Source organism: Schaalia sp. JY-X169 (assembly GCF_014069575.1).
Lineage (GTDB): Bacteria > Actinomycetota > Actinomycetes > Actinomycetales > Actinomycetaceae > Scrofimicrobium.
In genome coordinates this window covers 631,556-689,226 of record NZ_CP059675.1, presented here as the reverse complement: position 1 = coordinate 689,226, position 57,671 = coordinate 631,556, and the positions used below count along the sequence as shown (strand labels likewise).

At 56.0% G+C, this 57,671-nt stretch carries 50 protein-coding genes, 1 other RNA gene and 2 pseudogenes (2 of these 53 running past the window's edge); 23 read left to right on the top strand and 30 right to left on the bottom strand.

What is annotated here, in order from left to right; translation table 11 throughout:
• Positions 1-309, bottom strand: the start of a protein-coding gene (nudC, locus tag H2O65_RS03065; RefSeq protein ID WP_182142134.1) for an NAD(+) diphosphatase. 630 nt of this gene lie to the left of the window's left edge; 309 of the gene's 939 nt are visible here — the first part of the coding sequence; the start codon lies at positions 307-309; the stop codon falls past the left edge of the window.
• 120 nt (positions 310-429) lie between these two features.
• Between nudC and rph the strand changes: the two genes are divergently transcribed.
• Positions 430-1,209: a ribonuclease PH gene (gene rph / locus H2O65_RS03060; protein ID WP_182142133.1), complete on the top strand. Its 780-nt coding sequence runs from the start codon at positions 430-432 to the stop codon at positions 1,207-1,209.
• Positions 1,209-1,820, top strand: a complete 612-nt coding sequence (rdgB, locus tag H2O65_RS03055; RefSeq protein WP_182142132.1) for an RdgB/HAM1 family non-canonical purine NTP pyrophosphatase — start codon at positions 1,209-1,211, stop codon at positions 1,818-1,820. The genes rph and rdgB overlap by 1 nt, the downstream gene beginning before the upstream one ends.
• On the opposite strand, the gene H2O65_RS03050 is transcribed toward rdgB, so the two are convergent.
• Together H2O65_RS03050 and murI are read right to left on the bottom strand one after the other, a co-directional pair.
• A complete protein-coding gene (locus H2O65_RS03050) occupies positions 1,817-2,617 on the bottom strand; it encodes an MBL fold metallo-hydrolase (protein WP_182142131.1) in 801 nt (266 codons plus the stop codon). The two genes, rdgB and H2O65_RS03050, sit on opposite strands and share 4 nt — an antisense overlap.
• Positions 2,614-3,450: a glutamate racemase gene (gene murI / locus H2O65_RS03045; protein ID WP_182142130.1), complete on the bottom strand. Its 837-nt coding sequence runs from the start codon at positions 3,448-3,450 to the stop codon at positions 2,614-2,616. The genes H2O65_RS03050 and murI overlap by 4 nt, the downstream gene beginning before the upstream one ends.
• Positions 3,451-3,601: 151 nt before the next feature.
• Here murI and H2O65_RS03040 point away from each other — a divergent pair, with 151 nt between their 5' ends.
• On the top strand, positions 3,602-4,966 hold the full coding sequence (locus H2O65_RS03040; RefSeq protein ID WP_182142628.1) for a nicotinate phosphoribosyltransferase: 1,365 nt from the start codon (positions 3,602-3,604) through the stop codon (positions 4,964-4,966).
• 166 nt (positions 4,967-5,132) lie between these two features.
• A complete protein-coding gene (locus H2O65_RS03035) occupies positions 5,133-6,617 on the top strand; it encodes a DASS family sodium-coupled anion symporter (protein ID WP_259349568.1) in 1,485 nt (494 codons plus the stop codon).
• 50 nt (positions 6,618-6,667) lie between these two features.
• Here the strand turns inward: H2O65_RS03035 and H2O65_RS03030 are convergent, their stop codons facing one another.
• From H2O65_RS03030 to H2O65_RS03015, 4 genes are all read right to left on the bottom strand, one after another.
• The gene (locus tag H2O65_RS03030) at positions 6,668-6,886 is read right to left on the bottom strand and encodes a DUF3039 domain-containing protein (protein ID WP_259349602.1); all 219 of its coding nucleotides are present in this window, start codon (positions 6,884-6,886) and stop codon (positions 6,668-6,670) included.
• 59 nt (positions 6,887-6,945) lie between these two features.
• Positions 6,946-7,737 carry a glucosamine-6-phosphate deaminase gene (nagB, locus tag H2O65_RS03025; RefSeq protein WP_182142127.1) on the bottom strand — a complete coding sequence of 264 codons (792 nt, stop codon included), beginning with the start codon at positions 7,735-7,737 and terminating at the stop codon, positions 6,946-6,948.
• 154 nt (positions 7,738-7,891) lie between these two features.
• On the bottom strand, positions 7,892-8,173 hold the full coding sequence (locus H2O65_RS03020) for an HU family DNA-binding protein (RefSeq protein WP_182142126.1): 282 nt from the start codon (positions 8,171-8,173) through the stop codon (positions 7,892-7,894).
• A 127-nt stretch (positions 8,174-8,300) separates the two neighbouring features.
• Positions 8,301-9,842 carry a leucyl aminopeptidase gene (locus tag H2O65_RS03015; RefSeq protein WP_182142125.1) on the bottom strand — a complete coding sequence of 514 codons (1,542 nt, stop codon included), beginning with the start codon at positions 9,840-9,842 and terminating at the stop codon, positions 8,301-8,303.
• 138 nt (positions 9,843-9,980) lie between these two features.
• Here H2O65_RS03015 and H2O65_RS03010 point away from each other — a divergent pair, with 138 nt between their 5' ends.
• From H2O65_RS03010 to H2O65_RS02995, 4 genes are read left to right on the top strand one after another with little or no spacing between them, the layout of a single operon-like run.
• Positions 9,981-10,799, top strand: coding sequence for a formate/nitrite transporter family protein (locus tag H2O65_RS03010; protein ID WP_182142124.1), 819 nt, complete (start codon positions 9,981-9,983; stop codon positions 10,797-10,799).
• A 40-nt stretch (positions 10,800-10,839) separates the two neighbouring features.
• Positions 10,840-11,520, top strand: coding sequence for a hypothetical protein (locus H2O65_RS03005; RefSeq protein ID WP_182142123.1), 681 nt, complete (start codon positions 10,840-10,842; stop codon positions 11,518-11,520).
• The gene (locus tag H2O65_RS03000; protein WP_182142122.1) at positions 11,520-12,104 is read left to right on the top strand and encodes a hypothetical protein; all 585 of its coding nucleotides are present in this window, start codon (positions 11,520-11,522) and stop codon (positions 12,102-12,104) included. Before H2O65_RS03005 ends, H2O65_RS03000 begins: the two co-directional genes overlap by 1 nt.
• The gene (locus H2O65_RS02995) at positions 12,101-12,727 is read left to right on the top strand and encodes a hypothetical protein (protein ID WP_182142121.1); all 627 of its coding nucleotides are present in this window, start codon (positions 12,101-12,103) and stop codon (positions 12,725-12,727) included. The genes H2O65_RS03000 and H2O65_RS02995 overlap by 4 nt, the downstream gene beginning before the upstream one ends.
• On the opposite strand, the gene H2O65_RS02990 is transcribed toward H2O65_RS02995, so the two are convergent.
• The 7 genes from H2O65_RS02990 to H2O65_RS02960 all read right to left on the bottom strand — a co-directional run bounded on the left by H2O65_RS02990 (position 12,663) and on the right by H2O65_RS02960 (position 24,495).
• Positions 12,663-13,979: a hypothetical protein gene (locus tag H2O65_RS02990; RefSeq protein ID WP_182142120.1), complete on the bottom strand. Its 1,317-nt coding sequence runs from the start codon at positions 13,977-13,979 to the stop codon at positions 12,663-12,665. The genes H2O65_RS02995 and H2O65_RS02990 overlap by 65 nt on opposite strands.
• 187 nt (positions 13,980-14,166) lie before the next feature.
• The gene (locus H2O65_RS02985; protein WP_182142119.1) at positions 14,167-15,024 is read right to left on the bottom strand and encodes an RES family NAD+ phosphorylase; all 858 of its coding nucleotides are present in this window, start codon (positions 15,022-15,024) and stop codon (positions 14,167-14,169) included.
• 173 nt (positions 15,025-15,197) lie between these two features.
• The gene (locus tag H2O65_RS02980) at positions 15,198-16,160 is read right to left on the bottom strand and encodes a sce7725 family protein (protein WP_182142118.1); all 963 of its coding nucleotides are present in this window, start codon (positions 16,158-16,160) and stop codon (positions 15,198-15,200) included.
• Positions 16,161-17,021: a sce7726 family protein gene (locus H2O65_RS02975; RefSeq protein ID WP_182142117.1), complete on the bottom strand. Its 861-nt coding sequence runs from the start codon at positions 17,019-17,021 to the stop codon at positions 16,161-16,163.
• Positions 17,022-17,200: 179 nt separating this feature from the next.
• Complete coding sequence (locus H2O65_RS02970; protein WP_182142116.1) at positions 17,201-19,852, bottom strand: TnsA endonuclease N-terminal domain-containing protein; 2,652 nt, start codon at positions 19,850-19,852, stop codon at positions 17,201-17,203.
• Positions 19,853-19,855: 3 nt separating this feature from the next.
• Positions 19,856-21,580, bottom strand: a complete 1,725-nt coding sequence (locus H2O65_RS02965; protein ID WP_182142115.1) for a site-specific DNA-methyltransferase — start codon at positions 21,578-21,580, stop codon at positions 19,856-19,858.
• Positions 21,577-24,495: an ATP-dependent DNA helicase gene (locus tag H2O65_RS02960; protein ID WP_182142114.1), complete on the bottom strand. Its 2,919-nt coding sequence runs from the start codon at positions 24,493-24,495 to the stop codon at positions 21,577-21,579. The genes H2O65_RS02965 and H2O65_RS02960 overlap by 4 nt, the downstream gene beginning before the upstream one ends.
• Before the next feature lie 581 nt (positions 24,496-25,076).
• Here H2O65_RS02960 and H2O65_RS10630 point away from each other — a divergent pair.
• The 6 genes and pseudogenes from H2O65_RS10630 (at position 25,077) to H2O65_RS10450 (ending at position 30,821) form a co-directional block, all read left to right on the top strand.
• The gene (locus H2O65_RS10630; protein ID WP_398396877.1) at positions 25,077-25,316 is read left to right on the top strand and encodes a helix-turn-helix domain-containing protein; all 240 of its coding nucleotides are present in this window, start codon (positions 25,077-25,079) and stop codon (positions 25,314-25,316) included.
• Between the two features lie 299 nt (positions 25,317-25,615).
• Positions 25,616-28,297: a hypothetical protein gene (locus H2O65_RS02955; RefSeq protein ID WP_182142113.1), complete on the top strand. Its 2,682-nt coding sequence runs from the start codon at positions 25,616-25,618 to the stop codon at positions 28,295-28,297.
• Between the two features lie 14 nt (positions 28,298-28,311).
• Positions 28,312-28,479 (top strand): hypothetical protein, encoded by a 168-nt coding sequence (locus H2O65_RS02950; protein WP_182142112.1) that lies wholly within the window; start codon positions 28,312-28,314, stop codon positions 28,477-28,479.
• A complete protein-coding gene (locus H2O65_RS10350; RefSeq protein ID WP_220458776.1) occupies positions 28,476-29,075 on the top strand; it encodes a plasmid mobilization protein in 600 nt (199 codons plus the stop codon). Before H2O65_RS02950 ends, H2O65_RS10350 begins: the two co-directional genes overlap by 4 nt.
• Positions 29,072-29,554 (top strand): annotated as a pseudogene (locus H2O65_RS10625) (relaxase/mobilization nuclease domain-containing protein); the annotation flags it as partial. The gene H2O65_RS10350 and the pseudogene H2O65_RS10625, both read left to right, overlap by 4 nt.
• A 202-nt stretch (positions 29,555-29,756) precedes the next feature.
• Entirely contained in the window at positions 29,757-30,821 is a 1,065-nt protein-coding gene (locus H2O65_RS10450) for a hypothetical protein (RefSeq protein ID WP_259349567.1), read from the top strand.
• Positions 30,822-30,865: 44 nt separating this feature from the next.
• On the opposite strand, the gene H2O65_RS02930 is transcribed toward H2O65_RS10450, so the two are convergent.
• Complete coding sequence (locus H2O65_RS02930) at positions 30,866-31,411, bottom strand: antirestriction protein ArdA (protein ID WP_182142109.1); 546 nt, start codon at positions 31,409-31,411, stop codon at positions 30,866-30,868.
• Between the two features lie 350 nt (positions 31,412-31,761).
• Between H2O65_RS02930 and H2O65_RS02925 the strand changes: the two genes are divergently transcribed.
• Positions 31,762-32,328: a recombinase family protein gene (locus H2O65_RS02925; protein ID WP_182142108.1), complete on the top strand. Its 567-nt coding sequence runs from the start codon at positions 31,762-31,764 to the stop codon at positions 32,326-32,328.
• Positions 32,325-33,305, top strand: a pseudogene (locus H2O65_RS10620) (recombinase family protein); the annotation flags it as partial. The gene H2O65_RS02925 and the pseudogene H2O65_RS10620, both read left to right, overlap by 4 nt.
• Here H2O65_RS10620 and H2O65_RS10445 read toward each other — a convergent pair.
• From H2O65_RS10445 to prfB, 7 genes are all read right to left on the bottom strand, one after another.
• On the bottom strand, positions 33,237-33,446 hold the full coding sequence (locus tag H2O65_RS10445; RefSeq protein WP_259349566.1) for a hypothetical protein: 210 nt from the start codon (positions 33,444-33,446) through the stop codon (positions 33,237-33,239). The pseudogene H2O65_RS10620 and the gene H2O65_RS10445 sit on opposite strands and share 69 nt — an antisense overlap.
• 437 nt (positions 33,447-33,883) lie before the next feature.
• Positions 33,884-34,267: a transfer-messenger RNA gene (ssrA, locus tag H2O65_RS02915) on the bottom strand.
• Positions 34,268-34,362: 95 nt separating this feature from the next.
• A complete protein-coding gene (gene smpB / locus H2O65_RS02910) occupies positions 34,363-34,893 on the bottom strand; it encodes an SsrA-binding protein SmpB (protein WP_182142107.1) in 531 nt (176 codons plus the stop codon).
• 121 nt (positions 34,894-35,014) lie between these two features.
• Positions 35,015-36,337, bottom strand: coding sequence for a M23 family metallopeptidase (locus tag H2O65_RS02905; RefSeq protein WP_182142106.1), 1,323 nt, complete (start codon positions 36,335-36,337; stop codon positions 35,015-35,017).
• Between the two features lie 3 nt (positions 36,338-36,340).
• On the bottom strand, positions 36,341-37,255 hold the full coding sequence (ftsX, locus tag H2O65_RS02900; RefSeq protein WP_182142105.1) for a permease-like cell division protein FtsX: 915 nt from the start codon (positions 37,253-37,255) through the stop codon (positions 36,341-36,343).
• Between the two features lie 2 nt (positions 37,256-37,257).
• Positions 37,258-37,947 (bottom strand): cell division ATP-binding protein FtsE, encoded by a 690-nt coding sequence (gene ftsE / locus H2O65_RS02895; RefSeq protein WP_182142104.1) that lies wholly within the window; start codon positions 37,945-37,947, stop codon positions 37,258-37,260.
• Between the two features lie 122 nt (positions 37,948-38,069).
• A complete protein-coding gene (gene prfB / locus H2O65_RS02890) occupies positions 38,070-39,200 on the bottom strand; it encodes a peptide chain release factor 2 (RefSeq protein ID WP_182142103.1) in 1,131 nt (376 codons plus the stop codon).
• Between the two features lie 75 nt (positions 39,201-39,275).
• On the opposite strand from prfB, the gene H2O65_RS02885 reads away from it, so the two are divergent.
• On the top strand, positions 39,276-40,535 hold the full coding sequence (locus tag H2O65_RS02885) for a phosphotransferase (protein ID WP_259349601.1): 1,260 nt from the start codon (positions 39,276-39,278) through the stop codon (positions 40,533-40,535).
• 19 nt (positions 40,536-40,554) lie between these two features.
• Here H2O65_RS02885 and H2O65_RS02880 read toward each other — a convergent pair whose 3' ends face one another.
• Positions 40,555-44,163, bottom strand: coding sequence for an ATP-dependent DNA helicase (locus tag H2O65_RS02880; RefSeq protein WP_182142101.1), 3,609 nt, complete (start codon positions 44,161-44,163; stop codon positions 40,555-40,557).
• Positions 44,160-47,384 (bottom strand): UrvD/REP family ATP-dependent DNA helicase, encoded by a 3,225-nt coding sequence (locus tag H2O65_RS02875; protein ID WP_182142100.1) that lies wholly within the window; start codon positions 47,382-47,384, stop codon positions 44,160-44,162. Before H2O65_RS02875 ends, H2O65_RS02880 begins: the two co-directional genes overlap by 4 nt.
• Before the next feature lie 147 nt (positions 47,385-47,531).
• Here H2O65_RS02875 and H2O65_RS02870 point away from each other — a divergent pair, with 147 nt between their 5' ends.
• On the top strand, positions 47,532-47,756 hold the full coding sequence (locus tag H2O65_RS02870; RefSeq protein WP_182142099.1) for a DUF3107 domain-containing protein: 225 nt from the start codon (positions 47,532-47,534) through the stop codon (positions 47,754-47,756).
• Between the two features lie 36 nt (positions 47,757-47,792).
• Here the strand turns inward: H2O65_RS02870 and H2O65_RS02865 are convergent, their stop codons facing one another.
• Entirely contained in the window at positions 47,793-48,425 is a 633-nt protein-coding gene (locus H2O65_RS02865; protein WP_182142098.1) for a ferritin-like fold-containing protein, read from the bottom strand.
• Positions 48,426-48,610: 185 nt separating this feature from the next.
• Between H2O65_RS02865 and H2O65_RS02860 the strand changes: the two genes are divergently transcribed.
• Positions 48,611-50,128, top strand: a complete 1,518-nt coding sequence (locus tag H2O65_RS02860) for a DEAD/DEAH box helicase (protein ID WP_259349565.1) — start codon at positions 48,611-48,613, stop codon at positions 50,126-50,128.
• Positions 50,129-50,221: 93 nt separating this feature from the next.
• On the opposite strand, the gene H2O65_RS02855 is transcribed toward H2O65_RS02860, so the two are convergent.
• On the bottom strand, positions 50,222-50,869 hold the full coding sequence (locus tag H2O65_RS02855) for a MarC family protein (protein ID WP_220458775.1): 648 nt from the start codon (positions 50,867-50,869) through the stop codon (positions 50,222-50,224).
• Positions 50,866-51,714: a PHP domain-containing protein gene (locus H2O65_RS02850; protein WP_182142097.1), complete on the bottom strand. Its 849-nt coding sequence runs from the start codon at positions 51,712-51,714 to the stop codon at positions 50,866-50,868. Before H2O65_RS02850 ends, H2O65_RS02855 begins: the two co-directional genes overlap by 4 nt.
• A gap of 65 nt (positions 51,715-51,779) precedes the next feature.
• On the opposite strand from H2O65_RS02850, the gene H2O65_RS02845 reads away from it, so the two are divergent.
• Positions 51,780-53,357 (top strand): aminopeptidase P family protein, encoded by a 1,578-nt coding sequence (locus H2O65_RS02845; protein ID WP_182142096.1) that lies wholly within the window; start codon positions 51,780-51,782, stop codon positions 53,355-53,357.
• Position 53,358: 1 nt separating this feature from the next.
• Here H2O65_RS02845 and H2O65_RS02840 read toward each other — a convergent pair whose 3' ends face one another.
• Complete coding sequence (locus H2O65_RS02840) at positions 53,359-54,114, bottom strand: general stress protein (protein WP_182142095.1); 756 nt, start codon at positions 54,112-54,114, stop codon at positions 53,359-53,361.
• Positions 54,115-54,234: 120 nt separating this feature from the next.
• On the opposite strand from H2O65_RS02840, the gene H2O65_RS02835 reads away from it, so the two are divergent.
• Complete coding sequence (locus H2O65_RS02835) at positions 54,235-55,371, top strand: Mrp/NBP35 family ATP-binding protein (protein ID WP_182142094.1); 1,137 nt, start codon at positions 54,235-54,237, stop codon at positions 55,369-55,371.
• A gap of 85 nt (positions 55,372-55,456) precedes the next feature.
• Entirely contained in the window at positions 55,457-56,101 is a 645-nt protein-coding gene (locus H2O65_RS02830; RefSeq protein ID WP_182142093.1) for an O-methyltransferase, read from the top strand.
• A gap of 68 nt (positions 56,102-56,169) precedes the next feature.
• Here H2O65_RS02830 and H2O65_RS02825 read toward each other — a convergent pair whose 3' ends face one another.
• Together H2O65_RS02825 and H2O65_RS02820 are read right to left on the bottom strand one after the other, a co-directional pair.
• Positions 56,170-56,334 carry a DUF3117 domain-containing protein gene (locus tag H2O65_RS02825; RefSeq protein WP_182142092.1) on the bottom strand — a complete coding sequence of 55 codons (165 nt, stop codon included), beginning with the start codon at positions 56,332-56,334 and terminating at the stop codon, positions 56,170-56,172.
• Positions 56,335-56,420: 86 nt separating this feature from the next.
• Positions 56,421-57,137: a TIGR00730 family Rossman fold protein gene (locus H2O65_RS02820; RefSeq protein WP_259349600.1), complete on the bottom strand. Its 717-nt coding sequence runs from the start codon at positions 57,135-57,137 to the stop codon at positions 56,421-56,423.
• A 174-nt stretch (positions 57,138-57,311) separates the two neighbouring features.
• On the opposite strand from H2O65_RS02820, the gene H2O65_RS02815 reads away from it, so the two are divergent.
• A protein-coding gene (locus H2O65_RS02815) for a purine-nucleoside phosphorylase (protein WP_182142091.1) crosses the window boundary here: on the top strand, positions 57,312-57,671 show its 5' end (the start). 459 nt of this gene lie beyond the right edge of the window; 360 of the gene's 819 nt are visible here — the first part of the coding sequence; its start codon is at positions 57,312-57,314; its stop codon lies off the right edge, out of view.

Genomic DNA, 57,671 nt, shown 5'->3' with positions numbered 1-57,671 from the left:
GAAGAGGCTTCCGGCTCCGTTGAGATCGTCTGGTAGTACAACCACCAGTAGGGGGAACCCCTCGGCTGTTCTACCCATAAACCAGATGCTGTCGTCAGGCACGCTTGAGACCAGCGCCCCCAGCTGTTCACCTTCCGGTCGCCAAAGAAGCGGCTTCCCCTCCGTAAACGTCACCGCAAACTCGCCGCTTTCACGCACCGCGGTCACCACCGCCCCATGGGCTCCAGACTCAGCTGTGAGATCCACAGACTCCCTCTGGGAGGTGGCAGAATCAAAATCCCCGCGAGCCAGGGCGAAATCAAACATCATATGACTACGGTAGCCCGTCCCTCCGACATCTTGATGCTCCTCCCCTATCTCTGGGGACCGCACCGCTCTAGCCGAACTGTGGATAACTGTCGAACTTTGCAACGCGACTAAGATACAGATATGACGAACACGACTCGCAAAGATGGACGTGCACCAGACGAAGCACGACCAGTAAAGATCATTCGCGGATGGACTTCCACGGGTGAAGGATCCGTCCTCATCGAAACCGGAGCCACCCGCGTGCTCTGCGTCGCCTCCTTCACCGAAGGTGTCCCCCGTTGGCGCAAGGGCAGCGGTCAGGGCTGGGTGACTGCCGAGTATGCGATGCTCCCAAGGTCAACCAATGAGCGTAACCAGCGCGAGTCGGTGAAAGGAAAAATTGGGGGACGCACCCATGAGATTTCGCGTCTGATTGGGCGTAGTCTGCGCAGCGCAATTGACTTGAGCGCGCTCGGAGAGAACACGATCGTGGTGGATTGCGACGTACTTGTGGCTGATGGTGGGACGCGAACCGCTGCGATCACCGGCGCCTGGTTGGCTCTTCATGACGCAGTCGCCTGGGCAGTCGAAAAGGGGGTCATCGCGAAGCGCAACCAACACAGCGTCCTTGTCGACTCCGTGGCAGCCGTTTCGGTTGGCATCGTCAATGGGGCGCCCGTCCTCGATCTGCCCTACGTCGAGGACGTCAGCGCCGAGACTGACATGAACGTCGTTGGCCTGGGTAGCGGTGGGTTTGTTGAAGTCCAGGGAACAGCCGAGGGCGCGCCATTTAGTCGAGGTGAACTGACCCAGATGCTGGATCTAGCGGAGAAGGGCCTCCATCGCCTCAACTCCCTCCAGGCGCGCGCCATCCTTACTCCCCCCGGCGTTGAAATCACAAGCGCAGACCTGGGACTGTGATGACCCCCGTCCTTGCTATTGCGACGGGTAATGCCCACAAGATTGCGGAGATGAAGGCACTCCTGGGTGATTTCATACCCGGGTTCGACCCATCGGTCATCGCAACTCTTGCTGACTTCAATGCGACTTCTCCGGTCGAGGACGGCCTCACTTTTGCCGACAACGCTCTAATCAAGGCTCGAGACTTAGCACAAGCGACAGGCCTACCAGCACTAGCGGATGACTCGGGCATCTCCGTTGACGCGCTGGGTGGTGCGCCCGGAGTCTTCTCGGCACGGTGGTCTGGTACCCACGGGGACGACCAGGCAAATCTGGATCTTCTGCTGGCGCAGTTGGCGGACGTCAAAGATTGTTACCGCGGAGCGCGGTTTGTCTGCGCTGCGGCGCTTGTCTTCCCTGATGGGCAAGAAATTGTCAGGGAGGGCGTTGTTGAGGGCTCGCTGACTCGTGAGCCGCATGGCAGCGGGGGATTCGGCTATGACCCGATTTTTGTTCCCCTCGGGTCTGCTTCCACCACCGCGCAAATGTCACAGGAAGAGAAGAATCGAATCTCCCACAGGTCACGAGCACTGAAAGCGCTCGCCCCCTACCTTGGGGAGATCTTCGCCTAGAGGACCCAGGTACTCCCTGCGAGAGCGACTTCGGTCTGGCCATCAAACTGGGCTTGTGCCTCTGAAAGTGGCACCTCCGGGTCCGTCCATGGCTGAATGTGGGTGAGCACCAGCCGCCCAACACTACCTTCGCGCGCCAGAACCCCTGCACGTCCACCCGTCAGGTGAATACCGCGAGTCTGCTCCACCTCGGTGAATCCACATTCGGCGAGGAGAAGATCCAAACCCTGCGCCATTTCCGTCATACCATCGCATGAATCTGTGTCACCCGTGTACGCCAACGTCACGCTCTGAGTGGACTGCAGGTCCTCAGAAGGTCCTTCGATACGAAAGCCAAAAGATTCCACGGTGTGGTTACCTGGGAACGCGGTGATTCTCATTGGTCCAACTTGAAGGACATCGCCACTGGCGACAGGGTGGAAATCGAGCAACTCCACAATCTCGCCCTCGTCGGCATACCCATCAATCTGCGCCATGCGCGCACGCACCTCTGCGGGACCCGCTGTGTGGAGAGGTGCCTGACGGCCTTCGGGATGCCACTTCAGGAAGACGTGAAAGGAAATGATGTCGGCCATATGGTCAGCGTGCCCATGAGAAATCAGCAACGCATCAACGTCGCGTGGATCCATCTGCTTCCACAGCTGGCCAAATGAGCCGGGCCCCATGTCTAGGACGACAGACCAAGTCCGCATCTCTCCCGTCTCACGATCAAAGCCCTGCGCTTGAACGAGATAGCTAGATGCTGAGGATGCCGGACCTGACATCGATCCGGAAGAGCCAAGAACGGTGAGCCTCATCGATCCTCCCCAACCCTACGTGTGGGCGCAACGACCTCGACCCCGTGGACTTCAGGACCAAGAAAACGCCTCGCCAAAGCGGAGAACTCTGGGCTCTCCCCCGTCGAGAGGAACCTGTAGTGCGCATGCTCTCCCGCGGCCCTGGGCGAATGTAGTAGATCGAGGTCGATAAGCTCGGAATAAGTGGCATTCGCAGTTGCTTCCGATGACGTCACTAAGCGAACGCCGGGCCCGAGCAATCGAGACAGGACCCCCGTCAGCAACGGGTAGTGGGTACAACCTAAGATAACTGTGTCAACGTCGGCGGCAATTAGCGGCGCAAGGTACTGCCTTGCTGCCTCGGTCACGGCATCTCCTGTGGTTTCGCCCTTTTCAACGAACTCAACAAATCTTGGTGCCGCATTCTGAATAACCTCAACGTCAGGCACGGCACGAAGTGCGTCCAGGTAAGCGCCCGACCTCACGGTAGCAGCCGTTCCGAGGACACCGATGCGGCCGTTGCGTGTTGTTGCGGCACCTTGCTTGGCTGCCGGAGTAACCACCTCGATGACAGGAATCCCCTGCTCCCCGTAGCGTTCCCTAGCATCCTGCAGTGCGGCTGCAGTAGCGGTATTACATGCGATCACGAGAATTTTGGCCCCCAGCTCAACCAAGCGGTCAAGGCCCGCAAGCGTGAGCGCGCGAACATCCGACAGCCTGCGCGATCCATACGGGGTGTTGGCACTGTCACCAAGATAGATGACATCTTCGCCCGGCAGCTGATCAATGATTGCGCGGGCCACCGTCAGGCCACCAAGGCCTGAATCAAAAACTCCGATTGGCGCGTCATTCACGTCCTCGACGTTATAACAATTCCATCGGGCAAGGTGGCTTTGGGGCGTGAAACTCCACACCTCGTGACGCGTCCCATGTCAGGAGGCTACGAGACCCGAATGGTGACCGGGCATGCGCACGTCAGCGCGGCGAAACGACTACCGTTATGCCATGGCCGCTTCTGAATCAACAGCACTGCTTACTGACAAATACGAGCTCACGATGGTCGATGCCGCTCTCCACTCGGGTGTCGCAAACCGGAGATCTGTGTTCGAACTATTTGGCCGCAGAATGGCCCCATCGCGTCGGTACGGCGTTGTCGCCGGCACAGGACGCGTCCTTGAGGCATTGGCGCGATTCCACTTCGACGACGACCAGATCGCGTGGCTTGAGAGCCAAGCATTCCTCAGTGACAAGGCTCTGGACTTCCTGTCAACTTTTACCTTTACGGGGAGCATCCACGGCTATGCGGAAGGGGAAATCTACTTTCCGGGTTCGCCGCTGCTGACTGTTGAGGGGACATTCGCTGAAGCCACACTGCTCGAGACCTTGCTCCTGTCCGCCCTCAACTACGACTGTGCCGTCGCGTCAGCTGCGTCGCGGATGACCATTGCGGCCCACGGTCGACCATGCCTCGATATGGGTGCACGCCGCACCCATGAGCGTGCCGCCGTTTCAGCTGCTCGGGCATCGGTGATCGGCGGGTTTGTCGCCACATCCGACCTCGAGGCCGGGAGGCGCTACGGAATCGATACCGTGGGTACCTCGGCCCACTCCTTCACGCTGGTTCAAGACTCTGAAAAGGCCGCCTTCGCTGCGCAGATCGCAACGCTCGGGCCAGACACAACGCTCCTTGTCGATACCTACGACATCCATCAGGGGGTCATCAACGGGGTCGAGGCTGCTCGCGCAGCCGGTGGTGAACTCGGCGCAGTACGAATCGACTCCGGCGACCTAGTGGCGCATGCCTTCCAGGTTCGCGAGCAACTAGATTCCCTGGGTGCCCAATCGACCAAGATTGTGGTGACATCGGATCTGGACGAGTACGCAATTGCGTCGCTAGGGGCGGCCCCGGTGGACAGCTATGGGGTCGGAACGCGCCTAGTAACAGGATCCGGCGTTCCGACAGCCGCTCTCGTCTACAAGCTGGTCGAACGTGAGGACAGCGACGGGACGATGCAGCCCGTCGCCAAACTGAGCGAATCTAAGGGAACTGTCGGCGGTGAGAAAGCTGCGGGGCGCCTCTACAACCCTGATGGACGCGCAGTTCAGGAAGCACTCGTAATGGGTTCCAGCCGCGAAGAGAATAGGGACCGCTTGCTTGAGGTCGGTGGCCGGCTGCTCCAAGTTCCGCTCGTCAACAACGGCCGCATCCTTGAGGAAGCGTGGAGCCCCGAGGCGACCTGGGCTGCTCAGGACCGCCATCGCAAGTCTCGCAACGAGTTGCCCTACCAGGCCTGGCGCCTGTCTGACGGGGAGCCTGGAATTCGCACTCGATACTATGGCCCAGAAACGCCCGTGGAGAAATTCTCTTAGGTTGAATGGGTTGGGGCTAGTTCACCGCTGTCTGGCCTAGGGGATGTAACTCCCCTCTCGGCGCGCCCCGTTTGGGGACGGCGCAAACATTAGGGACGTATATATGGGGCACTCCGGCAGCAATGCCAGGAAACCCCGTACAAAGGCGCCTCCCAAACATCGTAGCGTGTGGGCAGAGGGGCGATTCAGGGGCATATTCCTCGGTATTGCTCTGGCCATCCTGGTCTACTTTCTCATGCCAGACCAACTAACTGGTTCCCTTGCTGAGACCCTTAACTATGACGGCACTCCGCGTTACACTGCGCACGGCCTCAAGCTCACGGCTGCCACCGCGACACTCATGGCGACCTGGTGGATCACTGAGGCGATTCCTCTTCTAGCAACCGCCCTCGTACCACTCATCGTGTTTACGCTGGCGCAGACACAGACTTTTGCTGAAACCGCCCGACCTTACGCGTCCGGCACCATCTTCCTTTTCCTGGGTGGTTTCTTCCTGGCGGCTGCGGTCCAGAAGTGGAACCTTCACCGACGCATAGCGTTGAACGTTGTCAAAGTCGTTGGAACAAGACCCAAGATGATTGTTCTCGGGTTCATGATTGCTACCGGGTTCATCACCATGTGGGTATCCAACACGGCCACGGCAATCATGATGCTCCCCATCGGCCTCTCCGTCCTCCACCTCATAGACGGAGGTAAGAAAGGTAGCGAGCTACTCCATTCCAACTTTGCCAAGGCACTAATGTTGGGCATCGCGTATTCGGCGTCGATAGTCGCCACCTCCAGCCTGATCTCAACACCACCTAATGCATTTCTTCGCGCCTACATGCTGGATAACTACGGCATCACCCTCACTTTTGGGCGGTGGCTCCTCTTCGCGGCACCGATGGCTTGGATCTTCCTCCTCATAGCCTGGTACTTGCTGGTGAACGTGTTCTTCAAGCCAGAAATGGATGACATTCCGGGTGGACATGAGCTAATCGTCTCTGAACTGCGACAAATGAGGCCGATGTCGCGGGGTGAGAAACTTGTCGCAATAGTGTTTGTGCTTGCGGCACTCTCGTGGCTGTTCCTGCCGATGCTCTTCGGCCACATGGGTGTGACCGACGAGCTCATCGCAATGGTGATTTCGCTTCTCCTCTTCCTGATCCCAGCTGGACCAGACCGGCGCCTACTCGATGCGAAGACGGCGCAGGGAATCCCCTGGGAGATCCTGCTGCTTTTTGGCGGTGGACTCGCCCTTTCATCCGCATTCACGAACAGTGGTCTAAGCACATGGATAGGGGATTTGTCCCAGGGTTTGGGTGGGATGGGTGTGGTCGTCCTCGTCCTCGCCGTGACCATCCTGGTTATGGCGCTGACAGAGATGACGTCGAACACCGCAACCGCTGCCACGTTCCTGCCCGTCCTGGGGGGTGTAGCAGCCGGCACGGGGCTGGACGTTATGTTGCTGGTCGTGCCGGTTGCACTAGCCTCCACCTGCTCATTCATGCTGCCGGTCGCGACACCACCCAACGCTGTGGCCTACTCAACGGGATATATCCAAATGAAGGACATGTTGCGCGTCGGCATCTGGCTCAACCTGATCGGCATCGTTCTGATTACAGTTACCACACTCACCATGGGACCCCTGGTTCTAGGGATTCAACTCTGAGTGCAAGACGTCCCCGGGAGGGTATTCCCGAGGACGTTCAAGCTGTTCACCTAGTCGGCAAAGGGCCAGTTTCTACCCTGTTTCCCGGCCTCATCCCGCAGTGCCTTGCAACGCGGACAAACCGGGTACTTCTTAGCGTCACGCGTGGGCACCCAAACCTTGCCGCACAGGGCAACGACTGCCTGCCCGGTGACTGCCGCCTGGTTTGCGCGGTCACGCCTCACAAAGTGGGCGAACCTGTCCCCATCCCCGTCTCCGGATGTTGGCATTGTCTTGGGCAGCTCGAGGACGTCTGCGCTTCCAGCGGGTGCTTCCTGAGCCATGATCACTAGCCTTTAAGGGAGGACAGGGCGACTTCGCCCTCGTACGCAGCTTTGTAGTAGTCCTTCAGCTGCAGTTTGCTTGCCGCACTTTCGTCCACCAGGATCGTTGCGTCATTGTGGAACTGCAGTACCGATGCGGGCCACAGGGCGCTCACTCCACCTTCAGCGAGGGCCGCGATTGCGTCTGCCTTCTGCTCACCCTGCGCAACCAACACCACAGCCTTGGCGCGACCGATTGTGGCCAGACCCTGGGTGATGCAATAGCGGGGAACAAGGTCGATGTCGTCATCGAAGAAGCGTGCGTTGTCCTTGCGAGTCTGCTCAGTCAAGACCTGGGTGTGTGTGGTCGAGGAGAGGGAGCCACCCGGCTCGTTAAAACCAATGTGTCCGTCAGTTCCAATCCCCAGGATTTGCAGGTCCACTCCCCCGGACTGGACGATCTTCTCTTCATAGTCGTTTGCGGCCCTCTTAGGATTTGGAGCCGTTCCATTCGGTCCGTTCACGGCGCCAGGCGCGAAATCCACCTTCGAGGCGAACACCCTCTGAATGAAGTTGCGGTAGCCCTCAGGGTGATCTTCCGGCAGGCCGACGTACTCGTCGAGCAGGAAGGCCTGGGCATCCTTGAAAGACACCTCGCCTTCCTCATAGCGGCGAATCAGTTCATCGTATACGGGAACAGGCGAAGACCCGGTCGCGAGTCCCAACACTGCGTTTGGCTTCTTTGCAAGCAAGTTCGTGTAAAGATCCGCTGCAGCACGAGCAATTTCTTCGGTGGAGGACAAGACTACGATGTTCATTCACAACTCCTGAGGGTAAGTGGTAACTACTTTCCGTATCCCATCTTAATCCCGAAGCGGGGTTGGGGACACCTGCCCCCAACCCCGCTTCGTCTCGGTGCTTCATGTGCGCGGAATCCTCGCCGCCACAAGGCGTCCGGTTTCCGCGGTGAAACTACTTTCCGACTGCACTCTTCAGTGTTGAACCAGCGGACAGCTTGACGCCGTAGCCAGCCGGAATCTGGATTTCCTCACCGGTGCGTGGGTTACGACCGGTGCGGGCTGCACGCTCAACACGCTCAACCGACAGTAGGCCGGTGACGCGCACCGACTCGCCCTCGGAAAGGGCATCAATGATAACGGACTGGAAAGCACCCAGCGCAGAGTCAGCCTGAGCCTTGGTAAGACCCGAGCGTTCAGCCATCTGTGATACCAGTTCGGTACGGTTAATCGACATTAGTCATCCTCTTGTAGGTGAAAGTTCTCAAGCCACTAACGTGACCTACGAAAACGCTACACAGTAGCGGGGAGTTTGTCAGGTCTGAAACGTTGAAAACACGCGTATTGTGGCAAATTTCCCGAGATTAGGCACCCAAATCCTCCGCAAGCTTCGCTAGAAGGCGCCCCCCGAACCCAGTCGCACCACTGCGGAGCCACCTATCGTTTCCTGCACTTATCGATGGTCCTGCAATATCAACATGAACCCACGGCACCTCACTCACGAAGTTCGAGAGGAAGAGGCCGGCAGTAATGCTCCCCGCCGCCCGATTCGACATGTTCGCATTGGCGATGTCAGCAAGGTTCGAATCGAGAATCTTCATGTACCGCTCGTGCAGTGGCAACTCCCAAACGGCCTCTCCCGTTGCGTCACCAGCGCGCTCCACCTCCCCAAGGAGGTCCTCATCGTTACCCATGATTGCCGCAACATCGTCGCCGAGGGCGATTATCTGCGCACCCGTGAGCGTCGCGATGTCAACGATCCATGAGGGCTTCGACTCTGCTGCCAACGAAAGGGCATCCATCAGGATGAGACGGCCTTCCGCATCCGTGTTAGTGACCTCGACAGTCTTCCCGTTGCGCGCGGTAATGATCTCACCCACCCGCATTGAGTCACCCGAAATCATGTTGTCGGTCGTCGGGAGCCAAGCATCCACCGGAATATTCACATCAAGATCAGCGAAAGCCGAGAATGCGCCGAGTATTGCAGCGGCCCCGCCCATGTCGGTCTTCATGTTGATCATTGATGCGGCAGGTTTCAGGCTGAGGCCACCCGAATCAAAAGTTATGCCTTTACCCACAAGCGCTAGGCGCCTCTCTTCCGATTGCTTCCGCGTGGGTGAAAAACGGAGTTTGATGAGGCTTGCTTCGTACTCGGAGCCACGATTGACACCGATGATTCCCCCGCACCCCATCTCTTCCAACTTGGCGTGATCGGCAATCTCAACCTCAAACCCGAACCGCTTCCCCAACGTCTCTGCCGTCTCGACGAGGGTGCGTGGCGTGAGGTGTGCGGGCGGCGCATTGGTCAAGTCACGCGCGATGTAGGTCGCACGCACCAGTGCCCGTGCACGGACCAAAGCGGCCTCAAACACCTGCGGTGCAACTGCAGCCCGATCTGAACCAACGATCGTCAGCCCGCGTAGCTCCGGCGTACCCTCTGGATCCTTTTCGGACTTGAAAGTCGTCAGTGAGTAAGCGGCAAGCAAAGCACCTTCAACCAAGGCAACCACCTGCGTGGGGTCGGCTGACTCATTCAGGATGATGCAGCCGCGACCACTCTTACCCACGCACCTCGTGAAAGCAGCACCCGCCTCACGGTACGCGTCCTCATCCAAGTCTTCCCTGACTCCCAACCCAACAAGGATTGTCTTCGCACCGCTTGGATTGGGCAGCACAAGTGTCTCACCAAGCTTGGCCTTGAAACCTGCGGTCCCCAGCGAGTCCAAGTCCCAACCCCCCTCGAGCGTCACACCCTCGCCTGTCACCAGCAAATGAGCAATTGAGCAGGAAGCATCGCTTTTGCACGAAAGCTCCCGGTCAGATGTTTGGAACTGAAGGGACAGTCTGTCCAAAGCCGAAATGCCCGGGAGTAAGTCGACACTGTAGGACTCGTTTACCGAAACCACGTAATGAACCACCTAACTAGAGAAATGAAGCGGCGGAGGGCGCCTCACATCCATGGTAGGCGAGGGTTCCGTCACTAACTGACAAGAGCAGGACCAAGGCGCCACGTCTAGGCCGACACCCTCTGGCAAGATCGGGACGTGCTTACGATTCCACAAACACTCAATGTTCAAGCCGACGTGGCCACCGACAAAGTTGCGGGGCTGAAGAAGCCGGGACGCTTCATGGTCTCAGGGATGCTCGCCGGCCTCTACATGGGTGTTGGCGTCGTCCTTATGGTTAGTACAGCCGGTCCGCTCCTGGCAACGGGAGACGGGTTTGCAAAGCTGGTCAGCGGACTCGTTTTTGGTGCCGCGCTAACGCTGACAGTCTTCGCAGGCGCTGACCTGGGAACATCTGCAATGATGATCCTGCCCCTCGGCGTCCTGATGAAGTCGGTAAAGCTAGGAAGAGCCTCCGCGACACTCGGCTTCATCTGCCTTGCCAATGCGCTGGGTGCGCTTCTCTTTGGATCCCTAATCGTCGCATCCGGGGTTCTGGTGTCAAATGAAGCCGCCGGCACAATGCTGTCTGACATGCTTGCCAGCAAAGCACATGAAAGTCCCCTGGAACTGTTCGCTCGTGGGATTCTCTGCAACGTCCTCGTCTGCTTGGCGATCTGGATCGGTTCACGGGTTGAGTCAGACGGGACGAAGATCGCGTTGATCTTCATTGCCATCACCGCATTCATAGCCTCTGGGTTTGAGCACGTCATTGCCAACATGACGACCTACACGATAGGCATCCTCTCCGGAGATCCCAACGGTACGCTGGCGCTCTACGGCTTTAACGTCCTCTGGGTCGGCTTGGGAAACCTTGTTGGTGGAGCCGTGGTGGTCGCCCTCGCCTACTGGTTCATCGGAGGAAAGCCACAGGTACCGAGCGTTGCTACCGTGGGTGCAGAAGCCCGAATATACTAGGCCATGTGCGTACCCTCAGTCCTGAGAGCGCCCCGGAGCTATGACCAAGAGTGGTTCAACGCGAGGGGCCGGGATTTGGCGATTCTTCAAGCTCTTCTCTGACCTGGCATCTCCGGCCAACCTAACAATACTGGCGGGACTCGCCCTCATCTTAGTGACCGGAGTCTTCGGGGGTTGGAACGCCGCAGACGCCCAACCAGAAACCACCCCACGTGCCAGTTCTTCCGAGGCCGTCAGCGCCCGACCGTTCACCATCTCCATTAGCGACAGCTTCTGGACATCAGACTCGTCGCCTTTGCCCGGCGGCTTCCAAGAAGCCGCCTTCTTCGTGGTCAAGGCAAGAGTAGTTAACACAACCGAATCGTGGATCCAAGCACCCCTGCTCAGCCAAGCCATCACGGCAACCATCCCGAACACAGACCTTCGACCCCAATCTGGGCTATGGTCCAACGCGCTGGTGAGCGATGGTTCAATGGGAGGGCCAACTGCCTACCGAGTCATCGACCTGCAGTCCGCACGCGCGTTCCAGCCCGCACTGGAACAGGAGTACTGGCTGGTCTGGGAGCTGCCTCCAGACACACCACGGAGCCCGCAGGTACAACTTCAGTATTTCTCCCATACATGGCGAGCCTCAAGTTTGGACGGCGGGTTTTTCTGGACCGACCGGAGTCTAGTCGCGGTTCAAAGTCTGTCCGCTGCTGTCGAGGGTGAGGTTATCTAATGCAAAAGGTCAACTCCGCTCTACTGGTAACCGGTGTCATTGTGGTCGCAGGACTTGCTGTTGGGTCTGCGATTGACCGCGCACTTCCCTCCGCTCAAGACGTTTTAAGTGAACCCTTCGTCACGACTATTGAGGTCGGTCAGAAGGCAGAACTACGCGCTGCCGACATCACGGTGGACTCTTGGACGACCTCGGACTCTGTGACCAGCTACGGGACGGTTTATGACACGGTTGGAACCTGGGTTGTGCTGGACTTGCACGTCACAGCCAAGAATCGCCCTCACACACTAGCTGGCATGGAGTTGGTGTCCGAGGGCGGACGAACCTACGGTGGCCCTGCTGACATCCCCAATGGTTGCGACCCTGCGCAACCCGGCGTCCCGATTACCTGCCAGGTTGCGTTCGAAGTGCCATCCGAGGACGTACCCGGCCTCGAACTTCACATTCCCGCGGGAGGTGTGTCTGGTTCGCCCGGCGACGACCTAGCGATAGTCGACCTCGGCATTGTTCCGGATGCGCCCAGTGTCACCAGCCGGTTATCTACCGTTGATCTAGTCCGAACGCAATTTGGGGCGACCTCATGACTTGGCTGCAACGGAACAGATGGGGTTTGATACTGCTTCTACCGGCCCTGGTGGTTGCGCTAGCCGCAGCGTCTTTTCGGATGGTGAACCTCTACCTTCCGTGGAGTTCCGACCGGGGAGTCACTGTCGAAAGCCAGGTTGTAATCCCCTCTCAAAGGACCCTTGTCGACTACCCGAACAACGAGGTCTACACCGCGATACTGACCCCCGTGGCACTCGTTCCAGCGGAAACTGGAGGTGACTACGTGGAGTTTACTGCGGCGCCCGGGGCGCGTCTCTGGAAACTATCTGTAATGGTGGACGCGGATCCGGAAATGGTTCTGTCAGAGTGCTCCCTGTCGCTGGAGGACTCTACCGGCACCGTCTACGAAACATCTGGCGGCAAGGTGAGTTCCGGCGAGGCCTACGTAGACACTTGGGGAAACCTCTGCACAAATTCAGATGCGCCGGGCCCCTCCGCAGACCTCAACAATGTCTATGTTCCAGTCGACCCGCAGTACGCCCGACCTCGAAACTACCAGGTGGACCGGTACTTCGCGCTACCCACGGGCGTAGAGCCTACGGCAGTGCGGGTTTCGCTGGCTCGCTCTCCGCACTGGATTGTGCAGGTTCCTGTTGGGTAGCCGCAGATTCCTCTCCTACTAAGCGACGTTGGCTGGCAATAATGGTATTGACTGAAGATGCAAGCAGGCACACCATCACCGTCATGTAGACAGACTGTGCCAAGACGTCAACGAACGGGGACACCCCCACCCAAAAAGCACCCGACTGTGGACCAATCAGCAATCGAAGAACCTGCGTAACCCAGACGCGAAGCTGAGAGGTAAATGCAAAAATGACGCACAACATCACCATTGGGATCACGCCAGCAGTAGCAACTCGCCCTATCGCGCGAACGGTATTGCGGAATGGATTCACCACGGGCTCGCTAACCTGAGCCGCAACTCGGCGAACTGGGTTTGGCACCCGCTGCAATCGCTGTGTCATCTGCTCAGAAGTCATCATTGGTCTGGCACTAGGCAGAGAAGAACCGTAGATTGTGGCACCAACTGCAATCCACGCAACTGGAATAATCACCAATGATCCCATTGAGGAGACTATTCCCGTGACCTGATCGATTACAGCTTGAATAATGGAACCCACTGGACCGAGGGTCGCCATGATCCCATCGAAAGTAGCCCCAACCTGGCGAATAACAACTCTTGACTGCACCCACCCGCGCACGGAGTCGATCGACCACGCGAAGTAGGACGCCAACGTGACGAGCCAGAGGGCCTCAAGGTATCCGGCAAACCCAGCGACTGGGAGTGAGGATTTCCCCAGGTTGAATCCAGCAATGACCTTCCTCAAGACCAGCGCAATGATAACGATTGCAATCATCTGGGCGTCCGATCCGAACACCACTCGTGAGAAGTCGGCGTTGAACCCCTGATTCAACCATTCATCAGTTGTGGCGCTGTAAAGAAATGATCTCCGGTCCTCCTTGATCATTCCCTGCGATGCATAGACAGCAAGAAACGGAACCAGCACCATTACGGCAATAGTCAAATCTGCACGCACTTGGGCTTGCCGACTCCCCACCAGCGTTTCCTGCAGTTCGGGAAGCGTGGGCGCGACTCTCCGCAGCATGAGGACGAGGGCGATCAGCAGAGAAATAGGCGCAAGCGGGAGCAGGAGCATGCCCAGCAAAGGGGAGAAGCTGGATGCCTCTATCGCCAACCAAAGGAATAGGCCGCGAAGCGCCGTCCCCGCAAAGAACAACGTGAACAGGACAGGCCAGTTCTGAACAAAAGCCGTGAAGGCGTCGCGAAGCATCGACACCAATGCCTTCACGGCCTCATTGACCGCGTTTGTCACTGTTCGTAGAACTTCCACAGGCCAACACTACAGTGACATCGGGTTCGGCCGTATTCGTCCACGAATCCTGGCTTTCAGTTGGATCCACAAACAAGAAAAGCCCGGAAAACCGGGCTTTTCTGATACGAGTAATGTCTCAACCATTTCTCGAGTGGAGCTCAGGGGGCACGTGTCGAACTCTGGGCGGTAAGTAGTCACCTGCTGATTAGCTTCCCCCTAAGTCCGGAAGTGTAGTCACAGACCAGTCCACGGAAACTGTATCAATACGTACATATTCAATATTGTCATTGACTTTGACATCATCCGGCTCGAAGAGTACTACGTTGGTTCCGCTAGAATCCAGAGAGCTAGGGTATTCAACACCGTCAAGCCCCTCAGCCCGGACAAGTGAGCAAAGGTATTGGGTCGGGACATAATCAATAGGACCAGAAGCTTGAAGAACTGGTGCTTGAAGCTGCTCAGCTAAAGCGAGCACTAGAGCTCGTACGTCCAGAGCGTCGCTTGCTCCGTCGCCAAAAAAGTCGGGCGCATCATTCGTCACTAGAGAGAAAAGTTCCAGATCTCTTTGGACAGCGAACTCTCCAAAAGCTACCACGGCACCGCGTTGTGGCCTGACTTCGTGAATAGCTGTATCGTGTGAATGCGCCAAGTATATGTAACGGATACCTGCTGGATTAGCTCGGCCCGGTGTGCACAGATCTTTAGGAGGAGCGTCGAGGTCTTTGGGCGCAAACTGCTCACTTTGCTCATGTACACGAGCCCGGTAAAGACGATTTCCTTGTTTCATTAGGGAAGTATGTTGGCGTAGAAGGCCGGAAATGGAATCCCGAAAATCGACTGCTCCGACCGCGAAATAGCGATCAGTATTCCTTAACTCATTTGAGAGATTCTCCCATTTACCCACCAACCCTAAACCCGCTTCCCTCTTAGGTTCAATGGTTGTGAGTTGAGAAACTTTGTACTCAGTTCCTTTAACGGCTTCGACAATGAAATCACTGATCAGATCAGTCCTGTCAGTCCTAAACAGACTCCAGTCCTTTTGAACTCGCTCACCGATGGGCAATCCTTCAGCACTTATATCATATAGATCGAGTAACCCTAGTAGATGCTCAGACCACGCCTTCGGTTCCCAAGACTTACGCACTTTGCAACAAAATGAACATTTTCCGCTTGACGGTTCACCGAGTGCATTTGCTGGCCAGGATGGAGCGTGAAAACAATCACTACAAATCCGCATTATGATTCAGCAACCCGCGCTATCAGCTCAATATGATTCTCTATGCTGAATTTTTTCACCGGGCCTAAGCCTGGGAAAGTTTCGTTCCCCACGTGTCTACGAATTTGCCGAGAACCCAGAGTGTCTGGAATACGATGCGCATCCAAGAATCTGACTAGGTGCTGCGCTGCGGTGAGGAACTTAGATGCGACATCCCCTTGCAGGCTTTCCACGCCGCCTGATGTAAAGTGCCTAATCATTATCCTGTCGACCTGAGGGTCCTTGTACGTCCAGTGAATAGCGACTACTCGAGGGGTGAACCCTCCTACTGTCCAGCCAGCGCCGATGGTCTGGTGATCGGACACACCGTTCCATCCGTCATCGCTGAAATAGAAGTATTCGTCGGAGAACTCTTCTTCGCCGTTGTTAACGTAGTCAGCGTTTCTATCTTCAGGTTTGAACGGGTCTACGAGTGTTACAAGTTCGCTTGTATCCCATGCACGTTTAACTCTCGAGTACGACTGGGCTGCTACAACTAAAGTGCTTGGCACTAGGTTTTGATTGTCAAGAATCTTGCGGGCAGTCTGTAGAGTCTCAACCCCAGGACCGCCGGGCGCCACCACTGCAAACCTTCCGGTTTTCTCTAGAACTGCTTGGTGTTGAGACACCTGGTGTTCGAATCCTTCAACTGAATCCAACAACAAAGTTGGCTCGTAATTAAACTTACTATCGAAGAAGAAATCCGAAACTGTACTAACGCCGTGTTGGTCTTCAGCAATTTCTCCGACTTTTGGGTTCAAAATAACTAGCGGCACAATATTCTTGCCAGACAGCGCTTCCATTAGGCGCGGCATCCCCGATGAAAGATTGACCTTCACCGGTTCAATAATCGGGCGTACCGATTCCCCGATTATGCCTTCTGCCGCTAGCTCACGTATCGCAAGCAACTCGTTTTGCTTGCCTCTCAAGTATGGAAAGTACATCTAGCGCTCCTCACTAAGCCAGCGATCAACATTGAGCACTTCATTACTCTTATAGACTCCAATTTTCAATAAGGCCGAGCGCAGCGGAGCGGTACGAGGATCCTTGACCACCAGATCTGGAAGAGCGTTTTGCCGCTGTTTGAGCTGAGATGACACCAATGACTGGAATTTACACACATCAATTTGCATGGCTAGGTCAAGCCATGTTTTATATCGTATACCGTTCGGAACTTCTAAAGCGGGAATACCAGCTAGTTCTAGTACAACCCGTCGTTCTTCTACCCGCAGAAGGTTAAACAATGCTTGGTGCTCAAGGCTCTCTTTGCTTTCGGCTGCTGCTTTACGCACACTTATTCCCCAGGCAGGGTTCATCACTATAATACCGACCGGTGAATCAGAAAGAATTTCACGGTATGTTGCTTCTAGCCCCCGATGCGTGACAACAAAAACTTGAGTTGAAACTCGGTAATAATCCTCTATCTGCGCTAGTAGCCTCGTACTAGTATCAAGTTCTGTTTTGATTTCGTAAGCAGTAACACCGCCATTCACAAACAGGCAATCCGCAATCGATTCACCAATGGGCACCTCTTGCAGCAGCGCAGAGTTTGCCGCGCGATGTCTTCCTATGAACAGTCGTTGAGCAATCGAGTTCTTGTATACATATTCATTACGGTAGTGTCGACGTAGTCGCGAGTAAGCACTTCTCAGAATCTCGCTGTTGGGGCTACTGGCCCCACCTACCTGCGTTCGATAATCGTTTAGCCGAGCAGCGAGGAGAGGATTATCTTCTCCCCTCACGATGGGACGCAGCAGCGCTGTTGAAAACAGACTTGCTGCTGTCCGGTCAAGGGCAACAGACATGATTCCTCCTCCCCGTAAATTCCGCTAAACCTTAAATACTACAAGCCTAAAACAATTATGCCCCGCAAGAGGCCCTTCGAATGTGTTGGCTCGCAGTCCGGCCAACAATAGCTATACATAAGGTTGCGCCTTCGGTCGAATAGGTCGACCGCAGACCGCTGATCTCATCCTCTACGTCGTTAAGGACCGTCTAGCAGTGTAGGTTCAACTGCATCAGCGGGTTCCTCTGGAGCGAATACATTCGTGGTCATGATCTTCGATGAGGCGTACATCTTGTAATCCACGCCTGCCGCGGTGGCCATCTCTGTTGCTGCTTGTGCTTTGGCTTTCACAATCTTGTCGTCGATCATGTTGTCACCCTTTACCTCGACAAGCTGCACGGATCCATCTCTCATCCGTGCAACAAAATCTGGGTAGTAAGAACGTATGCGTCTTGATTCTGGATCGTAGTATTGAATAGCCAGATCCCCTTGGTTCGCAGTGAACATACCGGTGAAGTACACTTCTGCGACTTCATCTTGTTCTAGATACTGCCAGAAACACTGCTGCTCCGGCTTAGAGTCAAAACAGTAGGTGTCGGCGTGGAAACTCTTGTCTCGCTGCTGGTCCGTAACCTTGGAAGAGTTGCGCTGTATAACGAGCTCAGGTTTGGCTCTAAACTCGTAGTAGCCACGCCCCTTCGGTTCGTGTAGTAGCACCAAGTCTCTGTCATCAGATCTGATCTCACTAGATATCTCGTACATCGCGTGAAAGATACCGGGGACGATGACATCGTCTAATACCTCGTTGTAGTCGTTGACCTTTTGAAGAATCAGGTCTGCCCCGTCTACTGATTCGCGGAGGATCTTGTCAAGAAAGATCGGCGACAAATTTAGGTAACGTGCAAGTTCACCAGCAAGCGAGAACTGAGAGTATCGGACCCGTTCGCGTAGATGGTCTACGTTCTCTTCCTTAACGGTAGTTTGCGAGGTGAGTTTGCTCTTCTCGAAACTCGTCGCAGCATATTTCGATAGGTCTAGATCCTCAAGTCCGAAATCGATCGGTCCGTTGTATCCGGTTTCTTCTAGAGTGTACTCACGCCAGATGCGCTTCAAAGTGATGGTTCGGGGTGGTGGCATCACACGAACTTGGTAACTGTTCCGCTCTGGCGGCTCACCGCCTCCGAGCATATCGAGATCCATGTTGAAGTTGTCCTCAAGTTCAGCGTCGAGTATGTCGAAGTTGCTTTTCGAGAGGAACACCGAAGCCGAATGCTGTTCATCGGTGATCTGCCGGAGACACCGCATCGTGGCTTGCAGCACAAAGATCTTTGATTTTGGGCTTCTGAACATCGCAACCCCGAAGAGCGATTTGCAATTCCAGCCTTCCCTACCTTTGCCCACGAGAATAACAAACTGCTTTTCATTTCCAACCGACCCAGGCTTATCAAGATCGTTGAAGTTCCGGATGTCTTCGTCTTTCGTTACTTTGGTGTCTCCGACGTTAACTAAGATCTTCGAAGCGTCGAGCCCAAGATCCGCAATGATTCGTTCTACGATTGGGCGCACCTCGTCTTGCGCTTCCTCGATGGTCGCAGCAAAAATCGCGAGCTTCGGGGTCAAACCATCGTAGGTATGTTCACCGTAACGAGCCCAAAACGTAGTCACAGCTTCCTTTAGGAACTCTTCGCTCTTCACATTTTCGAAGGCTTTCACATTGGCTTGCTTTAGGTACCCCTTGTTAATCGACTCAGGCAGCCCGTAGGCGTACACAACCTCTGGTAACGGCTGGCGTTTCACGTAAGGTGTACCCGTGTAGTTATAGCAAGCAACTATGGAGGTACGCTCTGCAAGCATGTTAATGGTGTCGCGTAACGAAGTCTTGGCCTGCGTCTTTCCTCGGAGTTCCTTCTCAAGCCCAGCTCCAAAGAGGTGATGGGCTTCGTCTACATAGACTCCTAGCTGCTTGAGCCTGGTCAATTTCAAGAATCGTTGGTTTTCAATCAACTCTGCTTCGTCGCTAATCTCACCTTCACCGTTTTCATCCTCGGTTCCGAATACGGTGCCGAGGAGTGAGGAAGGTTTCGCTGAAAACAGTGTCTCGACAGCAGTGCCTTTGGTGCGCTTCTTCTTCACCACGATCTTCTGGGTGTTTGAGATGATGATGTTGAAGTCGGATCCATCTAGAGTCTGTAGTGAAGATCCGGTGTCTTCTAGAAAGTGAAACTTCACATTTTGGTCAAGGATGCGGGCGTATTCGGGAGGAATCACCTTTGACTTGTCGAAGGTGACTATTTCGCGAAGAGACTCGAGCACGGTTTTGTCTGGGGCGAAAACCAGCGCGTTATGGACAAAGCGCTTATCCTTCGGATACTTGTTTGCAAGCAAGAACTCGTAGAAAATGCACGTAGCCATGAGAATGGTTTTCCCTAGCCCCATGGTCAGCGCGTAAATGTAGTTCGAGTAGCTCTCCCGGTACGCCTTCATCTGCTTGAAGAGCAGATCGGTTTGCTCCTCTGTGACGTCATCAAAGAACCGAGCCTGCCCTTCAACAGAGATGGAATAGTAAGAACGCTCTGCAAACTTCCCTTCGCGTTTGCGCCACTCGTCGAAGATCTCATACACCTGACGATTGTCTAGAAACTCCTTAATAAATACATACATCTCGAGCGCTTCGAACTGCGGCGGGCGCAAGAATGCTCCCGAGTTGTCAGCCGGGTCGTTGTAGGCGAGGAATTTCTTTGTTAAGTCGTTGTACCGGGACCTGATCTTGCCTCTATTCGCAGCATAGAACCGCCAGAGCTCGGAGTAGAAGGAGAACTCTTTGTCGAAAGTCTTAGTCGATTTAGCCACGTCCTACCCCACCTCGACTTCAAGTGACTCAGCGAGCAGATCAGTGATCTTGACCCTGATAGTTCCAACGTCATCCGGGATTTCGTAGAATCCGGCAACCAATTCGTCTTTACTAGGAACATCGGTAATGGTTGGCTCCATAACGACACCGTCATAGTTCCAATCGATCATTACCGATTCGACAAGTTGCCGCCAATCATCAACAAACTCCTTCTGCATCGACAATTTCTGCATAAGGTTTAGCGGGTAGAACTGTCTGATAACGAGCTTCCCGCCTTCGCGCACAACTTCAGCTTCTGCCTCACGCTTGAGATGCAGGTCCTTCCGGTCACGAAGAATGTCAACTACTTCAACATCTACCTTGTAGTCAGCCAGTTCAGCTTCAAGCGATGCTTTCAAATCGGCATCGTGCCCCATGCAAACAAGAGTAATGCGCTCTACCGGCTTACCCGGGTTTTCTTCCTTACGCTTTTCATAGGTCTTGTACGGAAGGTTAGCCTTTAGCTCTTCCAAGTCAGCTTTGGTCGCAATCCGGTTGACTGGCATAATCTTCACCATTCGCCCATCCAGCTCACCATCCCACACATTAGCTGCTGGGAAGGGTTGGACCTCAAGAGCCTCAATGAGCAGTTGCCGCGCCTCAACTGGATTCCTAAAGAAGTCGTAGTTATTCACATTTAACACTTCAAATCCAGTGAACTTCTGCAACTCCTCGTCGTCGGAGTCGAGTAGGCTGACTCGTTTAGCTTCAATCCCTTCGGCAATCACTAGGAGCCTCTTAGAGGTGGTTTGAACGGCGCCGAGGTTTATGTCAGATCCAATAAACTTCCTACCGAGCTTCATAGCAACGGCTTGAGTTGTTCCGGACCCCATAAAACAGTCGAATACGATATCTCCGGGCTTTGAGGACGCAAGAAGCACTCGCTCCAGGAGAGCTTCTGGTTTTTGGGTTGGGTATTTTACCCACTCAGCCGAATGATTTGGAGGACGAGAGATGTCCCAGGTGTCAGGGCAATACTTGCCCCGAGGGTCAAACTTATCTGCCCACTTATCTGGAATCACCGCTGAATACGGTACGCGTACCTCATCAGGGAAAAACTGGTGACGGCCTTCCTTTTTCGCGTAGAAAAGCAACGTATCGTGTTTACGTCCGAAACGATCTTTACTTCCACCGCCGCTGCCGTATGCCCAGATCACTTCGTTAAGGAAATTACTTGGGGCAAAGATTTCATCCATGATCATGCGCAAGTGATGACTCTTATGCCAGTCACAATGCAAGTAGATACTACCGGTGTCCGAGAGTAACTCGCGGCAAATTATTAGGCGCTCGTACATGAATTGCAAGTATTCATCGTTGGTCCAGATGTCACCGTATTGCTTCTCTTCGAAGGAAGACGCATCGTTAGTGACTGTCTTGCCTCGTAGACTGATCTTCTTCTTGTAGTCAGCCTTTGAATCGAAGGGTGGGTCGATGTAGATGAGGTCCACTTTTCCGCGGAACTCTGCGAGGAGGTGACTCATTACTTGGAGGTTGTCACCCCAGAAAAGTTTGTTTATCCAGCCTTCGTGGGGACCAGATTTGATTTCATCCCCGTAGCGCTCCCGAAGCTGTGCCGGGTAGTAGAGGGTCGAGCGGTAGGGGCGCTTCCCTGTCCAACGGAGTTCGGGGAAACCCTTAATCGTCGGTAAATCGAAGAACTCAAACTGTTCTTGCTTATGTTCACTCATCGGGCAGCCTCTTTCTCGTTCGTTTTCTTTGCGCAGTAGGCGTTGAAGTCGCACTCTTTGCAGGTTTTCAAGGATTCAGCTCGCTGCTGATAGTTCTTGTTGAGGATTTTGTGCACCACTTCATCGAAGACGGTGACAGTAGCCTCGATAGCAGTTTTGGAGTATGGCCAGGAAATCATCGGATTACCAGACTCTTCTCCGGTGTAGTAAAGATGCATCTTCGACACCCGCTCACCGGTTCGTTCTTCGACGAGGTGAGCATATACATGCAGTTGCCGCCGGTACCGTTCTATCATTTCGTGATCCGAGACCATATCGGGCTTCTTGGTAGCTTTGAAGTCGATAATCTCTACCGACCCATCGTCAGCTCGGATTAGATCAATGGTGCCGTCAAGAATGTAATCAGCCTTGACGAGTGACACGTCTACCTCGGCTTCTTTAATGCGCGACCAGTCTCCGCGCTGACGCAACACATATCGTTGAACCTGTTCAAGCGCCGCCTGTTGCTGAGGTTCAGCTAGATAGATGCGCTCAGCTTTGGAAAGGTTCTCATAGTTCATCTTGAACCACGCGTCGATGTTGTCCGGAGTGATCAGGCTGGTTTCCCCACGGAGCGCAGCCCGGTGGATGTCTTCGATCGTTTGGTGGACCAGTCTGCCAAAAAGCATCGCGTTTACTCGAACCGGCGCAAATTCTAGATCTTTGAAGAACTTGTACTGCAGAGAGCAGGTTTCATAAACAGTAATGTCCCCGGTGAAGGAGAAAGCCTGTTTCAGGTTAACGTCTTTTACTGTTTCGAAGTCGAAGAGAGAAAGGTTGAAGCCCCCGTCTCGCCATGTTGGTAACGGCGTGTAAACGTCACGGAAATACTGTGACGGCGTTGATTTCTCTTCGTTTGCTGTGAGGACGAGAAGGTTTTGGGCACGGGAAAATGCGGTGTAATAAAGTCTCCAGAAATCAAAGAACTTTACTTGATCTCTAGGCTCGAATTCCGCACGCTTTTGATGACGTTCTAGAACCATCGTGAGTAGCGCGTCTTCTTGCTTTCTCGGCACAGCGTTGAGTGAACCAACGAAAACAATCGGGAACTCCATCCCTTTAGATTGGTGAACAGTAAGGAACGACACACAGCCTGAAGGTGCGTACTCAGAGTCATCTTCATACTCGGCGATCCCACCTTGGTAGAGCAACCGCAGATAGAGGTTGAAAAGGCGTTCAGTTTGGGAGTCGATTTGTCGCTTGCCTTGGAAAAGTTTAGGTGAGAGCAGAGTGACGTGGTGGAGGTACTCGAATTTCGCTACCAGTTGTGTGAGAAGCGCTAGATTTCGACTCGGCCGTATATCTACAACCCCGGAGTCCATGGAGGTTGACAGCATCGTCAAGAAGGGCTCGAACGAGAATAGGTGATAGAGAATCCCCGAGAACGCATAGTCGGTGGGTTCAGTGATACCTGCATGGGAGCGACCGGTGCGTTGGATCCACTTGAGTAAATCGAAGTTGTTGGATTCGACTAGATACTCGTTGGCAGTAACCACACAAGAAAGGATGAAACGATGGTAGTCATCAGGTAACCAGTGGAACTCGTCGTTTTCAAGTGCTATGACGTAATTCGGCAGAGTGAGCATCAGACAGCCGAAAGCAAGCTTCACTTCATATCGGTCGAAGAACTGACCCGAGCGCGGTGAGTACACGTTGATGCCGTTTGACTCTAGAAACTCGGCGAGCTTCGTTACGGAGGGATGCTTCACCGAGCGGAAGAGGAAGGCAATCTGGTTGAGATCTGTGAAACTTTCGCTGCTTTCAATCGCGCGGATGGACGCCAGGATCTCTTTGTGCCACTCATCGGCATCCTCTTTGCCCGCTACTTTCACAACAGTTGGACAGTTGGGTCCGGGCTCACCCGCAGCAACGATAGTTTTGCGATACCTGTACTCGTCCCATTCGAACTTGAATTTCGATCCGGATGTCGTCTCCATCCAGTTGTTATAGAAGTCCACTATTCCCGGCGTTGAGCGATAGTTCTCTGTGAGTTGAAGAGTCTTGCATTCGCTACCCTCAAATCGATCGGAGAATTCAAGAATGTTGCGGATTGTGGCGCCACGAAAGCGATATAGGCCTTGGTCATCGTCACCAACAACACAGATGTTCTTATGCTTCTCACCGAGCAAGAAAACAAGCTGTTCCTGAATATAGTTGGTGTCTTGATACTCATCGATCATGATGTAGCGAAGCTGATCGGTGTATCTTTTACGTACGGCGTCGTTCTCTCGGAGAATCCGAAGAGCCTCGACTTGGATACCTGCGAAATCAAGAAGATTCTGTTCGTCAATTACACGAAGGTAAACCTCGTAAATCTCGCCGAGTACCTTGGTCTCTACGTCGAGATCGTCGCTCAATTCAGAAGCAGTGATTAGTTCTTCAGATAGTGCGTTAACCCACTTAGTTATCGTAGAAGAGTTCCGCCACTTGCTCTTACCTGGGAGAATCATCTCGATGTTTTCGATTGCCTCGAAATGGTGGTAATTCTGAAATACCGTATATGACTGATCGAAGGAGTCAAGTACTCGAAAACCAGTTTTCAGGCGCGTGAACTCGAGATTCTCTTTTATGATTCTGAGAGCAAGAGAGTGGAAAGTGCCAACATACATCTCGTTTACGTTTGCCCGGATGCCGCGTCGGTCAAGCTCGTTCGAGATTCGTGTGACTAGCTCTTTTGCCGCTTTATCAGTGAAAGTAGCCACAAAAATTTGTGAAGCCTCGACTGCGAGTTGCTCAAGTAAATAGACGACGCGGTTCACAAGCGTGAAAGTCTTGCCTGTTCCAGGCCCAGCGATTATTAATAGGCCGCCCTCAGTGGTTGAGATTGCTTCCCTCTGAGAAGTATTAGCACCAGCAAAGTCGAATGCTTCAGTCACTGATGTTCACCCATACAGTTTCGAAAAGTCGGCTCAAAGTGACACCAACAAGGTCATCTCCATCACGCGCATCTTCCTCTTCCCCCTAGGCTGCAGTCCACTCCTACACTGATCACCACGTTATTACTCCTTCAGTTTAGCCAGGACGTCTGACAAATACCCGCTTCAAATCGCATATCAGTCAACTCGTAGTTGGTTGCCTGTTGCTCTAGCCTTGTTCTGATGTAAAAGTTGCTTCTCAGCAATACACCGAAAGGTGGTAAACAGCGGCACCTATTGCTCTAGCTTGACACCCATGGTAGACTCGCGATTAGTGCTTTAGTTACCGCGATTGCTAGGTTGCTAGAGAGGGATCACCCCGAGGGTGGGCGTTTATAAACGTTCCACGGTGTAGCACACCGAACGGCTAGCAGCCGGTAGATCCTCCAAGATTATTTGAGCAAGAGGCTGGGTAGGGAGTTAGCGCTCCTGGAAAGCAACGGCGGATTTCCGCTAGTGAGTTGAGCACGGCACATCAGGCCGCCCAGACATAGCCGGGAAAGCACCCCTCTCCGGACAGTTACTGCTGTCTGGAGTCGAACATGGGAAAATTTGGACATCCCAACCAACAATGTCATACAAAGCGTTACCTATCTCTTAAAGAAGCTTCTGCGCTTGGATTCGGCGCTTACCAGACCCTTCGGAAATACATTGCTGATGGTCGCCTGCCTGCGGTCAAGATTGGGTCCCGTGTAAAGGTACGACTCGCGGACCTTGAATCTCTGGCAATTCCTGTAGCGACAACTTCCGCGACTCAGGAAAGCCGTGGTGGCAACAAATGAGCGCACCGGGGTGGGAATCGCATCAGATTGTTGATCTAGTTGATGCTAGGTCTAGCCGAGCTGGGAGTTCTGCGGCAGTCTTCGAGGTGCTCGTGCGGCGGCGGTCGCGAAACACGGTACCCGGTTCCGGCACTTTGCCCGCTAACGCCGGAGTTTCGGGACATATTTTGTCTCCGAATACCGTCGCTAGTTGTGGCAATGCGGTTCTGCCACAGTTTTCTGACGATATCGAGACTGAATTTCGTCCCGGTCAGGCGGCAGAAAATCTGGCACGGTCAATAGCCACTATGGGGAGCCCCATGTTACGACCGCGTGACCGTAGCGGCTCCGGTGTTGTTGCTACTGCCGTGTCGATTTCAGCGACGGCGTTCGGTGGGCTCGAATCGGTGCGCGCCATGGGCACCGGCAAAGAAGGAATCGTCGTAGGTTTCGACACAGAGTTCACGACGGTCGACGGAACCAGGGTTATCGATTCGTATCAGTTCTGCACTCGGGATCCGCTGGACCCCTCAGCGATGGTCGAGGTGGTGATCCTGCCGCTGACGGGTGACCGGATATCGCTGCATACCGCGTTGTGGACCGTTGTTGAAGCGGCTGAACTCTGGAAGTCGTACCTAGTGTCGGATGATGTGGGGCCTCGTGGAGTAGCGCGGTCTGCGTTCTGGAGTGAGGATCCGTTCGACCGCAGTGAGGCGCTGGCAAAGTTCCGTGTTCCGCTAGTTATAGCTTGTCACTACGGCAGTGCCGACCTCACAGCATTTCGTATCGATGAAAAGTCAAGGGATGTTGATCACCTAACGCGGCTGACGTCAGCTGCTGGCGGCCTCGTGACCCTCCTTCCGTTTCGGATGCAAAAAGGCAGCGCAAACGGTTATTGGTGGCAATCGTTGTCGGTCACAGTTAGGGACTCAATGGCTCATGCCCCTGCAGGGCAAAAGAGTCTCGCTGATCTGGGTGCTGCTTGCGGTGTCCCGAAACTTGAGGTGCCGGATAATTGGATCTCTCGAATGAGTCAATACCGGGAAAAACACCTAGAAGATTTCCTCGAATACGGGATCAACGATGCTGTGATCGTTGTTGAGTATATGGCTCGGCTATGGGGAGACGGTGTCGTTCCACCGGTGACATTATCCGGTGGAGCTGCCTCGGCACTAGTTAACAGCGGTTCGTCCTATTTAGACGCGGAGAGCACGGCCGATTTTCGCAAGAAGTTCGCTGGCTTAGTCGATGAAGACGATGGTGTGGAAATCATCGAAGACGGCGACCGGCTTACGTTCTACTCCAAGCGGGGACGAAATCCGGTAGATGGATCTGCGAAACAACTGATGAGCACGTTTGCAAGTGCCTATCACGGCGGTCTCAACTCGTGCCCAATGCCCGGGTTCTATCCGTTCCCGACCGTAGATATTGATGCTCAGAATGCGTACCCAACAGCTATGGCGCTTATTGATGATCTTGACTGGGAAGCGGGAGCCATTGAAGAGGTAGTTCATGAACGGGAATTGACGTTGGATGACGTGCCGGGCCCAACATCCCCGTTTGTGGGATTCGTTTCTTTCGAATTCCCCGAAAATGTTGCTCACCCAACTCTGCCAATCGTCGCTGACGGAACCTTGGTCTATCCTCGCACCTCCGAAGGAGTAGCGGGCACATGGGTATGTGGACCCGAGCTGTGGCTTGCGCTGAAACTGGGCGCAAAAGTTTTCTGCCAGATTGGCTTTATCGGGCGGATTCTAACGCTTGAGGACGGCTCCCCGAGCAAGTCACTACGCCACGGAGTCAAGCAGCTTATTGATGACCGGAACATTGCCAAAGTGATGTACGGATCCGGAAGTATCGAAGAGAAAACGCTGAAGACTGCGGTGAATTCGGTTTACGGTAAAACGGCACAGGATGTTGCTGAGCAGCGGGCCTGGAACGCACATTCGCAAGAGATGGATGCAGTTGGAGGTTCCGGTATTACGAGCCCCTATCATGCGGCGATGACTACCAGTTTGGTGCGAGCACAGTTACTTGCCGCACTGAACCAGATCACGACCGGCGGTGGCAATGTTTACAGCGTAACTACCGATGGCTTCATTACTGACGTACAGCCTCCTGTGGTTGAGGCACTCGACCTATACGGACTGGCCGATGTTCTCCGAGAGTCACGCCTCGCGCTCACTGGTGACCCGATGGTCTGGGAAGCGAAACACTCCCAAGGCGACCTCGTCAATTTCACCACGCGCGGAAATGTTTCCTTGGAACTCGGCGGGGTTTGTGCGCACAACGGGCTGAAAGCACCGAAAGGTATCGTCCCCGACAGTATTGAAGACCGGGAGTTTCTGCTTCGAGCCGTCGTTACTCGCGAAGGTCGCGTCCCGAACGGCTACACGCGTTTTCCTTCATTCCAGGAATTAAGCCGCCGGGATAAACGCAAAGATTTCATACCCTCAAAGGTTGAACGCTCCATCTCAATGGATTATGACCTGAAACGGCGCCCAGTGATGGGCTCGATGACAAACCAGTGGGTGCTCCTTCCGGATGGCACCCAGCACGAGATTGCAACGTTCACCACCGAACCTTGGGAAACGGTAGCGGATTGTCTGCGGGCACGCGAACTAGCCCGGGATATCGCCAAGACTGGGTGTCTTCGCACTGTTGAGGAATGGCGGGACTGGGACGTGCGATTCACTCACGGGAGGGGCCGCCGTATCGTCACTCCGCAGCGCTCCGTGTTGATGTCCCTCGTGATGGCGCACAGACAAGGCGTAATCACTATCCCGACACTGGCAGATAGGTCATTCACCGTCCAGCACCGGCTGGACTGGCTCAGCGAATGGGGCCTAGGGACGGTTACCAGAGGTGACTGGGACAACGCGCGCCGTCCGGAACGCGCTGCGCAAATGTTGCCTATCGACGCGCTCCAACCATACCTAAATCGGATGGTTTCGATACCTTCAGGATCGCACCCCACAGCCGATGATATTCGGCCCAACTAGTAAAGGAAAAAGCTATGGAAAATCTGAAGAAAATGCTAAACGAGTTCGAGCACCAGCAGCGGTCATTGCCCGCCAAGCGTGCCTGGCACCTCCGTAAGGAAGCTGCTGCACAGCGGGAAGATGAGGCAGCGAGTTCAACTAAAAAGGCTGACAGCAGTCAGCCGCAAGAGGAGGAATCGTGACACGATTCGATCCGTTCGCTGAGGACCGTAACAACGGTCCTCACTCCCCGCCGCCCGCAAGCAACAACGTTGCTGAGGACGGGGGCCAGCGGTACTTGGAAGACTCTCGCCACAGCGAGATGTCCGACAAGTACCCTGCTGGCCTGACTACTAACCCCGGGAGAGACACAAAGCAAAGCGTAGTATCCGAGGCTCGCGGGGTTAGTAGTCGCGGCAGCACAGGTCCCGCTGTTCCGGGGGCTGAGGTGACGCCCGAGCGAAGGGCTACTTCGCTCGACATAAGGCTCACAGTCTCGGAGCGCAAAGAGATCCAGAGCCGGGCCCGAGTCCTTGGCGTGAGGCCCAGCACCTGGGCTCGCGCCGTCATCTTCGATGCACTTGATTCTAGGCGGAGCCTGGAATCGAAGCTGATTCAGGTAGCTTTGGCTGCGCCGAATCCGGAGCAAGCGCGGGCTATTGCGCAGCTGCGTCGCGTCGGGGTGAATCTCAATCAGACATTGCGCAAAGGCAACACCGTTGATGAGGCGCTGCTGCATGAGGTGCTGGCAGCAGTTGATCAGTTGCGCGACTCTTTTGGGGATCGGACGCGCATATGAGCACCGTTAACGTTCGCCCCTCTAAGGATGCCTCGGGCTCCGTTTCCTACGTTTTGTATGGGAATTCCAAAGACCGAAAAACTCAGCTCCTAGTTGACGGCAAAACTAGGGCCTCGGCGATCGCGATCTCCATGGAGGGTGACAGCTCCACTCCTGCCGAGTTTGTTGCTAGGGCTGAAAACCTTGCCCACGCTCACGGCAGGAAAAACCAACTCTATTCCTATGTGTTGGCATTCCACCCCGACGAATTCGATGTCACCGCACAAACGGACCTGGACCAGGTTCGGGATGTTGCCGCGGAACTAGCAGAGCGTATGCACAGCGCTGACTATATGGTCGTCGTGCACGCGGATTCGGCTGGTGGCCACGCACACGCTCATATCTTGGTGATCAACCATGACAATCTAACCGGCGGGAGCCTGCAACGCTACACATCGTGGCGGCACGGTTTACACCAGCTCAATGACGAGCTCATGGAAGACGAAGGTCTACAAGTTCTACCAGATCCGACGGAGCCCAAGCCGGACTGGGAACTCCGGCGGGAAAGCTTCACTACCGGAGGTTTCGAGCAGATCCTCGGGGACAAGGTTTATACCGCTCTTGCGGATCCGCGCTCAACTGCCCAAGACAAGTTCGAAGAGGTTCTAGCTGAGCACGGAGTGACGCTCGTAGTTACGAACCGTGACGGTTGGACATTCAAAATGCGGCGCGAAGATAACGGAAAGCTCGGCCGTAAAAAGGCTTCCGGTCTATCACCGGAATTCACTAAAGAAGGTGCAGATCGCATCTTCAGCTATCACTCACAGAAAGGTAAGGATGATGGGATTACTCGACGAAATGATGGAGAAGGACGATCGGGAGGAAAATATGGCCGAGTTGCACGAAAGGTTACCGGCTATCGAGGAACAATTAACTCAGTTAACGGTAGCGACGAACGAAAACACCCAGAGCTTGAAGCAGCAAGAAGAAAACACCGCGAGGCTCACCGAATTGCTGACAGACTCACAGCAGCCCGAGCAGCGTTTGTTGCTCAGCGAACTGGTCAAGGCAGTAGAAACGATGTCGGCGACACTGGCGGGGAACAGCACCGTGGTGCTACAAAACGGAACCAAGTTAAAGCAGTCCGACTTCGAAGCATTCAAGCTCGCGAACGCTATCCAGAACGAACTCAAGAAACTGACCTCAGCCTTTAAGAACCAGGCGGAAGCGTTGGCTGCCCAGGGCAAGATCGAGATTGACACCACATCTCTCACTGCACAAGCCGTAGCTGTGCTGGATGTTCGGCTAGCTAAGGCTGTGGAAGGTCCGGTATCTCGTCTCGAAAAGCAGTTGGAGACTCTGGAAACTAGGGCCGCAACCGTGGGTGCGAAGCAGATTCAGGATGCCGCCGCACAAGTCGCGTCCGTTACTGAGACCGCCGCCAAAACGGTGAAGGCAATCGATAACGCCGAAGATCGTTTGGATCAGCTCTCTAAAAAGGTTACCTGGACGGCGGCAGGCAGGATGGCCCTAGCTATTCTGCCGCTCGCTGCGGTGCTCCTCGTTGTCGGTGGCCTTACTATCGGCATCTCGCATGCTCTGGGGATCGGTCCGATCTTCGGCTGGGCCTGGGATTCATTCCTACAAGCAGAAACCGCAATGCAAAAAGCGCTAATCGCATTCGGCGCGGTAGCTGGAGCAGTGGGAGCCGGATGGCTGATCTTCAAGGGCGCAAAGAAGCTCGGTGACGAGTATGGACGCTGGTAAGAAAACATTTACCCCGGAGCCAGCAGGCTCCGGGGTAAGGGCGACTACATTATCCGAAATACGAACACTCCACCTTCGGGATCATCACACTCGGTGTAATCGAAGTGCAGGTCTCGGATCCAGGGGTCCCAATCAAAGTACCGTTCTATCTCTTCCGGGATACCGTCCAGCAAACCGATCTCGTCGGCAAGGTTGCGGGCATACTCATCAAAATCGCTCCACTGTCCGCAGTAGCGTTCCTCAAAATCAGGAATGCTGGGCAGATCTCCGGTGCCTTCAGCGATATAGTCACCGGATTGGACCCAAGCGAACACTGCGGCACGGTGGTATTCATCAACATCAGCAAAGGCACGGCCCCAAGCAGCAGCTTCCTCTGGACTCATCTCACCAGAGACGGGAATATTCTCATGGTCCATCACCCATAGTTCATCATGGGCTTCAGCCACAGCGCTCTCGCCGTGGAGTGTTTCCGGCGTTACTTCGTCAGCAGTTATGGCGTCGAACCATTCGCCAACAAGACGGCCTTCGTTGTAACAGGCCAAGCAGCCTATCCAGGCGCGCGGCGTATGGGTATCTATTGCAGTTTTCATGTGGGATTCTCCTGATCAGTAGAGGTGATCGGAAAGCAGTCAACACAGCTGGCCTGTCATGCTCTAATGAATTGACGCACTTACACTGTGCAAACTACTCTCCGGGCAGTTTCCCGGCCCTGCCTTGTGGCGGGGCTACCCTGCGAAGCAGTCCGCTCACCATCAACTCCGCATATCTCAAGCGGTGCTACGACTTGTTTACGTTGTTCAATAAACGACCGAATGAACAACAACCTCCATCAAAGCACCGGATCGCAGATCTCACCCGGAGATTTGTTCAACAACCCGTCCAAGAAGATAGTTATGAGGTAAGCTTAGATGAACACGTTAAGTGAACGGAGGTGGCGGTGATGGCACTCGTCGGACTCGTGAGAGTCAGTAAAACCGAGCAAGACACCCGCAGGCAGCATGACGCCTTGGATCCGATATGCGTCAAGGTATTCGAAGAGAAGGTCAGCGGCAAGCTGAAAGTAGCTGACCGGCCCGGGCTGCAAGCAGCACTGGAATACCTGCGCCCGGGAGACATGCTCACCGTGCAAGAAGTAGACCGGCTGGGCCGCAACCTCCTCGAAGGCCTGGTAGTTCTCAACGACCTTTTTGAAAGCGGTATCGCTGTTAAGGTTCTTGACGGCATAGCCGCCGGGGAACACACCGAACGCTCCTTCGTGCTCGATATGGCGTTGGCGCTAGCTGAAGACCGCCGCAGAGACATTAGCCGGAAGACCAAAGACGGATTAGAGGCTGCTAAACGCCGCGGCAAAGTCGGGGGCCGCCCACCGGTACTCACCGAAGACATGCGGGCTGTTATTACTGCCCGCCACGAAAAAGGCGAATCGGTGCGCGAAATCGCTGCCGCAACAGGTATCTCTGCAACTAGCGTTTGGAATGCATTACAAACTTTGAAGGAACAGTCATGAGTAGAAAATACAATCTTCCGGATTTTAACGAGAACGACCTCGTCGTAGGCTACTACCGGTATTCGTCCGCTTCGCAGAACGAAGCCTCCATTGAGCAGCAGCGTGACCTAGTCCATCGTTGGGCCAAGGCCCGGGGTCTCCAAGTTGTACGGGAGTACTCAGACGCAGCCAAGACCGGCACCAACACAGACCGTCCCGAGTTTCAACAGATGCTGCGTGAACTGCCGTCGATCAAACCAGCCTATGTCGTCGTTTGGAAAAATGACCGGCTCGGGCGGGACCGTCTTGACCTACTCAGGGTTAAAAACGCGATCCGATTGGCTGGCGCGAGACTTCAATATATTGAGGGTTTTTCACCCACCGATGACCCTGATTCGATCCTAATGGAGGGGATGAATGACGCCTTCGCTGAGTACTACTCACGGCAGCTGTCAGTGAACATCCGCCGCGGCGTGAACTTCAACGCTCAGCAAGGTCTCAGTAACGGACGTAAAATGTTTGGTTTCCTCACCGGGCCCGACAAGAAGTACATTCCCGATCCGCAGACCGCGCCAGTGGTTAAGCAAATGTTTGATGACTATGCCCGTGGCAAGTCGATGCAAAAGATCGCCGACGAAATCAACGCAGCCGGAATCCGCACCACCTACGGCAAACACTTCACCACCAAAACCCTCAACAAACTACTCAAAAGCCGCGCCTACATTGGGGAATACTCCTACGCCGGGCACGTTATCCCCGGCGGGATGCCGCAACTCATCGATGGCCAAACCTTCGCAGAAGTGCAGAAGAAGTTCGCCGCGAACAAGCGACTCGGGTCCAAAACCAAAGCCGAGCTCGAATCACTGGGCGAAGCAGCACCGGACTACTGGCTCACCGGAAGACTATTTTGCGAACAGTGTGGCGGGCCGCTAGAAGGAGTTTCGGGCACCTCGAAAACTAAGCGCACCTACCGCTACTACTACTGCCTGAACCAGCGCAAGAAACAGTGCACCGCTAAACCAGTGCGCAAAGAACATGTTGAAGACCGGGTAGTCAACATTGTGGAATCGTTCCTTGATGACACCGAAATGCTTGCTTCCCTCGCAGTAGACATGGCTCACCACTACCGGGAAACTCACAGCCGCGGCCAAGAAATCCTCGAAGGCCTAGAATCCCGTCGCAAAGATGTTGAAGGCAAACTAGCTAACTTCGTCAAAGCCATCTCCATGGGCATTATGAACGAAACCACAGCCACCGCAATGTCAGCACTCGAAGAACAAAAACAAGAACTCGACGCCGCCATCCAAGCCGAACACGTCAAAGCGAATCTGTTTGAAGACGAAGCCTCCATCGGCACTTTCTACCAGCGCTTCGCCCACGCCACAATGGATACCAAAGAAACCAGAGACTTACTCTTCGAATACTTCGTAGACAAGATCTTCCTCAGCCCAGACACCCTCACCATCGCGTCCTGGTTCTTCGGCGGAGCCGCCGAGATCACCCTCGCTGACCTGCGAGAAGCAAAAGAAAAAGGGGAAGCACCGACTCTCGCAAAAGAGTTCGACACTTCCCCTCGAAGTGGAGATGGCGGGAATCGAACCCGCGTCCGACGGTTGGCCCCGAGATATTCTCCGGGTGCAGTCTGCAATCAATTTCTCAGCCCTCGGCATAGTGCAAACGCTCTACCGAATGGGCTCAGTCAACTTAGTGTCGAGTTCCGCCCATTGACACTGCGGAACTCCAGTGGCTTCCTAAACGACGCCAGGAACCGGGGAAGAAGCAATCCCCGGGCTGACGGACTTTTAAAGGTCCTGTTACCTAATTAGATTAGGCAGCAAGGACGAAGTCAGTGCTCTTCTGTTCGGCACTTAATTGTTTGTACGCATCGTTAACGAGCAAAGCGCACGTCCTCGACCCGCTTCCCCTCGATCGACAACCGCCGTCGAAACCGATCATCCCCTATTGAGTTTTCAACGCCAGCATCAACTACCTCAACGAGATAATTCAACACTGCCCAGCAACTTTACACGCTTCCACTAGTAATTGCTATAGCATCTATGCCCTGGTGGGTCTCTTGAGGTAGTTACTCATTGCGCGTCGAGCCTCACGTTCATCCTGTTTTTCCCTCAACGCTTGCCGCTTGTCCCACTCTTTCTTACCTCGGCCAAGGCCGATCTCTACCTTCGCCCGACCCCCAATGAAGTACAACTCCAATGGCACAACCGTGTATCCCTTGGCCGACACGCGCTGCGCAAACCTCTCAATTTCCGACTTGTGCATCAGAAGCTTCCGCTTACGAGTGGGCGCGTGGTTATTCCACGACCCTTGCGAATACATGGGAACGTTGATTCCGTAAAGCCATGCCTCGCCGCGGTCAAACTCTACCCACCCGTCGACAATAGACGCTCTACCCATCCGCAACGCCTTCACTTCGGTACCGCCGAGGGCGATCCCCGCCTCAAGTGTGTCCTCGATCTCTAGATCGTGTCTGGCACGACGATTGCGGGCGACGACCTTCTTCTCGTCAGATAGCGCCTTCTTGCGCTCACCCTCAGTGGGTTTGGGTTGCTTCCAGTTCTTTGCCATCTCTCAATCCCCATTTGGTATCAGCGCGTCAGCATACAGCATGAAGAATGCTCCCAACAGAGGTGGTCGCACCTCGCAAGGTAGGCTCCCGGTCGAGGATGCCTACACGAAGCAGGCAGTCTTACATATAGCCGAGGATTGAAGTGCTCGACCCGTTGACAAACAGGGACAGGTGGAGGTGGCAACCCGTCGAGTTACCGGTGGTGCCCGTGTATCCAATAATTTGTCCGCGGGACACAGACTGACCTGCCGATACTGCAATGCTTTGCATATGCCCTGATCTTGTCACCATCGAGCTTCCGTTCACCAACCCGTGGTTGATGGTGACCTGATTGCCAAGTCCATCAAGCCAACCGGCCGACGTTACTTGTCCTGCTCGTGTTGCCAAAAGTGGGGTTCCACACGCCGCTCCGAAATCAGTTCCATCATGAAGCCTGGGAGTGCCGAAAATGGGGTGGACTCGCCACCCGTAATTTGAGGTCACAGGGGCACTGAAGCTGAACGGATTTCCAAACACTCCGCCAGAGGATGCAGAAGCTGAGCCTCCACCGCTCTCGAATACTGTCTGATTGGTAGCATTCTCCCCGTCAATTCGCGCAATATCCGAGGCAGCCTGCGCACCGGCAGCGTCATAGGAAGCCAACTGCGCCTCCGCTTCACTCTTACGCGCGTTCCATTCAGCTTCTGCTTGACTCTGTGTTACCTGCAGCTCCTCCAAGGCGTCCAGCTTGTCCTCGACAATCGCTTTGGCTCCTTCAGCAGCCTCCGCTGCAGCCTTGGCCTCGGCCTCTAGGACAGCAATTCTCTCGGTGATCGCGGTCTGACGCTCCTGCTGGTTCTCCTGCACCACCAATGAAGAGCGAACTTCATCAAGTGCCTTGGACTGGACCCGACCCAGGCTGCTGGCCGCAGATGCTCTGCTGTTGATCTCTGCTGTCCCCTCAGCAGACATGACCACCTGCATGGTCGAGGTGGACTTCCCCCGGTACAGCTCTCTGGCCATATCCCCGACGGCAGCGGTAAGAGTACCCTCATTACTCTGGGAGACACCTACCGCAGTTGTGAGCTCATCAAGTTCTCTTTGAGCCTCCTGCAGCTCGGCCCTCGCTGTAGTGAGGTTGCGCTGCGCTTCTGCAAGTTCTGCCTCTGTATCAACAAGTTCAATTTGGGCGGTAGCAACATCTATCTTGGTTTGCTCCATCTGCCGAAACAGGGAAGCTAGCTCCGCATCGATGCCCTCAACTTTGTCCTGGAGGCCATCAACTTTCGATCGGCTCTCATTGAGTCGCTGAACCGCGTCCGACCGCTCATCTGCGGACGCATCCATCGCGGGGATCGACAAGACCGTCATCATCACTAGTGCAACTGCCGCTAGGATCGCGCCAAACTGTATCCAGCGTCGACGTCGAGCCGGATTCTTCTTCTGACTACTGTTTGAACTCATGTATCACACCCGCGTGTACTTGGCCAATGAGAATGCAGATGCGACCAAGGCTAACAGAAGAGCTGCTCCCACCAGAAGAGGCGTGATCATCCAAACTTCCTGGAACCCAATGAACTGGGCCCAATTGAACGAATCGGCCAACCAGTTGTTAACCAACAGGTGGACTCCACCAAACAGTGTCCCAACCGCCAAGGCTGCCCCAACTAGTGCTGCGATTGCGCCCTCGACCATAAATGGTGCCTGAATGAAGAGGTTCGACGCGCCGACCAGACGCATGATCTGGGTTTCACGCTCCCTGCTCATTGCACTCAATCGGATCGTTACCGTGATCAGTAGGACAGCCGCAATCGTCATAATCCCCGCAAGCGCGAGAGAGAGTAGCTTCGCCATTTCGATAACATTGAACATTGGTTCGACAAGCTCCCGCTGATCCCGAACTTCGGAGACACCGGGGCTTCCGCCAAACTCCTCCTGAATGATCTCGTACTGCTCCGGATCAACAAGTTTCACGCGGAAAGAGAACTGCAGCATGTCCGCACTGGTCCAGTCCCCCAATGCGGTGTCACCGTACATTTCTTGGAAGGCTGCAAACGCCTCTTCCTTTGTTTCTTCGTATACCTCTTCGACATACGGCCGGAGGTCGTCCGACGCAAGGCGTGTGCGTACCTCGTCTATCTGCTCTTCAGTCGCTTCTTGAAGATCACAAGACGGCGCACGGTCATCTGCCGCGCACATGTAAATCGAAACTTCGATCTTGTCGTACCAGTCAGTCCTCAACATGTTGACCTGGATTTGAGCGAGCGCAGCAACACCAACAAAGAGAAGAGAAATATAGGTAACAATTATGACGGCAACTGCCATCGCCTTGTTTCGGGACAGGCCCTTACCGGTCTCCGACAGAATGAATCTGAGTCGCATGGTTAGCGCGTCCCCCCGTATACGCCGCGATCCTGATCGCGGATGACATGTCCGTCCTCCAACTCGATGACGCGCTTACGCATTTGATCGACAATCTTCGAGTCGTGGGTTGCCATAACTACCGTGGTTCCAGAGCGGTTAATCCTGTCCAACAACCGCATAATCCCCAGGCTGGTCTCCGGATCCAGGTTCCCTGTGGGCTCATCGGCAAGGAGTAAAGGTGGGCGATTCACCATCGCCCGAGCGATAGCAACACGTTGCTCCTCACCACCAGATAGCTCGCTAGGGAGCCGACTCTCTTTGCCCTGCAACCCGACCATTTCTACTACTTCGGGAACAGCCGCGGCAATGGCGTGTTTTGGTCTTCCAATGACCTGCATCGCCAGAGCCACATTCTCATACACGGTTTTCTGTGGAAGCAGACGGAAATCTTGAAACACCGTCCCTACTTGGCGACGCAGCTTTGGCACGCGCCATTGCGACAAATGCGTGAGGTCGCGACCCAAGACCCAGACTGACCCCACAGTTGCACGCTGCTCACGGAGAACCAACTGGAGGAATGTTGACTTTCCAGAACCTGATTTTCCTACCAAGAAGACGAATTCTTCTCGCTCAATCTCAAGGGAGACATCGTCGAGTGCAGGCGCGGCTCCGCGTGCGTACACCTTGGTAACGTTTTCGAAACGGATCATCTCTCACTACTCACAAACTCTTGCTCTGGGGCCCTGGACCTGACTGAGTTGTCAACCGTTCTACCCTATGCAGGCAATGATCACGGTTCTCAGCGGCGCGCCCTCGTGTGCTGATTTTGCGCTCAGGCACCAAACTGTTCTTTTTGACTGTTCTTCCTCCAACGGATTCCCGCATCAATGAAGTCATCTAAGTCCCCGTCAAAAACAGCCTGGGTATTGCCCGATTCATGCTCCGTCCTCAAGTCTTTGACCATCTGGAAAGGCTGCAGAACGTACGAGCGCATCTGATCACCCCAAGAAGCCTTGACATCGCCCTTCAGTTCATCCTTCATGGCCTTTTCTTCCTCATGACGAAGGATGAGTAGTCTGGACTGGAGGACACGCAGTGCTGCCGCACGGTTCTGGATCTGCGATTTCTCGTCCTGCATTGAGACAACTATGCCAGTGGGGATATGCGTCATTCGCACTGCAGAGTCCGTCGTGTTCACAGACTGACCTCCTGGACCTGAGGAACGGAAGACATCGATCTTCAGCTCGGTTTCAGGAATATCGACCTCGTCCGTGGTTTCAATCAGGGGGATTATCTCCACTGCCGCAAAACTGGTTTGACGTCTCCCCTGATTATCAAATGGACTGATGCGGACCAGTCGGTGGGTTCCCACTTCCACAGAGAGTGTGCCGTAGGCATAGGGCGCCTCAACCTCGAAAGTTGCCGACTTTATTCCTGCACCTTCCGCATAGGATGTGTCGAGGACGCGAGTCTTGTAGCCCTTGCGTTCAGCCCACCTCAAGTACATACGCATGAGCATTTGAGCGAAGTCTGCAGCGTCAACCCCGCCCGCACCGGACCGAATAGTCACGACAGCGTGCCGTTCGTCGTACTCACCGTCCAGCAGGGTTCGGATCTCCAACTCAGCTACATCGGCCTCAAGGGCACCCAAATCAGTCTGCGCCTCTGCAAGGAGTTCGCGTTTTTCGTCCTCGTCGGACGACTCTTCAGCCATTTCAACAAGAACTTCAAGGTCATCGATGCGTGCGACTGTCCGATCAAGACGTTCAAGGTCGGACTGCATGTGACTGAGCTCCGAGGTCACCTTCTGAGCCTCATCAGCATCATCCCAAAGGTCGGGGGCAGCTGCGGCCTCAGACAACCTCGCAATCTCAGACTTCAGGAAGTCAGGATTGGAGACAGCCACGATGTTACCCATGGTGGTTCGCAGTGCGGCGATGGCGGAAGAAAAGTCAGTACTCACACGTGAAGCCTAACCGATGCCAATTCGGGGTGTGATCCACTCTTCGCTCGGTCCGCACGATAGCGTTAGGCAGTGATGTCTGAATCCAAGAATGTCCAGCCAGTATCGGAACTCGAACTTGCGGCTCTGAGCTCCGCCGCGATGCCATCCATTCAGGTGAGGGGAATAAGGGGAGCAATGCAGTCATCTGACTCTGGTCAATGGCTGTCCCTTGTCGACGCTCTTGGCGATTCATGGCTTTCCTGGGCCCCGGCCCATGCGTGGAGCGACAAGAAGGAGGAGCGTTTCGTTAGGACTACCGACTTCTTGAAAGACGCACAGGCAGACCGGAAACTCCCTTTCGAGACGCCAGTATTGGAGGGAGAGATCCGTCGCAATGGTGGAGGCACCGTAATGGTCTTTCGCCATCCCGGCGGCGCAGCGCTCACTAACGAGAACCTTTCCGTAGCAGGCCTTCTCCCCAAGTCACTTGGATCATCTTTGGCGGCGCTTCACGAGCTGGAGGCGACCCAATTTGCGCGCATCTGTGGACAGTACGCAGATGCCGAGAGAACACGCCGTGCTCTCAAGCAGCTCGTCGATAGGCATGTGAGCGCGATCCCTGCGCGATTGAGGTCCAGGTGGCTTGACGCGCTCAGTGAAGACTCACTTTGGGTCTTTCAACCAGTCCCACTCCACGGCTCCTTATGCTCTCAAGATGTGTATGTGGCCCCCGGCGGAGCAGTGCTGGGAATCTTCGGGTTTGATTCTGCGGCAGTTGGGGACCCAGCGCAGGACATGGCATGGCTGATGCTATATGCATCAGATGCGTTCCTAAGCTCATTTGAATCGGCATACGCTTTAGCCAGGAAATCTCCCGACTTGCATGTACTTGCCCGCGCAACGCTGCTTGCGGAACTTGAGACTCTCAGGTGGTACGCGCGCGGAGTCGCATGTGAGGACCGTGAATGGCGACGAGCCGGTGTGCAGGCGCTTCGAGACATGGACTCTGAGATTGGCGACCACAGGTTGGTACCCAAACGGCAAGAGGTTGTTGAGATCGCCTTCACCGTGGAAGAGGAGCCCCTAATGCGGTTGCAGCAGACTGAACCCGGGACTGGCTCCGGGCCACGTTCGAGGTGGCAGGCACAAGAAACAGAGGTGATTGTGCCCTCAGCGCAGAGTCCTCGAAGAATTGGCTTGGGTGGCACTCAGGAGACAGCTGAGGATCAGGAACATGCCACCGGCGCTTATGACCCATTTCCGCATCAGTCAGCTCGATCAGCAGGAACCCACCCAACCGGGGCGGAGCCCACGTGGGATTCAGACCAGACCGGCAGCATCGAAGTCCCCTAACGGCGCCCCGGTGAACCTTCTACATCTGAGCAGGGTCCTCGCCCACAATTTCAGCTTCTGACACCCACCAGGTGCCCCCCGGGTAGATGAAAACTAGTGCACACGTCAAAGAGGAATTATCGGCTTCTGCACGGTCAGCCCATGCCTGCCGGTAATAGCCCAGTTGGGTCCCATAGCGCTTGCGTTCCTGCGCACTCAGTGAGGTTTTCTTGCGCGAGGACGTCTTCCAATCGATCAACATATAGTCGCCACTTGAGTCCCGCAAGACCGCATCGATTCGACCACGGACTATCCGCCCCCGTTGAGTGACCGTGAAGGGAACTTCAACCGCGACAACCTCATATTGAGTTAGGTCAATCGCTTCTGCCGACGTCCTCAGCTCAGAAAAAAGCTCATACTCATCCGGACTGAGCACGCCGCTGCCACGCTCGCCTTCTTCGCCGTCGGGATTGGCAGCCGCGACGGAAAGCCGCCGTAACTTCCTCTCTAACCAGGAATGAAGCAGTGTTCCAACCAGCGCCGATTGGCCCGGTTTGGCAGGTACCGGCCTCAACATATCGCGAGCACCAACCTGGGGATCCACCGCAAACCCAGCAATCTCGGTGACTGAAAGTGGACGTAACAAGGCAACGCGATCTAGGACACCGTCTCCGCTGAGATTCTGCTCAATACCCTTTTGCCATGCCTCTTCATGATCACGCTCCGCAAGGAGCAACTCGGTCGTTTTTGCTAAGAGTTGGTCGGATAGGGACGCAAGACTTTCCGACCGACTGGCAGTCTGGTTGTCATCACTCGTGAATGCTTCGATAACGCGGGCTGCCGCCTGCTCGCCTTGCCGTCGCACGGGACCCGGATCCCGCGGGAACACCGTTGACTCGCCGCGGCGAGTCAACGACTCCCATTCCTCGCGGGGAGGAAGGGGGGCAAGCTCGCCCATGGTGAGAGCAGGAACAGCTGCGGACTTCCCACGATGCCCATTGCTGTTGCTGGGAACGGAAAAGTCATGGGGACTACCATCAAGGAAGTCGCGCCAGGCCGGACCGCTGTTCACCCCGGTGGCACTCTTCGCCGCTGCAAAAAGCTCCGCCATGAATACGGACGGAAAACGAGGTGTCACACCATCCCCGAACCAAGAGCCAATCAACAGTAGTGCGCGCTTTGCTCGGGTCACAGCAACATAAGCGAGTCTGCGTTCCTCATCCTGGAGGTACTGGCCAACCTCTTCTTTGAACTCCGCAGCCATTGCACCTCCGGATCTGGACATGTCCCATATTTGCGGATCCGGAAGATGGGCGTGGTCATCCCGGAGCGGATATGGCAGAACACCCGCATCCTGCCACCAGCCCATTGCGGGAGCAGGAATCTGTGGAGGCTTGGTGACACCCTTTGACGTAGTTGAGCCCTTTCCCCTTGTACTGGGAAAGCGACTAGCTGCCACATCGACCAGGGCTACTGCATCCCATTCGAGTCCCTTTGAGGCATGAATGGTCATGACTTGGACAGCATTGGGATCGATGTTGACGGACGGAACAGAAAGACCCCGCTCCTTTTTCTCCACTGCATCCAGCCAGGTGAGAAATGCTCCCATGGTTGCCCTTTGAGCTCCGGCCTCATACTCAAGTGCGACATCAGCAAAGACATCCAGGACTGCTGTGACATCTTCAGAGGTCGGATCCGCCGCTGCCTCCTGGTCCAATCCCAGCAGACTTCTGGCTTCCTGAATCTGCTCTGCCAGACCCATCGTGGACCACGACCGGAGATTGCGCAGTCGCATCCCGAGGCGTGCAACGCGCCGTGCCCCAACCTCGCTGAGGCCCTTAATCGGAACACCTTGGGAGCAGGCATCAACTGCATCGAGCAGTAGAGGCGCCTCACGCTCCGAAGCTCGGCCCACCTGCCCCTTGTCCTTTGAATGCTGCAACTCCGCTTCAGGTGTCGAATGCTGGGACCGGTCGCCTGAGGGCAAACTGCGCCGGAAGGAAAGTGCTCTCGCATAGTTCCCTAGGGCTCGAAGGTCCCCTGCACCAAGGTCAAGGTGGGTTAGTAGTCTTAGAAGCTGCGCAGACTTGCCGACGTCGTTAGATATCTCTAGGGCTGCCCTGAGGTCCCGTATCACCGGATGTCCAAGCAAAGAGTCCCCACCAACGATCTGTGCAGGCACTCCGGCCTCACGAAGGGCGGTTACTACCGGCTGCAAAGCGGCCCTCGTTCGGGACAGAACTGCAACCGAAGCAGGCGTGTGACCGTCATCGGCAGAGAACTTCTCACGGGACTGCTTGACGAACTCAACTGTGCGTAGCAACGCTTCGCTGTCTGTGACGGTAAAGACTGCCTGTGATGAACCCACGCCAGCGTGACTTCGAGATTGAAGTTGTGGAAGAACCACCTCGGACCCCTCATTTTTCCGTGAGGTGCGCGCATAGGTTGGGACTTTCGCAAGCGGCGCCGCCAGGACATTAGCAGCCCGAAGAATAGCTTGGTCGTTACGCCAAGCAGTCGACAGAGTCAGTGTCTTTTCAGGTACAGCCCCCCTGTTGAACCTAGGATGAAACTCCTCAAGTGAAGCCGCGGAAGCGCCACGCCAACCATAAATCGCCTGATTGGGGTCACCCACCGCGGTGACCGGGTGGTCTCCGAAGAGGGATGCCAAGAACCGCATCTGCGCAACAGAGGTATCTTGAAACTCATCCAGAAAGACCACTTTGTGGCGTTCTCGGAGTTCTTCGCGCACTGCTGGAAACTCTTCGACTATCCGTATCGCCGCACTGACTTGGTCGGCATAGTCCATTTGCCCCATGGCTTGTTTACGTTGATCGAAGACCTCGATCATTTTGAGTAGTTCGAGGCGCTGAGATACTGTTTGCTGACCCGGAACATAGAAGGACTTGGTGAAAGACCTCTTTCCTTCAAGGCGAGCACTCTCAAACTGTCCATAAAGCCTTAGGAGTCCGGCACGTGCCTGCTCGACAGTCATCGCTTGATTTGCAATGGCATCCCTGAGGCCTAGCGCCCTCTCAACGACCGTCGCCTCTGAATCTTCCTTTGCAAGGTCTTCACGCCACGACGCCACAACCTCGCTCATGAGTTGCCATGCTGCGGCTTCCCCCATATGGGACACCTGAGGGTCGAACCCCGCTGCCCCACCGAACTCTTGCACGATGCCAAGTGCAAATGCGTTGTATGTCGTTGCCTCTGGAACGTGACTGAAGTCCAACCGTGAAGCCAAGCCTGCACCCGCCGAGGCTCCCCCACCGCTCTCTTGGCAGATATCGGCCCATGACTGAAGTCGATCCCGAAGCCTCTGCGACAGCTCCCCCGCTGCCTTCCGGGTAAACGTCAGGCCAAGTATGCTCTCTCCGGGGATGCCGTAGTGTGCTGCGATATACGTGGCGCGCAGTGACAGGGTCTCTGTTTTTCCTGACCCTGCCCCGGCGACAACAAGCAGCGGAAGCCCCCGCTCGACACCGTCAACTTCGCTGAAGGGCGGATACTCTGCGATTGCTGCCTGCTCGGAAGTAGGTGTCTGCAAACCAAGTGTCCGAATCAACTCTGCTAGAGAAGGTGACCCCGGCTTCTCACTTGGCGGCGCTCCAACATGTGCGTCGCACCCAAGAGCGTGTTCCCTCATTCGCTGCTCCTTGTCGAGTCGGCCTGGGCAGGACAAACATGCCGAAAGGCACAAGACCGACAGAGGGAAGCCTCCGGACGAGCCAGCAGGCGCTTACCACCCAACTGATCACCCAGGTCTCGAAGAAGACCCTTCGTCTCACCAATCTGTTCCTGATCGAATGCTTCCTGTGCCTTCAGCGGGCTGTCGCTTCGCAGTGCTAGCAATGCCGCGCCGCCCGTCTGGTATCCGTCTTCCACTACGCCAACCTGGTAGACGGCAAGCTGCAGGTTGTCCTCGCCTTTGGCCCTGGCGTCTGACTTCCCCGTCTTAACATCAATGACCCGCGCCAAGCCTTCGCCATCGATTTCGATCCTGTCCGCACGCCCCGAGACGAGGACGTCTCCCAGAGGAAACCTCACCGTCTGCTCAGTAAGCACCTCACCTTTGAAAGAAGAAAAGTACTGTCCCATCCGGGTGGCCATGTTGGACATCTCAGAAAATGCCCTTCTCTCCCAGTAGGTATCTAGGGTGAGGCCAAGCTGTTCCCAAGCTTGATCTAACGCCAACCTCATCTCCGCAGGCCCTGCATGCGGGTTTTCCTCAGCTAACCTGTGCATGATCGTCCCGATCATTGCCCCATCAAGGTTCCTTGCCTCTGAGTGAAGCTCCTGATTGTGCCCACCTATATCCTGGAGGAACCACTTCAGACCGCAATCGACAGCTGTCTGGATGGACGATGGACCAAGGCGAACGGGTCCCTGTTCCAGCACCGGACTGTCCGTACTTAGCGACCCTCCGGTGTCCCACAGGCCCGGATCTGCTTGATCCACACCTTCACGCCACAAGAGCGCAAGAACGCGTGCAGCCTCCTTTTTCTCATCCGAGGAGCTATTCGTACCGACTAGTCTCCTTCGCATTTGTGAGACAAGTGTCGGAATCGTCAGCGCCGAGCCCACCTGCCCTTCCTGACCGCCCGTCCTCCGCACCTCACCGGCCACGCCTGAGTCAAGAAGATTGGTTATGAAGGCCGAGGGCGAGGAGTCCTCATTGTTCGTGCACAGAAGGTGAACATCCCCCCGTGAACGAGAGATTGCAACCAGGAAGAGTCGCGCCTCATCTACTCTTCGGGATGCAGAAGCAACTGCCCGGTTGAAAGGAACCGCGGCGCTGCGATCTGGCAGGAAGTCAGCAATCCGGGATTCACCCGGCCAACCACGCAGCCGCGCATCATCCAGAATGCCTTCAAGCGTCGGAAGATCACCCAGGCCACGTCTCAGGGGGGAGGGCCACGACCCTTCGTCCAAGCCCGTGACCACAACTGTCTCCCATTCCCTTCCCGCAGCCTGCGTGGGCGTAACAATCCATACGCCAGCTTCGTTGAGGCCGCGTGGAACAAGCGGATCTGTGGCAATGGTTTGCCCAAGGATTTGCTCCGCGAATGTGCGGGCATCTGCCGCCGTCGAACCTTGATCTGCTCTCTCTTGGCTCCACAGGTCCGCCTTGCGGAATAACGCGAGCACACTGTCCAAGTCTTCTGATGCGGCACGCCCGGATGAAGCCCCACGCAGCGCGGAGTCACGGAGTGGTTCCGCCAATCCTGACATGTCCCAAACCATCCATAGCCCCTGTTGCGCAGGCATCGCTGCAGCCGCGGCTCGCACAGACCAGAGCTGCGAGGCCACCTTTAGCTTCCTGAACGAGCCTTGGAGACCGGGTTGAGACGGCACATATCGGCCAGCCTCGATTGCGTCGAACAAGGCACAGATGCCGGAGGGTTCATCGGGTTCAACTTGACCACGAAAGTCTCTCAAGATGCGGAACAAGCCCAGGGAGTCAACCCTGACAAGGGGAGAAACTGCCAGTTCTAACGCTTCCTGGTCGGCTGCTTCGGCAGTCATATCACCATCTTTGATGGTGAGTAGAGACAACATGGAGGAGACCAATGGGACTTTGGAGAGTACAACGGGCCGCTCCCCGCTCTGCACCGGAACTCCGTTCCGTGCCAGAGCACGAGCCACACCATCGACCGCGTCAGCGTGACGCACAACGACCGCCATGTCTTTCCAGTCCACGCCACCAAACAGATGCGAAGCACGGAAGACTGCACTGACCCGCTCCGTCAAGTGCGACTGGGTGGCCAGCGATTCAACAAGAACGCGCTTGGGCGCGTCCCCCTCTCCGGTTTCGCGGTGCTCAGAGTCAAGCACGACCTCCCTACTGATCCGGTCCCGTCTCCGCGGAGTAAACCACCCCTCTACCTCCTGGATCGCCGACGCAACACCTTGAGCCGACCTGTGATTGTCCCGCAGCAGTACCCGAGAGGCTCCGAGTTCTTCTGCGCAGATACGGCCAAGATCTGGAACCCCACCACGGAATGCAGCCACCGCCTCATCTGGGCTTCCTGTGATTACCACCTGAGATCCTGCGGATGCCATCTCTTCCAGTAGGGGGAGCGCGGACCTTGGGAGATCTTGAGAATCGTCGACTATCACCACGCCGGGCAGAGGCTTCGGCGTCACTACCCCCTCAGCTTCCGCGAGCGAATCCCAAACGCGAAGAACTCCCGCGGCGATCAGCGGTATTCGAGCGGCATCGATGTGGGACGAGGAGGTCGTGAAGGCGCTTCGGTCGCCGGCGTAGGCGGCGTAGGCCGTTGCAGCCACTCTCCAGGTCGGCTTCTCAAACTCAACACCAAGAAGTCCCAGATCCCCTGGAAGCAGTCCCGCCTGCCCGCAGCGCGCCATTATGTTGCGCACCTCCATGCGGAACTGGGAACTTCGGAGCACCACTTCTGGAACTTCCCGCCGCGCAACCTCACTTGCCTCCAAGAAGGTTGCAAGCCAAGCGTCCTCATCGGCACCGGAAAGCATCACCGGCCGCTCGAGTGCATCCTCTCTCTCAACCAACCACAGCCCCAGAATCAGGTAGGCGTAAGAGCTAAGGGACCTCACTAAACGGTGGCTCCCATCCGCGCTCAATCCAGACAGTTCCCCTGCAGACCTGCGAGCAAGCAACACCTCAGCCTCACGTGCCCGCCGGCGGTCAGGAACCAAGAACAGGGCGGGTGCCCAGAGTTGATGGTCAACGTTTGCTAGCCGCCTCTGTGCCTCAGTCATTGCGGCCAGCGCAACAGTTGTCTTACCAGTTCCGGGGCCCCCTACGACGTGGACGTGTCCCCCACTGCTCGCGGCATCCACTGCCGCCTGCTGGCAGCCATCAAGAATGACCCCATCCGACATGCCAGACCCCTCTCTCTACAGCACAGGTACTTCGGAAGACCAGAAATCTTTCGCTAGCAGCGAGTATCCCCCACCCCTCCGACATTTCGCGTCTTCGCGGCTCTAGACTTGAGGAAAACACATTTAACGCGCGCGAAAGTGAAGACAATGAAGGTCACATTTAACCTCCGTTCAGGTGTCGGCACACTCTCACTTGAGGTTGCCGGCAATGAGGACGAAATCATGGCCCAGGTAAAAGAGGCCATCGAAACCAATAGCATTCTCGATCTCACCGACACCAAGGGTGACCGCGTTGTCATCCCCGCCTCGATGATCGGCTACGTCCTCGTTCCTACCTCTCAGTCCCACAGGGTCGGGTTCGGACGCGCCTGAAGTCTCTGTGGCCCGCGCCGGAACACCGCACCGACGCTAGGGCTTCAGGTTCACTTCTTGCAAGCGCTCCCTGTAGCGCCGGGTCGCAGACTCAATGATGGCATCTGCGGTCTCTGGGTCAACCGCCAGCTCCGGATAGGTAAACAGTGTTGCCCTTGCCAATCCAAACGTCTCCCCGGCCACCCGTCGCGCCCACAGTGACAACCTCGCGGCGAGTTGGTCGTCCTGGTCGGTAAGCGGACCCAGGTTCTTGACTACCCACGCCCCCTGACCCAAGTCCCAGACGTTGAAGACCTCCGAAAAAACCTGGTGGCGGTCGCTCAGTTCCTGCAGAACGTCCCCAAACACGCTGAAGATCACGTAACTCTTCACACACCGTTCCCACCAGTTTGAGGGCCGGGTGCGTTGATCCAGCTCATCAAACAAACCCGCGTACTGGCCAGCTGCCTCAACAATTGAGAAGCCTCTCTCAGTCGCGTAGGAATCAAGATCACAGAACCGCCTGTAACCCGAGTCCGCGAGGCGCGCCAAATCGACGTGTGCCTGGGTATTCGGCGCCTGGTCGCCGTCTTTGGCAAGCCGCGTCATTGCCGCTAATGCGCAGTAGGCAAACAACCCCACCACGGCGCTTGTACCTGATTTCATTTGGTCTGCATCTTCGCTAGTCATAGTTAAAGACTATAAGCCCACACGATTACGCGCCACGGTCCCGGTAGACTTTGGTCTGGCTGCCCGATCGCTTTGGCGAAAACGGGCTGGGTCCGAAGGTGAAGACCCCTCAACACATGTTGCATGACAGATAATGCGCGATCGGCTGCCTGAACTTGATAACACTCTAGATATTTAAGGCAAACGTGACCCAAGAAACCAGTGCGACCGTTGAGACAACCTTCGCGGACTTTGGAATCCGCAGCGAGATTGTTGACGCGCTCAGCGAAAAAGGTATTGTCAACCCATTTCCAATCCAGGCCCTGACCCTCCCGGTTGCACTCAAACGCAACGATATTATCGGCCAGGCTAAGACCGGCACAGGAAAAACTCTCGGGTTCGGTATTCCCGTGCTTGAAACCGTTGTGGCACCGGGCGAACCGGGCTTCGATAAACTCGCCCACCCCGGCGCGCCGCAAGCGCTGATCATTCTTCCCACCCGCGAACTGTGCAAGCAGGTTGCAGAAGATCTCCGAGCCGCTGCCAAGAACCTCCCCGTCCGCATTATCGACATCTACGGCGGCGTCGCATTTGAACCTCAGGTCAAAGCACTCAAAGACGGTGTTGAGGTCGTGGTGGGTACGCCTGGACGCCTCATCGACCTGGCGAACCGGGGGATCCTTCGACTCAACAACGTCACAACCGTGGTGTTGGACGAGGCCGATGAGATGCTCGACCTCGGATTCCTTCCCGATGTTGAGAAGCTCCTCTCCCAGGTTTCAGGAGCGCGCCACTCAATGCTGTTCTCAGCGACAATGCCGGGCCCTGTGATCACACTTGCCCGCCGCTTCATGCGCCAGCCCACACATATCCGGGCCCAGGATCCCGATGACGAGGGCGCAACCGTTGCGGAGGTGAACCAGTTCGCCTACCGCGCCCACGCCCTCAACAAAGCTGAGGTTCTTTCTCGTATCCTCCAGGCTGATGGACGCGGACGCACCGTGGTTTTCGTCAAGACGAAGCGCACTGCCGCCGCCCTATCAGATGATCTGGAAGGGCGGGGTTTTGCAGTCGGGTCCCTCCACGGTGACCTGGGTCAAGGCGCTCGTGAGCGCGCTCTGCGCGCCTTCAAGAACGGCAAGGTTGACGTCCTCGTCGCCACCGATGTCGCAGCACGTGGCATTGACGTCAACGACGTAACACACGTCATCAACTACCAGTGCCCCGAGGATGAAAAGACCTATCTTCATAGGATCGGTCGAACTGCACGTGCGGGCAAGAAGGGCACTGCCGTCACTTTCGTCGACTGGGATGACGTGCCACGTTGGGGCCTCATCTCCCGCACCCTCGACCTCGACATTGCCGAGCCAGTCGAGACCTACCACACGTCAGAACACCTCTATGAAGACCTCGGCATCGATCCGAACGTGACCGGACGTCTTCCACGATCACAGCGAACCAGAGCAGGTTTGGACGCAGAAAAGATCGAGGACGTCGACGGAAAGGGCGGCGACTCTACTCCCGGTCGAGGACGCAACGGCGGCGGCTCCGGTCGAGGACGCTCCGGCGATGGACGAAGCGGAAGAGGTGGACGAGGCAACGCTAACGGTGGGGGCAGAGGCAACCGCGGTGAGAAGCAGTCCACGGACGCACCAACCTCGCAGCGCAGACCTCGCAAGAGGACGCGCAAGTCTTCTTCGTCTGGCTCGACACCTAGCGAGTAGTAGGCACGGGGGCTGTGGCTAACCTTCTCACCACAGCCTCCTCCACACCGGAGGATTCAAAGACCACCGACAGCCCCTTTTATCAAGAGCTGGCTACCCCATGGCCCCCGATTGGAATGCAGCAACGAAGTGGAATGCCGCGTCGACCACAAGCTGGGTGGCGATTGCAGCGAGCAGGACACCGGAAATCTTCGTGAGCACCAAGACCCCGTTGTCGCCAAGTATCTTGGCCAAACCCACTGACCACCGCATTGTCAGGTAGATGACGACGTGCATGAGAACCACGGCAGTCAGCACTGCAACCCAGCCTGCGATAGTCCCACCACCCTGGTTGACTGAAACCATAACGGCAACAATCGCACCCGGACCTGCAAGAAGCGGGGTGCCGAGAGGAACCATCGCGACGTTGGTGTTGGTCTCCCCATCAGATTCGCCGTATTCTCCCTTGCCCATCAGGAGCTCCATGGCAACCAGGAAGAGCAGGATACCGCCGGAAAGCTGCAGCGAATCCATAGAGATCTGCAGACCCTGGAGAAGGTACTTGCCTGCGACGGCGAACCCAACGATCACACCGAAAGACGTGAGGGTCGCCTGAAATGCTGCCTTGTTCTTCCGCTGGCGGTCCATGGTGCGCGTCAGCGCAAGAAAAACCGGGACCGTGCCGGGCGGATCCATAATCACGAATAGCGTGATGAAAGTGGTTGCCAAGAGCGGCAATGAAATTATGACATCCAGACTCAACTGCGAACTACCTTCGACGTACCCTGTGCTTCGATCTCAGCCAAAATATACGGGTCCAGACTGTTTTCTCCCAAAAAATTCGGCTTACCTGTGCCGTGATAGTCAGAACCACCCGTCATGAAAAGGGCGTGTGAAGCCGCCAGACGCTCGACAGTTTCGCGCCCTACCGCGTCGTGATCACGATGGTCCCTCTCAATCCCAAAAAGGCCCGCCTGTGCCATCTCGGCAACCAGATCCTCCGGAACACTCCAGCCGCGGGTGGATGACTGTGGATGCGCGAGGACGGGGACCCCTCCCGCTTGACGTATCAGTTCCACGACCTCGGTGGGGCTGGCCACCTTCTGAGGAACGTAGTACGGGCCGTTGGGATGAAGCGCCCACTCGAAGGCCGCACTGCGGTTCGGGAAATAGCCCTGTAGCACCAACTCATCTGCCAGATGCGGCCGGCCCAACGCCGCGTCACCGGCCCTTTCCTTGAGGGCCTCCCAGTCCAGGAGAGGGTAGTCAGCAGCCAGGTTGCTCGCCATCCGTGCGAGTCGCGTGCTTCGCTCCCGGCGAGCGTCCTCGAACAAAAGATTGAGAGAATGGTCTTGCGGATCCATGAGGTATCCAAGGATGTGGACCGAATTACCCTGGTAGACGGCTGAGACTTCAACACCCAGCAGCAGTCCCACACCGTGACGTCGCGCAGCTTCTACGGCTTCTGCCCAACCCTGTGTTGTGTCGTGGTCGGTTATGCCCACGACGTCAAGCCCCGCACTTTTTGCCGCCAGCACCAGGCCCTCTGGCGTGTCCGTACCGTCCGAATGCAGGGTGTGGGCGTGGGGATCAATTAGAGAAGCCATAGAGCTCATACTACGGGTCGACCTTGGGTGCTAATGCGAGTTGGCAAGCGTGGGAAGATAGGACCATGACTGACAAGAATTCTCCCCAATCCCCCGCTTCACCAGACAGTTCACCCAAGGATGGCGAACAGGCACTCGAGGAGCGTGTCAATAACCGCTCCCATCGCCCCTCTTCGGAGGCATTCCGAGAGTTCATGGCTAGCAGTTGGGGTGACCGCACGCCACTGGGACTCGCCCGAACAGGGGCTGCCGACTTCGTTGAAGATCGCCACCAGAAAATCGGGAAGGTGTTCGAGGGCGAACGGCTGGTAGTCCCAGCCGGCGGCTTGAAGGTTCGCAGCAACGATACGGACTATCGCTTCAGGGCCCATTCCGCATTCGCGCACCTCAGCGGCCTCGAGGGCGAAATGGAACCCGATGCAGTACTAGTTCTTCACCCCAACGGTGAGGAAAACCAAGACAGCGACGCAACACACGAGGCAATCCTCTACTTTGTCCCCCGCGCCTCTCGCACCTCAGAGGAATTCTACGCCGATTCACGCTACGGAGAATTCTGGGTAGGCGCCCGGCCATCTCTCGCGGAAATGCAAGCAGCGACAGGTATCCGCTGTGAACATATCGATACGCTGAAGGACGCCCTCGCAAAAGATGCTGGTGCCGTCCAGATCCGCGTTGTCACGAACGCTGACAGCCAGGTTGAGGCGCTTGTGAATGAGGTTCGGGAGCAGGCGGGTCTTCCCACTGGAGAGGATGCGCGCCAGGCTGACGACGCACTGACCGAAACGCTTAGCGAACTGCGCCTCACCAAAGACCGCTACGAGGTCCGGGAGATGGAGAAGGCAGTGGCTGCAACCAAGGCCGGCTTCGAGAGCATTATCCGCTCCCTGCCACGGACGATTGGCCACCCCCGCGGGGAACGCGTGATCGAAGGCGCCTTCGCATCCGTCGCTCGCGAGTACGGGAATGGGCTGGGCTACGAAACAATCGCGGCCTCGGGCAACCATGCCAACACGCTGCACTGGATGGACAACTCTGGGACTGTGGAGGCAGGCGACCTCGTACTTGTCGATGCGGGTGTTGAACTGGACTCTCTCTACACGGCTGACATCACCCGAACACTCCCCGTCAGTGGGCATTACAGCGCCACGCAGGCCGAAATCTACGATGCTGTTATCGAGGCCGCCGACGCGGCTTTCGAGCGGGCAAAGGAACCCGGCGTCCGCTTCCGCAACTTGCATGAGGCCGCCCAGGAAGTACTAGCCCGTCACCTCGCCGAGTGGGGTGTTCTCCCAGTCTCTGTTGAAGAATCGCTGTCACCTCAGGGTCAGCAGCACCGCCGGTGGATGCCCCATGGAACATGCCACCACCTGGGAATGGACGTTCACGACTGCGCCCAGGCGCGCCAGGAGATGTACCAGGACGGCCTGCTGGAAGAGGGAATGGTTTTCACAATCGAACCCGGCCTCTACTTCCGCGCCGATGATCTTGCCGTCCCAGCGGAGTTCCGTGGCATCGGGGTGCGGGTCGAGGACGATATTGTCATGGATGCCCTCGGCAAACCACGCAGGCTCAGTGAGGATATTCCGCGGGTGCGCGAGGATGTTGAAGAATGGATGAAAGAAGTCCAGTCTCGCAGGGATTAACCTACGCCGGGTTGTCGTCCTTGGGGTCCCCACCGACATGAGGATCGGCCTGAGTCGAACCTTCGGGCACCTCAAGGCGAACACCAAACCGCGGAACCTCATCGCGTCGTGAGCCGTACTCGGTTGGCTTGAGTGGATCGACCTGTGGGTCCTGCTGGGCGGGTACCTCCGGTGACACCTGTGACCAACGCGGGTCCCCAGGTGTGGGCTCCTGCGGAGTTGCAACGACTTGGTGACGGGGATACTCCTCACGACGAACAGGGCGCCGGGGACTGCTTGTAAGGTTGCCCGGCATGCCGCTCAGGAGGGTGAACGCACGGTCAGGCATTTCGGAGACCAGCACCGCGTACCGACTGGCAACCAGGGTGCTCTGCGCGGCAAAACTTCCCCGGTTCTTGCGCAGTGCCCACGAAATCATCGTGATGAAAACGCCCAGAAGGATGCCCACGACTATGAGTATCGCGGGGATGATGGCCCCGGCCTGCGGGTAAAGCAGCAGGGAGAACAAGGCCATCAGAAGTCCCCAGGTCAGACCCTGCGTCGCTCCCGTGAGTGCAACCCGGGCAGGGGTCATTCGCCCCAGGATCTGTTCGGCCATGTGCAGATCTGAACCGACTATCGTCACACTGGTGAGAGGAAAGTGCTCCTCAGAGAGCTTCTCAACCGCCGCCGTTGCTTCTGCATGCGTACGAAACGCGGCAACCTCGGTTCCCACGGGCATCTGGGGCGAGCGTGAAGAGACAATGTTGCGTGGCATGTCAGTTTCCTTACCTGTTATATAGGTCCACCATAGTTTCCCGCGGGCTTGCGTACACAATGGCTTCGCCCTTAGCTTGGCGGATGAGGACGATCGGCCCCGCTCCTCTAAGCTGGTCGCATGACCGTACATGAAGCCGCTGTAATGGAAGCCTTGGAACGAGTGATCGATCCGGAGATCCACCGCCCTCTACCTGACTTGGGGATGATCAAAGGGATAGACATTGACGGAGGCCGCGTCACGGTTCACGTACTGCTAACGACCTCGGGCTGCCCCCTGCGCGGGACAATCACCGCAGACGTCGAAGAGGAAGTTGGGAAGGTCGAGGGCGTCGAGGGCGTCGAGGTGACAATGGGCGTCATGGACGACGACCAAAAGAAGGCTTTGCGAGAGAAGCTAACTGGTCACGCCGAACGTGAGATCCCATTTACGAAGGCGGATAGCCTCACTCGCGTCATTGCAGTCACTTCCGGTAAGGGTGGCGTTGGTAAGTCCTCAATCACCGCCAACATGGCTGTGGCACTTGCGGGCCAAGGCCTCAAAGTTGGGGTACTTGACGCGGATATCTACGGATTCTCCCTTCCACGCATGCTGGGGATCACCCACGAGCCGCAGTCCATTGATGGAATGATCGTCCCGCCCATCGGAACGGACGGGGTCAAGGTCATTTCGATTGGAATGTTTGTGCCAGAGGGGCAACCCATTATTTGGCGCGGACCAATGCTGCACCGCGCGCTCCAGCAGTTCTTGGCTGATGTTTTCTGGGGGGACCTAGATGTCCTCCTCATCGACATGCCTCCGGGTACAGGGGACGTTGCAATTTCTATTGCCCAGCTCCTTCCCAACGCTGAGATCCTCATTGTCACCACACCACAGATCGCGGCAGCCGAGGTCGCAGAACGCTCCGGCTCCATTGCGACACAAACGCGCCAGCGGGTCATCGGCGTCGTTGAGAACATGGCTTACCTTACTCAAGCCGACGGTTCACGACTGGAGATCTTTGGTTCAGGCGGTGGCGATACTGTCAGCGCGCACCTTGGTGCCCTACTCGGCTACCAGGTGCCTCTGCTTGCCCAGGTACCCCTCGATATAGCGCTCCGCGAGGGCGGAGACAGCGGGGTGCCAATTGCTTCGAGCACCGCGGCCCACCACGCTTCCCCAACGGCTACGGAGCTACGTACCCTCGCGGCCAAACTTGCCGAGCACAGTCGAGGCCTAGCGGGCCGGCCCCTTGGAGTGGCTCCCGTACGCCGCTAGTTTCACCGTGTTATTGGCTGAGTTCACTCACATCGCCCTCGCGTCAAGGTAGCCTGGCCCTAAGCCAACTCGGGAAGAGGAAGACATGTCTGTTGCGAAGAATGACATCTGGGTCTACTGCGAAGACTACGTGACTGAGCCGGCTGTTATTGCTGCCGCCAGAGAGGTTGCTATCGAACTGGGAGCTGACCCTGTATCGGCAGCAACAGGCGCGTTCCTCCACTCGGTCGCGGCGATGCGCAATGCCAAGGCAGTGGTCGAGATCGGCACTGGTGCGGGAGTATCCGGACTGTGGACCCTGTCTGGGATGAACCCCAAGGGGGTCCTCACAACCATTGACCCCGAAGTTGAGTTCCAGCAATCTGCTGCCATGGCGTTCCGGGCCGCCCAGGTCCCTTCGTCTCGGACTCGCTTCATTAACGGGCGTGCTCTGGACGTGTTGCAGCGCTTGGCCGACTCCTCCTACGACATGGTCACAATTGATGCACTCCCCGAAGAGACCGGCCAGTACGTGAGTCATGCACTTCGCCTGCTCCGCCCCGGTGGAGCGCTGGTGATACCCAACGCTCTGTGGTTCGGTAATGTCGCAAACCCAGCGCGCAGGGACCCGCACACGGTTGCGCTACGTGAGGTGACGAAGACCCTCCTTGAGTCGGAAGACTTCCTGACGTGCCTGATTCCAACCGGCGATGGTGCCCTCTTGGCTGTCCGGCCCGCCCCAGCAATTTAGCTTCACACCCAATACAAAGAGGCGATACGCAAACCTGCGCATCGCCTCTTACTTATAGCCTTTGGTGTCTAGACTGCGTCCTGCAATGCTTGCGCCAGCTCCGCGGCTTCGTCCGGGGTCAGCTCAATAACCAGACGCCCACCACCTTCGCTCGGGATGCGCATGATGATTCCGCGCCCCTCCTTGGTGGCTTCTAGTGGTCCGTCACCGGTTCTTGGCTTCATCGCTGCCATCGAAAACCCCTCCGCTTCCTTGATGCGTTAGCTACGCCATTTGCTCCGCATCCATTCTACGCGGATTGCGAATAGATTGCCCTGAGTTAGGATTTATCTGCGCCGTTGTGCATGCCGTCGATGCTGTCCCAAATGTGCGCAGTCGCCTCTTCCGCCGTGTCCACAACCTTGAAGTAGTCTGTGTCCCCCACGTTGATCATTCCTTGCTCTGCTAACGTATCGTTCAGCCAGCCCACCAAAGGTGCCCAGTAGTCCCGTCCGACGAGGGCGATTGGGAACCAGTCAATCTTTCCGGTTTGGACCAAGGTGACGGCCTCGAACAGCTCATCCAGCGTTCCGAATCCACCGGGAAGAACGATGAACCCCCTCGCGTAGCGAACAAACATCACCTTGCGCACGAAGAAGTACTTGAAGTTGATTCCAAGGTTGACCCACTGGTTCATTCCCTGTTCAAATGGCAGTTCAATGCCCAGCCCAACGGAAACACCATCTGCCTGGTACGCACCTTTGTTTGCCGCCTCCATTACGCCGGGACCGCCACCCGTTATGGTTGCGAAGCCGTTCTCAGCAATAAGGCGTCCAATTTCTTCCGCCATTTGGTAGTAGGGCGAATCCTGCGGTGTTCGCGCGGAGCCGAACACAGAGACCGCATTCGTGATGCTCCGCAAGGCAGAGAAACCTTCGACAAACTCCGCCTGCATTCGCATGACTCGCCACGGGTCTTCCGTTCGTGACTGCAGAAGCTTCTGGTCAGCCATGTCGCTGGGCAACTCCCTGCCGCGCATGATTACGGGACCACGCATGTGTACTTTTGCGTTCTTAGCCAAAGCTCCCCCTCGAGTAAGAATGTCGGTCTTTAGATCCAAGCGCATGGACTTGTTCGCGCGTGTAGCGACACGCAAAGTAGCCAGATTCCACATTCCGCCGCGCCAAGCAAAACTACCCATCGCGCACCCAAACACGGTAGATTCGCCGCTATGACCAAAGAAGATCTAACTACAGGCCCATTCGACCTCGCAGCGCAAGCAGCTGAGGCGATCAAGGCCCACTCAGGTATACAAACGTACGATATTGCTCTTGTGCTTGGCTCCGGCTGGGGAGGCGCGGCAGACCTCATCGGTGAAACGATTGATGAGATTGATGCCGCCCAGGTCCCAGGGTTCTCAGCCCCCGCCGTTGCCGGACACACCGCGACCATGCGCACTATCCGCATATATGGAAGTGACAAGGTCGCCCTCGTCCTTGGATCAAGGACCCACTACTACGAGGGTAAAGGGGTTCGCGCCGTCGCACATGGGATGCGCACCGCGGCCGCCCTCGGCTGCGACCAGGTCGTC

What these genes read in the sequence shown, in the direction of transcription:
- H2O65_RS02845 (WP_182142096.1), top strand. Translation starts at nt 51,780, where the DNA reads ATGACTGACAAGAATTCTCCCCAATCCCCCGCTTCACCAGACAGTTCA.
- H2O65_RS03005 (WP_182142123.1), top strand. Translation starts at nt 10,840, where the DNA reads ATGACCAAGAGTGGTTCAACGCGAGGGGCCGGGATTTGGCGATTCTTC.
- H2O65_RS03050 (WP_182142131.1), bottom strand. Translation starts at nt 2,617, where the DNA reads ATGAGGCTCACCGTTCTTGGCTCTTCCGGATCGATGTCAGGTCCGGCA.
- ftsX (WP_182142105.1), bottom strand. Translation starts at nt 37,255, where the DNA reads ATGCGACTCAGATTCATTCTGTCGGAGACCGGTAAGGGCCTGTCCCGA.
- H2O65_RS02950 (WP_182142112.1), top strand. Translation starts at nt 28,312, where the DNA reads ATGGAAAATCTGAAGAAAATGCTAAACGAGTTCGAGCACCAGCAGCGG.
- H2O65_RS02885 (WP_259349601.1), top strand. Translation starts at nt 39,276, where the DNA reads ATGTCTGAATCCAAGAATGTCCAGCCAGTATCGGAACTCGAACTTGCG.
- smpB (WP_182142107.1), bottom strand. Translation starts at nt 34,893, where the DNA reads ATGGCAAAGAACTGGAAGCAACCCAAACCCACTGAGGGTGAGCGCAAG.
- rdgB (WP_182142132.1), top strand. Translation starts at nt 1,209, where the DNA reads ATGACCCCCGTCCTTGCTATTGCGACGGGTAATGCCCACAAGATTGCG.
- ftsE (WP_182142104.1), bottom strand. Translation starts at nt 37,947, where the DNA reads ATGATCCGTTTCGAAAACGTTACCAAGGTGTACGCACGCGGAGCCGCG.
- H2O65_RS02825 (WP_182142092.1), bottom strand. Translation starts at nt 56,334, where the DNA reads ATGGCAGCGATGAAGCCAAGAACCGGTGACGGACCACTAGAAGCCACC.
- H2O65_RS02875 (WP_182142100.1), bottom strand. Translation starts at nt 47,384, where the DNA reads ATGTCGGATGGGGTCATTCTTGATGGCTGCCAGCAGGCGGCAGTGGAT.
- H2O65_RS02865 (WP_182142098.1), bottom strand. Translation starts at nt 48,425, where the DNA reads ATGACTAGCGAAGATGCAGACCAAATGAAATCAGGTACAAGCGCCGTG.
- H2O65_RS02870 (WP_182142099.1), top strand. Translation starts at nt 47,532, where the DNA reads ATGAAGGTCACATTTAACCTCCGTTCAGGTGTCGGCACACTCTCACTT.
- H2O65_RS03040 (WP_182142628.1), top strand. Translation starts at nt 3,602, where the DNA reads ATGGCCGCTTCTGAATCAACAGCACTGCTTACTGACAAATACGAGCTC.
- H2O65_RS02930 (WP_182142109.1), bottom strand. Translation starts at nt 31,411, where the DNA reads ATGAAAACTGCAATAGATACCCATACGCCGCGCGCCTGGATAGGCTGC.
- H2O65_RS02850 (WP_182142097.1), bottom strand. Translation starts at nt 51,714, where the DNA reads ATGGCTTCTCTAATTGATCCCCACGCCCACACCCTGCATTCGGACGGT.
- H2O65_RS02995 (WP_182142121.1), top strand. Translation starts at nt 12,101, where the DNA reads ATGACTTGGCTGCAACGGAACAGATGGGGTTTGATACTGCTTCTACCG.
- H2O65_RS02820 (WP_259349600.1), bottom strand. Translation starts at nt 57,137, where the DNA reads ATGCGTGGTCCCGTAATCATGCGCGGCAGGGAGTTGCCCAGCGACATG.
- rph (WP_182142133.1), top strand. Translation starts at nt 430, where the DNA reads ATGACGAACACGACTCGCAAAGATGGACGTGCACCAGACGAAGCACGA.
- H2O65_RS02830 (WP_182142093.1), top strand. Translation starts at nt 55,457, where the DNA reads ATGTCTGTTGCGAAGAATGACATCTGGGTCTACTGCGAAGACTACGTG.
- H2O65_RS02840 (WP_182142095.1), bottom strand. Translation starts at nt 54,114, where the DNA reads ATGCCACGCAACATTGTCTCTTCACGCTCGCCCCAGATGCCCGTGGGA.
- H2O65_RS10630 (WP_398396877.1), top strand. Translation starts at nt 25,077, where the DNA reads ATGGGAAAATTTGGACATCCCAACCAACAATGTCATACAAAGCGTTAC.
- H2O65_RS02965 (WP_182142115.1), bottom strand. Translation starts at nt 21,580, where the DNA reads ATGAGTGAACATAAGCAAGAACAGTTTGAGTTCTTCGATTTACCGACG.
- H2O65_RS02980 (WP_182142118.1), bottom strand. Translation starts at nt 16,160, where the DNA reads ATGTACTTTCCATACTTGAGAGGCAAGCAAAACGAGTTGCTTGCGATA.
- H2O65_RS03020 (WP_182142126.1), bottom strand. Translation starts at nt 8,173, where the DNA reads ATGTCGATTAACCGTACCGAACTGGTATCACAGATGGCTGAACGCTCG.
- H2O65_RS02905 (WP_182142106.1), bottom strand. Translation starts at nt 36,337, where the DNA reads ATGAGTTCAAACAGTAGTCAGAAGAAGAATCCGGCTCGACGTCGACGC.
- H2O65_RS02880 (WP_182142101.1), bottom strand. Translation starts at nt 44,163, where the DNA reads ATGAGGGAACACGCTCTTGGGTGCGACGCACATGTTGGAGCGCCGCCA.
- H2O65_RS02835 (WP_182142094.1), top strand. Translation starts at nt 54,235, where the DNA reads ATGACCGTACATGAAGCCGCTGTAATGGAAGCCTTGGAACGAGTGATC.
- nagB (WP_182142127.1), bottom strand. Translation starts at nt 7,737, where the DNA reads ATGAACATCGTAGTCTTGTCCTCCACCGAAGAAATTGCTCGTGCTGCA.
- H2O65_RS02925 (WP_182142108.1), top strand. Translation starts at nt 31,762, where the DNA reads ATGGCACTCGTCGGACTCGTGAGAGTCAGTAAAACCGAGCAAGACACC.
- H2O65_RS03000 (WP_182142122.1), top strand. Translation starts at nt 11,520, where the DNA reads ATGCAAAAGGTCAACTCCGCTCTACTGGTAACCGGTGTCATTGTGGTC.
- H2O65_RS02975 (WP_182142117.1), bottom strand. Translation starts at nt 17,021, where the DNA reads ATGTCTGTTGCCCTTGACCGGACAGCAGCAAGTCTGTTTTCAACAGCG.
- H2O65_RS03030 (WP_259349602.1), bottom strand. Translation starts at nt 6,886, where the DNA reads ATGCCAACATCCGGAGACGGGGATGGGGACAGGTTCGCCCACTTTGTG.
- H2O65_RS02955 (WP_182142113.1), top strand. Translation starts at nt 25,616, where the DNA reads ATGTTACGACCGCGTGACCGTAGCGGCTCCGGTGTTGTTGCTACTGCC.